Genomic DNA, 57,671 nt, shown 5'->3' on the forward strand with positions numbered 1-57,671 from the left:
ATTAAATCTAGACTGAACTGGATGAGCCCGGTAGGGTTCAGAGAGAAAACTCTAAGTTTGAAAACTGCATAAAAAAAGGAATGGATTTCTCCATTCCAAAAAAGTCTAACTTTCGGGGGTCACTTCACGACGCCGCTCCTAGTCTTTCAGAATGCTTGCCAGTCTGAGAATATCCATGATGATATTCAGCAGATTGATGAACAAGTTGAAGCCCATCTCACGAGGTGAGAAATTGCCTTGCTTCATACGGTTGAAATCATAAATGGTATACAGCAGAAAAATAGCGAGACCTGCAACTGTGATTACTAAGTGGAACATCGGCATCTGAATAAAGAAGCCGAGAATACTGGCAAAGATAAGAGCGATCAGTGCCGGAAATAGGAGGCGGCCGAGACCGGATGCATCACCAATCACAAAGTAGCCGAGGAAACCGAATGCGAAGAAAGCTGCAATCGCAAGACCCACGTTCTGATAGAAGGCAGTTGTGCCAAGGTCACTTAAATAGTACATAAATGACGCATAACTCACAACTCCCAGCAGAAATGCAAGGACATTCGCAATCAGCGCACTGAACTTGCGAGAAGACTTCACAAAGAGCGAAATCAGCACGATTGCCATGATCAGCACAGAAATCGGCATTCTCATCGCCGCAGGTATAAACTGACCTGCGAACGTCCCGATGCCGAAAATCACCCAGTAATACATAAAATATAACCATGCCTGACGAACCTGACCGGAGCGTGAGACAGAAGTAGATTGATAGTTCATTCAAAAACCCTCTTTTAATAAAATGTGTAACAGGATTCATATTACACGATCCACCAGGAAATTACAATGAATTAGGCCGCCGCTGAAAGTCAGCGATACGTGTGTACTGAGCCGTCAGCGATTGTGAGATATCAATATATATCGGCAGTATTTCCCGGTAGATATTCACGTGTGCCTGATCAGGCGTATGATGGTGCGATTCTCCCACTAATTCAGTGACATGTGTGAAATCAGGCTTCATTCCAAGTGCATACTGGCCAAGTATAACCGCTCCCAGACAGGAACTCTCGAAACTTTCAGGTATAGTCAGTTCCTCTTCGAAAATATCCGCCATCATCTGACGCCAAAGCGCACTCCGCGAGAAGCCGCCTGTCGCCTTCAGTGATTTCACCGGACCATCCATCAGTACGTTCAGAGCGATGAAGACAGTATAAAGGTTGTATATGACGCCTTCCAGTGCTGCCCGGATCATATGGGCCTTGCCATGGGATAATGTCAGTCCGATATAGGAACCACGGACATCCGCATTCCATAAGGGGGCCCGTTCACCGGCCAGATAAGGATGGAATATCAGTCCATTGCTGGCAGGGGGAACAAGTTCAGCAATCTTCATCAGTACGTCATAGCTATCAATTCCCAGCTGCTTCGCTGTCTCTATTTCACTCGCAGCAAATTCATCCCGGATCCAGCGCAGTACGACGCCGCCGTTATTGACCGGACCCCCAATCACCCATTTGTCGTGAGTCAGCGCATAGCAGAAGAGACGACCTTCCTGATCAGTGCGCGGCTCATCGACAACAGTCCGGATTGCCCCGCTCGTACCGATTGTCACCGCCACTTCTCCCGGTCTGAAAGCATCGACACCGAGATTGCTGAGAACGCCATCTGACGCGCCGATGACAACAGGTGTGCCTGGACTGATACCGAGACGCTTCGCTATATCAGGTCTCATATCTGTGTAGTAAGCAGTCGTATCCACCGCCTCGGACAACTGATTCATGCTGATACCTAACTCTTCCATCAACGCATCATCAAACTTCAGCTCGTGAATATTGAAAAGACCCGTTGCTGAGGCAATCGAATAATCCACTACATAGCGGCCGAAGAACCGATAGAAGATATATTCTTTAATCCCGATAAATTTATAGGTCCGTTCAAAGAGATCCGGCTCCTCATTTTTCAGCCAGATGATTTTCGTCAGCGGACTCATAGGATGAATCGGGGTGCCTGTCTTCTCGTAGATAGTCTGACCATGTTCTGTGTCACTGAGTTCCTTCGCATAATGCTGACTGCGGTTATCAGCCCAAGTCATACTTTCAGAAAGCCGCTCATGATTCTCATCCATCAGAATCAGACTGTGCATCGCGCTTGAAAAACTTATAAAAGCGATATTCTCTTTATCCGTACTCGCAGCGACTCGACTGATAGAACCAATAACCGCCTCAAATATTTCATCAGGATTCTGTTCTGCTCTATCACCATCCGTATGAAGCGGATATTCAACGTGATGAGTTGCTTTGACCTGGCCTGCCTTATCATATAGAACTGCCTTCGTACTCGTTGTCCCAATATCGACGCCTATCATATCCATATCATCATCTCCTTACCTTTCAATAATGGGCAGTAGTTCTTCTATATCCTGATGAAATTCATGCTGACCTTGTGTCTTCGTAATCGTGTTCAGCTTTCTGAGCTGCTCTCTCCAGCATATCTGATGGTGGATTGCTGCCTGAAGCTGCTCACTGGCACTATGGATGAAAAGTACATGTTTCATCTTCATTCCTCCTATATAAAATTCCTCCTATATAAAAAAGGTAAACTCATAATAAGTTTACCCTTTTTAAAAAATTATAAAAATAGATTCAGTATGAAGTAACTTGCCGCTGCAATCAAAGCTGAGATCGGGAGTGTAATCACCCAGGTCACAACCATGCGCTGGGCAGTTGTCCATTTCACACCTTTTACTCGATGTGAGGATCCGACGCCGAGAATGGATGACGAGACGACATGCGTCGTCGATACCGGCAGATGGATATGCGTCGCACCGAAGATAATAAGTGCAGAACTGAGGTCAGCTGCCACGCCGTTCGCCGGACGTATCTTCATGATATTACCGCCGACTGTCTTGATGATTCTCCAGCCACCGACTGCTGTCCCAAGCCCCATTGCAGTGGCGCAGGCCACCTGTACCCAGTGCTGGATATCTGTGCCAGTCTGCAGTCCTGCTGAGATAAGCGCCATCGTAATGATACCCATCGCTTTTTGCGCATCGTTTGTTCCATGTGAGAATGCCTGCAGCGCTGCCGTCAGAATCTGCAGGAATCTGAAATTCCGATTGGTCTTCGTCAGGTTACTGTTCTTGAAGACCACCTTGAAGAAGGAGTAGATGACGAAACCGACACCGAATGCGAGTAACGGTGAAATGATCAGCGCCATAATAATTTTGATGAAACCACTGTAATGGAGAACCCCGAAACCTGCTGAAGCAATTGCGGCACCTGCTACAGATCCAATCAATGCATGAGAAGATGAACTCGGGATACCGTAGTACCAGGTCACAAGATTCCAGATGATTGCTGCCAGCAGAGCTGCCAGAATTACGACTGAACCATTCTTCAGTGTGAACGGATCGACGATATCCTTCGTCAGCGTCTTAGCGACACCTGTTGACCATAATGCACCGACAAAGTTCAGTACTGCCGCCATCAGAATCGCATGACGAGGTTTAAGGGCTTTTGTTGATACGGCAGTTGCTATGGCATTCGCCGTATCATGAAACCCGTTGATGAAATCAAAAACAAGCGCAAAAACAACGACCGCAATCGTAATAATCAGAATAGTATCCATCATTATCTCCTAACTGTTTTTCATAATGATAGAATCAAGATTATTCGCTACTGTCTGACACTTGTTCGCAATGCTCTCAAGCGACTGATAGATATCCTTAATCTTCATGATTGTCACCGGTTCTGTTTCCACAGATAGAATATGTTTAATAGACTGACGCAGAATATTGTCGCAAGTTGTCTCATGATCTCTGATATTCATAGAATGCACACGGATATGAGAAAACTTCTTGCCGTCGATCAGATCGACTGCCATTTTAATTTCATCTGTACAGGCCTGAATATTTTTCACAAACTCACCCATAAAGTCATCTGAATATTCGATGGAATACATCTCAAACATTGCAGATGTTTCCTCCATACCATCCAGCACATCATCAATCGCATTGCCGAGCGCCAGAATATCTTCCCGCTCAATAGGTGTGATGAACGTCTGATTCAGATCAGAAATCATCTGCTGCATTAAATCATCACCATTTTTTTCATATGACTTGATATTATCCGCATACTTTTTCAGATCAAACGCGTTATGGAATGACATATCTCCAAAAACGAGGGATGCTCGCTTCAGATTTTCCGCCATATCCTCAAGCTGCACGATAAATTTGTCTTTCTTCTTATTAAACATGTAAAGCCTCCTGGCAATCCTGAAATATAACATTGATACCATTTAGTTTAATGCAAAATATAGAGAAACGATAGTCCTTTTGTAAAGTTTACGTAAATATCATTTACATAATATTAACTTTTTAAATTTTATGTGATGAATTAACAAAAAAGAGTCTGTCTCTACTAGACAAACTCCCTCTTTTTCGTCACTATTATTTTTCTTTGAGCCGCTGTTCCTCATTGAACTTCTCAATACGCATATCCACTTCGAAAATACGCATAGTCAGTGCATGAAAAGGTGCCTGTAGCAGCTGATAGAACAACCAGGAACGGGCCGGCTCATAATGGTGGATACAGACCATGATCTCCTCTGTACCGAGCATTCTTCTGAACTCGAGAAGACCGGTCTGAAGGTCGCTGACTTTGGCAAGCGTCCCCCCCTTAATCTCAAATATCTGACGGTCATTATCCTGCAAATCCGTTGTTCGCTTTAACTTGATCAGGTCCAGTTTAGCACCTTGCAGAATATAATCCTCGTCCTCTACCGCCACATTGGACAGTCCAGGTAGGACGTTCTTGTAATATTCAAAGTAATACGCAGTGAATTTCTCTAACGACCAGGATACGGGTATCTCAAATCTTCTGATGATACGCACATCATCTGTACGCGCACTCTGGAAGCGGGCAAGCATTCCTTTACGTTTGATTTTGGTCTGGGGCGTCCGGACCGGAGTCTGATAGCTGTTCAGGATTTTCAACGTCTCTGCGTCCTCAGCAGCGCCGGTCACATAGATGATTTCCTTTACACCGGCCTCCTCAGCTGCACGTCCATAGTTATCTGCCGCGAGCGCATTCATATCACTGAAGTTCGCTTCCATCGTCTTTGAGGAACGCTTTGTCGGATCCAGGAAATAGACCGCGATGTCAATATCCTTCATCACACGCATCACGTCTGTCAGACTGAAGATATCCCCTTTAGCCCATGTGATATCTTCATATTCCTGTTCATACTGTGATAAGACGACCAGTTCATTTTCACTTTTTAATGACTCGTAAAGATTTTTACCGATATAACCACTGACACCCGTTAATAATACACGCATCATTCTGCCTCCGTTCTTTAATCTTCATTCTAGCATTTACCCTTTTTGACCACAAAAAATACAGAGGGTTACCTCTGTATTTCAAGATTATGCGATATGTTTTTTGCCGCGCTGTTTACGCAGGAAATATTTGACTGTGATACCAATACATAGTGCCAGGCCCACGTAACCGATAATCGGATAAATTACATCGACTAGTTCAACGAACCCGACAAAGCTCAGACCATAGCCGATAATCATTGAACCAAATAATAATAATTTATAGTTTCTTGAATAAGGTTCCGTGAAACGTGCGACGAATGAATACATCAAACCGACAATAGTATTATAGATGACCAGCAGCATGATGATACTCAGCGCGAAACTCACTGCCGGGTGAATCATACGTCCTAGCAGAATCGTTGGAATAGCTGCTTCATTGACTTTATCAAGTTCAGCTAACAGCCCTGAGTTTACCATTAGAATCAGTACCAGCAGTAACAGCCCACCCATTAATCCTCCGCGACCTGCGACTACTTTATGACTCGCATCACCACCGATGGCTGCCATCATACTGAACGCTGTTGAGAATGCAAGTGCGCCGTACAGAATACCATCCCACCACCATAGATGTGAAGATTGTCTTGATGTATCGATATGATCATTCACTTCATTGAATGACAATGAGCCATTAAAGAAGAAGTAGACCGCAATAATAGTGACGACTGCTATCAGAAACGGTGTCACCATTCCCAGTGCACTCACAATTTTATTAAAGTCCATCAGCAGGGTTAAGCTGACCGCGAGCATCATCAAGAGTGAACCTAGCCATACCGGAATACCGAAACTTTCATGCGCGGCACTCCCTGCACCTGCTATCATCACAACTGCGAAGGCATAAAGGAAAAATATTAATAAATAGTCGATGATTTTTCCAAATCTTTCACCAAATAGGTAATGAATTGCACTGACATGATCTTCTGACTCAAGTGCGTTACCGATCTTCGAAATCTGACGTCCGAAGAAAGTCAGCATCAATCCTGCTATCAGAATCGAGAGGTAGCTGTAAGTACCGTAGTTCGTGAAAAACTTCAAAACTTCCTGACCCGTTGAAAACCCTGCTCCTACTACTACACCGACATAAGCCGATCCAATTTTAACTGCTTCAGTGTTCTTTGACACTTCATCTCCTCCTAAAAATATGGTACGTGTTCAGACACGATTTTTATTATACCCCTCTCGCAATAGGTTAAACATTTCACATTCTTTTAGGTTATAATAGAAGGGAGTAAATCTGAGAGGAGCATTATTTTGGACCTACACAAACAAGTTGTACATATGCACTTAAAGGAACTGCACGTCCGTGATTTCGAACAGTCGTCAGCTGATATCACAAAAATGCATCGCATCGATATTGAACAGCATCCACAGGATCCGGAAGTCTTTGAGTTCACCCTTAACTTCATGTTCGGCCACTTCGGTACACAGGTGGACGGCGTCATACAGGCGACCATCATCGCTAAAAGTGAGAATCCGCAAGCCGATGTCTACCAGGAACTGTTAAGCGACGAGAAGATGTATGCAGTCCCTCTGTTCTCAAAAGCATCTGCCATCATCACTAAAGTAACAGAAGACCGTGGGATGTTCCCGGTTATCGTCCCTGTAGAAATGTGGCTTGAAGATTAAAAAAAATCCCCGGCTGCCGTCCGGGGATTTATGCGTTTCTGATAGAGTCGAGGTCACTGATATCCACTACACCGGCATCCATTTCCTTGACTGCCTTCTTCATCAGCTCACGTGCAATCTTGTTCTGGGCATCCAGCTTCAGTATCTGTTTAGCCACCTGATAAGCCTGTCTATCCGTCAGTGCAGGCTCCGGCACCGTATAGAGGAAGAGCAGCTGCAGGAGACTCTTCACTTCCCTGGAGCCTGTCAGCTGAACAGAGCGTTCTGCGTGATAATAAGCCGCTTTAAACGCATCCGTCAGATCGCTTAATGGATACACCAGCAGCAGAAACGCAAGGTCGTGCAGTTCTGCCGTCTCATTCAGCTTCATCTCTTCAATGATGAACGTATAGAAAAGAATAGATTCAGTGTTCTGAGCCGCACTGATAAATGCTTCCTCAAATTCCATGAAATCATGTTCGGTCATCAACTGCCTGACACGTTCAAACTCACCATCCAGAATAAGAACTTCAATTTGCTCTCTCAATTGATGATCCTCCTTAACTTCTTCAGCATTTCTATTGTAGCATGTTCTACTCTATACACCCACTACTTTAAATAAGTTATTTTTCTCCATACATATTCCAGCGGTCCTTGTTCAAAGCGCTTGAAATATATAAGCGCAGTCAGCACCAGCAGACCATAGATAAGGACTGCAATGGCATATGTCGCTGCTAGATTCAGCTTGCCATAAAGACTGAAACCGTAGGTAATCATAAACATCAGCACGCTCTGCAGGATATAAGTAGTGAAACTCATACGGCCCAGAAGACTGACTGGCTGCGTCAGATTTCTGAAGGAAGCATGTTCACTGAGCCTGATGATCAGCAGCATGTAGCCCGCAGCAACAAGTACGCCGCCGATATAACCACCGACTGCATCTGCACTGTAACGTGCATAGAAGATAAGCGGCAGAGATTTCAGAGCGAGGCCTGTGACGAGCAGCAGGAATGCCGCTCTATTATAGCGACTCTGCTGCGCAATCGCCTCAAACCAGCCACTCCTGCGTGCATAACTTCCCATCAGCATCAAAGGCAGCAGACTCGTTAACCTGAAGAAGAGACCTTCTAGATCAGTGACAAAGAAAAACTGAAAGAAATGATGCATGTTAAGTGCAATAATCTCTGAGCCGTCACGACTGTTAAAGATATGCATCACCTGTTCGGCACGCTGCACATCAGTCACGATATAGTCATAACGCGGTAGCTGCAGACCATTGATAACGAATGGCACAATATGATTCATGACATAATAGCAGAGCAGAATAATGCTTGTCATCACGCTGAATACTTTATCTACAAAAAGCAGCGGTGCCCCGAACAGCATGACCAGCGCATAAGTCTGCAGAATATCACCTGAGAAGATGAACATACCATGCAACATGCCGAATACGAAAAGTGCCAGCAGACGGCGAATGATAATAGGTCTGAAATCATCTCCGCGCCGGTCTGCACTCTCTTTCATCATCGTGAGCCCATAACCGAATAAAAATGCGAAGATCGGATAAAACGACTGCTTGATAAAAAGAACATCAATAGAATAAAGCACTCTGTTCCAGCCATGCTGAAACATGATAAAGGGATCAAGATGAAAAGTATCATGCGTGAAACCTACTATATTCATCAGGATGATACCAAACAGACTGAACCCTCTTAAAGCGTCCAGACTGTATATGCGCTGCCTCATATTTTCTTGACGACTGATGACTTAAGACCAATCTGACCGAAACCATCAATCTTGCAGTCAATATCATGACCATCCTCAGGATCGACCAGTCTGATATTCTTTACTTTTGTACCCTGTTTGATGACTGACGATGCACCCTTTACTTTTAAATCTTTAACGACTGTAACAGTATCACCGTCTGTCAGTTCGTTGCCGTTAGCATCCTTGATAACGACCCGTTCTTCCTCTTCAGGATTTTGCGGCCACTCATAGGCACACATCGGACAGACATAATTCAGTCCATCTTCGTAAGTATATTCAGCCTCACACTTAGGGCATGCTGGAATTATCATTTTTCTTCTCCTTCAGTTTTAAAATAAATAGGGTAATGCTTACTGCAGCCTTCATTAAAACATGCCGCACAGGCCGGACAGCTCTTAGCTTTCATATATTCACTGATCGCGAGTTCATACTGGCAGCTGCCGCATAGAACCGCTTTCGTATCAAACTGTTCAAGGGGCCAGCGTTCAATGTCATGGTCTTCTGCATCATTATGACACTGATAACACGGATAGTAGTGTCCACAGCATTTGAACTTTATCGCTATAATATCCAGTTCGCTATGATAGTGGATACAGCGTGTTTCATGATCGACTACCGCTCCTTTCACCTCAATCATAATAAGGAATCCCTTCAATATCCAGCAGACGTCGCTTGAGATGTAATCCGCTCGAAAAGCCGGTCAGTCTGCCATTCTTACCGATGACGCGGTGACAGGGTATAGTGATTAGCACAGGGTTTCTGCCGATTGCACCGCCGACTGCACGAACTGCTTTAGGTCTACCAATCTGCTCGGCAATTTCACTATACGTCATAGTCTGACCATAAGGAATCGTCTGGAGAGCATGCCATACCGCCTGCTGAAACGAGGTGCCAGGGAGGTCATAGCTCCAGTCAAATTCTTTTGGCGTTCCTACAGCATAAGAGGTTAAATCGTTGATATATGCGCTATTATGCCGGTCAGCTTCCTCTCCAATGACCCATTCCGCTTCTTTAAACTCAGGCGCCTTGTGAGAGAAGGAACAGATGCCTGAATCAGACGCACAGATCACAAATCGTTCATCCAGCAGTTCAAAGTCGCTTCTATATATTGTCTTCATTAATTAACTCCATATCAACATGTGGAATCATATCGTCGAAATAAATAACCGATTTCTCTTCGAACCCGAATGATCTATAGAAAGCGGATAAATGGGCCTGACCCTGAAGCTTTACAGGTTTTCCGGGGAAATATTCTTCGATATGAGACAGACATTTCAGCATCAGTTTACGGCCGAGACCGGTTCCACGGTAGTCTGGATGCACAATCACGCGGCCGATATAGATATCCCCTTTATCAATGATTCTGGCATAAGCTTCCAGCTGGTCGGTCACTTTGAAAATATGTACAGCGTCAATATCATGGTCATCGATTTCCGGATACGCGCAGTTCTGTTCGACGACAAATGTATCCACCCGTAACTTTGAGATTTCAAACCATTCTCTTACTGTTAATTCATCAAAACTTTTAGTATTCCACATCGTCCCTCACCTCACATTTTTAATTATTTTACTATACGGACTGTGTAAATACGACTATTTCGGGTAAAGTTCAGAAAGGAGTGATAACGATGAAGAAAATACTTGTGGTATTAACCAATACAGAAAAATATGAAACTATCAATCGTGCTACTGGTCTATGGCTCGGTGAAGCCGCTCAGTTCGTGGAAGTAGTCAACGCAGCGGGTTATCAGATTGATTACGTCAGCCCTCACGGAGGTCTCGTACCTCTCGATCCGGCCAGTCTGTCAACAGCAGATGACATTGACTTCAAATGGTATGGTGATGCTGATTTCAGAGAACGTGCACTTGCCGATTCAAAGAAACCAGCTGACATCAATCCTGACGACTATGAAGCCATCTATTATACAGGTGGGCATGGCACCATGTGGGATTTCAAGGATAATATCGAACTGCAGCAGATCGCAGAAAAAATCTATAAGCAGGGCGGTTATATAACCGGCGTCTGTCACGGGGTTGTAGGTCTCGTTAATCTGCTGGATTCTGAAAGCGGTAAACGCCTGATTAAAGGTAAAAAAGTGACAGGTTTCAGCAATCTGGAGGAACGTCTGAACCGTACGAAGAAACATGTTCCATTCCTGGCAGAAGATAGCCTGAAAGAAGCAGGGGCGAAGTATAAATCTAAACGTCCGATGAAAGAGTACGTCCGGACAGATGGACAATTCATCACTGGACAGAATCCGACATCCGCTAAAAAAGTAGGCAAGGAACTTGTGAAGGCACTGAACAAATAAGACAAAAAAGCCGGCCATCATCTGATGTCCGGCTTTCACTGCTTTATTTAATTAGAAACGGTAGTAACCTGTTACTGAACCGTCAATGTAAGATACTGCACGTTGACCGATGCCAGCTTGTGGGTTTAAAGCGTCAATCATCTGACCGTTCCCGATGTAAACACCAACGTGAGAACCACCGTTGAAGTAAACTAAGTCACCAGGTTGAGGCGTTGAAACCGCTGTACCTGCTGCCATTTGAGCCCAAGTCGTACGTGGAATTGATTTACCCATCGCTGCCATTACTTGCTGCGCGAATGATGAACAGTCAACAGCTGTTGCAGAATTTCCGCCAAAGACATATGATTTACCAGCTGCAACGCTTCTTGCAACTGAAGCGACATTGTTGTTCACTGAAGTTGTCGCTGCTACTGCTTTTTTAGCAACAGGTGCTGTGTAAGTTGAAGTTGTGTTGTTTGAGTAAGAAACACGGTCAAAGTTAGTATTTGCTTGAACATTGTTAGTTACAGGCGCTGCGTAGTTGTTTGTAGTATTGTAGTTAGTGATCGTTGACGGCGCTGAATAGCTAGTTGCTGCTGTCGTACGGCTGTACCCATTTGAGTAGTTATAAGTTCTTGATCCGTCCTGGTTGATAACGTAAGTGTAGCTGTAAGACTGGTTTGAAGCAGGTGCTTGAACTTGCTGTTCACCTTGCATTGCGTTTACTTCGTCAATTGTGTAGGCTGCTGCATCTGCGTGGTTAGTGTTAGCACCTAATGTTGCTAATCCTGCTAAAGTCGTTAAAGTAAGAACTGTCTTTTTCATTATATGTTTTCCTCCAGAAAATTCGTTAATTGAATTATTTTATTAGTAATCAAATGCTGAGTGATACCAGCTCTTTGCGATGAACCTATAGTATCATTTAATTTTTTAAAAATGGGCATTGTTATTTATTTGTTACATAAGTGATATGTTTAGGTATGAAATATTACAGAGACTAACAGTCTATGTAACAAAAATAAAAACCGCAATAAACCCTATCACCATCAGGGTTTGTGCGGTTTTTCACTATATTTTTTATTGAAATATATTCCAGTTATATTACAGAGATTACTTTAAGCAGTTGTTGACTTTTCCCCTTTAGCCACTAAATAAGTAGAATCGAGCGTCTTTTCCAGTACTTTTGTTTCGTAACCGAATAGTGTCATGACCAGCAAATGGATACGTGCCTGCGTCAGCTTATAGACAATCCATGGGAGCGTAGGCTCATACTCATGAATGGCAATGATACATTGATTCGTATCAAGGACCCGGCGGAACTCGAGACGTGCTCTGTTTTCTTCGCCTTCTTTTGCTTTCTTAGAGAATATACCCCCTTTTATCATAAATAAAACACGGTCGTCATCAGTATAGTCCTTATTCTTCTCCAATATCAGTATCGGATCCTTGAATATAGGCAGGGTGATGAACAAGGTATCCCCGTTAATAGCAGTATTGATAAATGACAGCCCGACACGTGACAACCAGTTCATATAGTAGTTGGCCGTCTGGTCAATAGACCATGACGAAGGGATGGTAATACGCTGGACTGATTTCACACCACTCTTCTGAAGGGCTTCTCCAACTGAGTCTTTCTTCTTCTTTTTTTTCTTGTCGCCTTTATCTTCATCAAGTGCTGTCCTGATACTCTCATCCAGCGGTGTCGGCGCATTGGTGATACCTTCAACATAATTCTCTTTAGAAGGGACCATATCATGGACGAGACTGTCCAGGAGCGGGTAGACCAGTTCCTTCGGTTCAGCTGTAATCAGACTGACAATCGGCTTTGTGATCGTCACAGGGATAATGGGCAGATCAATCATCGGCAGCTTTTTATTCATCGCTTTTGCTGTTGCCTTGAACATCCCCTTATAATCCGTGACATCATGATAAATATCAATCGATTGATTATTCTCAGGTGTCCGTTCAATCAGTTGTGCGAGCCCTTTGACAACATCCTTCAGGGCAACGGGAGCAGTCTTACTGTAAGCCCACTTCGGCAGCACCAGTGCGGGCAGACGTTCCGTAAGTTTCTTTAGGATAGGGAAAGAAGAACCCTTTGGTCCGATAATCAGTCCCGCTCTTAATGTGGATACGGGCACACCATAAGAACCCAGAATCTTTTCACACTCCAGACGACTGCGTAAATGATCCGATAAGTTCTTTGAATCTTCGTGCGGCATGATACCGCTCATGAAGATGATATGTTTAACCCCTTTCTTCTTAGCAGCACGGCCAAAATTATCTGCTAGTATTGCATCCATATCGACGAAGGATGCTTGTGTCAGTTTAGCTGATGGCTGCATGGAGTGAACAAGATAGATAGCTGTATCTACGCCCTCCATCGCCGCTTCCACATCTTTGAGCGAAAATAGATCAACCTGCTTCCATTCTACATTTTCTTCGTTTTTCTTATTTTTAGTACTGCGTGAAGCAGCGATAATCTTGTAATCATCTTTAATTTCCTTAAGCAGATTGCCGCCGATATAACCAGAAGCACCTGTCAGTAATATCTTCTTCATCTATAGTCCCCTTCTCTTTTTCATGATGATTTATTATACCCATTAATACATTCTATCTATCAAAATTCCTCTTAAACTTCGTATAAAGATATAAAATTTCACTAGAAATATGATATATTTTTAGAAGAAGGAAGAAAGTAGGCGCTATGATGACTGAAATGACTTACCTGGAAGCATATAAACAGTTCTGGACCGAAGCTTTTAATCTGCACGACCGTGCACGACGAAAAGCGTTCTGGGTCCCTTTTGCTGTCCATGCTGTCTTTTACCTCACCTTCAGCATTCTTATCTTGATTTTCTATCAGACTTCGTATAACCATGTCTATCAGACACTCAACTTTCTATATAATGTCACCCTTAGTGTACCTACTTTCTCAGTCATCTACCGAAGACTGCAGGATATGAATATGACTGGATGGCTGGCACTGATTCTACCCGTCCTTTACTTCATTATTGATCTGCCTGAAGAATATGTAAACGAGACGATGCAGCTGATTGTCTGGTTTCTCTATCTCATCTGCGGCATAATATTGCTCGTCATACTTACGTTTGATGGCACGGAAGGTCCTAACCGGTTCAGCTACGACCCGAAGGAATCTATAGACGAACTCAATCCGAGGAACTACTGATGTATAGTATTGATTTTATGACGACAGCAGAACAGAATCAGATCTGCCAGTGGCATTATGACAGACCTTATGACACTTACAATATGACGCCCGGTGACTTCAGCTCTGACAGTCTCTTCTATTCAGTCAAAGATGGCACTGAAATCATCGGTATGCTGAAATTGTATTATAATGAAGGAACTTGTTCTTTAGGACTTGGCATGCGACCAGACTTAACTGGTCAAGGTAAGGGCCTGGAGTTTGTGCAGTCAGCCATTCAGTTCATTGAAGAACAGGGCAGCAGTCTCATCCAGTTAGCTGTCGCCACGTCCAACGTGCGTGCAATAAAGGTTTACACTCGCTGCGGCTTTGAAGAAACAGATTATGAACTGATGCTTGCCGGTGACGGCCTGGAAGAATTCGTTAAGATGGAATATCGCTTATAATTAAGGAGGGATGACAATGAATGAACTCTGTGATTGTGCGGAACTGCTACAGATCAATGTTTCTGCAGATTACGGTGCCGATCCGTTATGGTGCGGGGTATGTCACCTGAATCTTGATATCGATGCCTTTACCCTGTCGGATTCACTGGAGCATGATTTATTCCGCTGGACCAACCGCTACGGCGAATGGCTGGACCTCGACACTGACACATTAATACCGGCCGGTACCGAACTCGAAACGAAACATAATGACGAGGGCCGTTTTCTGACAAAACGACTGCAGGACGAACTGCCTCATTACCATTTCGACTTCGTACCTTCAGCAGATTCCAGATAAAAAAGCAGCCGGCTGGCTGCTTTTATTTTTTAGGCACTAAGTTCAGTGCTTCAGATACTTCCTGATTCACCTGTTCAAATAACGCTTCATTTTCCCCTAACTTCTGGCCGTAAGAAGGGATGATTTTTTTCAGTCGTTCTTCGATATTCGGAATCTGACTGCCGAAGCAACGTACAACCACCTCGAGCATCACGTGTGCCGCTGTTGAAGCGCCGGGCGAAGCACCGAGAAGCGCTGCGACTGAACCATCCTGTGACGTGATGACTTCTGTACCGAACTGCAGGGTCCCTTTGCCCTGGTCGGTGTCTTTAATAACCTGGACACGCTGACCGGCAACGACGATATCCCAGTCTTCCGCTTTTGCCTCAGGAACGAACTCACGCAGCTCTTCGATACGCTGGTCTTTAGACTGCATCACCTGTTCAATCAAGTACTGCGTCAGCTTCAGTTCTTTCGCTCCAGCTGACAGCATCGTCAGCAGATTGTTCGGTTTCACTGAACCGAAGAGATCAAGATATGAACCTGTTTTCAGGAACTTCGGTGAGAAACCGGCATAGGGACCGAATAGAAGTGACTGTTCACCGTCGATATAACGTGTATCTAAGTGAGGGACAGACATCGGTGGTGCACCGATTTTCGCTTTACCGTACACTTTTGCATGATGTTTCTCGACAATAGCCGGGTCCTTGCAGACAAGGAATAACCCGCTGACAGGGAAACCGCCGATATGTTTGGATTCAGGGATATTTGTTTTCTGTAACAAAGGCAGGCTGTAGCCACCTGCACCGATGAAGACGAAGTCAGCATTATGATATTCCATTTTCTTCTTATCTTCATTGTATACTTTAACCTGCCAGCCGCCACCTTGTACCTGGTTCAGATCTTTCACCAGGTGACGATACTCGATATTAACTCCCTGCTCCTGCAGCACATCAAATAGGTCCTCAGTCAGCTGACCGAAGTTGATATCTGTACCGCTATCCATTCTTGTGAGAGCCATCACTTCATCTGGATCACGGCCTTCCATCATCAGCGGCACCCACTGCTTCATCTTTTCCTTATCTTCAGTGATTTCCATCCCTCTGAACAGTGGATTGTCTGATAACGCCTTGTAGCGATTTTTAATGAAACGAACGTTATCCTCACCACTGACATAACTCATGTGAGGAACCGGCATAATGAAGTTATGAGGGTCTTTCAGCAGACCCTTATTCACTAGATGCGCCCACAGCTGTTTGGATAACTGGAACTGCTCATTGATATCAAGTGCTTTAGAGATATCGACATTGCCGTCCTGATCTTCTTTCGTATAGTTCAGTTCACACAGTGCTGAATGTCCTGTACCCGCATTATTCCAAGCATTGGAACTTTCAAGGCCGGGCTTGTCCAGTTTCTCAAATACAGTGATATTCAGCTCAGGTTTCAGTTCTTTCAGCAGCACCCCTAAAGTCGCACTCATAATACCGCCACCGATCAAGATGACATCGGTTTTATTCGTCATAATCCATTTCCTCCTACCCTTCTACTTAGCTTCCATTATACTCCTATCTAATTAAAGAAAAAAGTATGCGATTACATAATCGTATTAAAAAGAGGAAAAGCAGCTGCTTTTCCTCTTTAAGAAAATAAATTGATTGAAGTGATGATGATCGGCACCGCGAAGACATCGATCAGAAAGGCACCGACAATCGGCACAATCAGGAAGGCTTTCTGAGACGGTCCATACTGTCTCGTCACTGACTGCATATTAGCCATAGCATTAGGCGTTGCACCGAGACCATGTCCGAGGAACCCCCCTATCATCACGGCACTGTCGTATGTACCTCCCAGCAGTTTGAACAGCACAAAGCGGCTGAACAACACGATAAATGCAACCTGGACGATCAGTGTCGTCAGAATAAGCGGTATATTTCCTGAGATTTCAGCGAGCTTGATGCTCATCAGTGCCATAGACAGGAAGACAGCGAGTGTCACATCACCCACCACTTCATTAACAGCAAGGTTCAGCATATCCGGCTTGACGCGGTCGATGACATTACGGACAATGACCGCTGTGAACATGGCACCGACATAGCCCGGCAATGTAAACCCGGTCAGCTTCGTAAAAGTGTCACCGATCAGTGAACCGACTACCATACATAATACAATGACCGCTGACGTTCTGATAAAGGCCTTGGAGTCGATATGAGCTTCAACGTCCCGCTCATCACCGAACACTGCATCATCAGTATCAGACGGATTCAGATTGAATTTATTGATCAGATTCTTAACGACCGGACCACCGGCAAGACCACCTGAAATCAGTCCAAGCGTCGCTGAAGCAAGGCCGATGGACAGTGCACCTGACACACCCATCTCTTCTAAAGTTGTCCCGTAAGCAGTTGCTCCGCCGTGTCCACCTTCCATCGAAGCAGCACCGGTCATCACACCGAGCAGCGGATTCTGACCGAATAGGACAGCGACACTGATACCGAGTATATTCTGCATAAATGCCATGAACCCGCAGACCAGCCAGTAGATGATGAGCAGCTTACCGCCTAATTTAACCAGACCGAAACTTGCACCAAGACCGATTGTCGTGAAGAACGCAATCATGAAAAGAGACTGAAAATCAGTGTTCAGCTTGAAATGTAACCAGCCGAGTGATGCTAGGACCAGTGACAGGATCGCAAATAATAAACCACCGACCACGGGAGCCGGAATAGCGAAGCGATATAAGAACTTAATTTTTTTCAATAAAAATTCGCCTATCAAATAGACGACAAATGCAAGCAGTACCGTCGTGATATCGTTTAATTCTATTGTCATAAATATCTCCTTTTCTCTATATTTCCATAGGTTTGAGTCATAATAGGGTGTACGAATAACTCCCTTAACTTACTCACAAAAAAATTCCCCTGATGACCATCAGGGAAACCTTTTCATTTTACTTATTATAGCATACTTTATTTGAGATTTTGTGTCGCCGGGCCTTCCAGCACGCAGCCTTCTCTATCAAATCTGGAGCCATGACAAGGACAGTCCCAGGTTTTTTCTGCATCGTTGAACTTAACGACACAGCCCATATGCGTACAGAACGGGCTGACATGGTGTTCTTGACCGTCTGTATCTTTATAGACGGCCTGCAGTTTGCCATCTACGTTGAAGATGCCACCTTCTTCAGCCTTCAGTTTCGAGGTATCAGTGCCGTAATCTGTCATTGCCAGCGCTTCTCCTTTAACAGCGTCTTTAATCTGTTTGCCGACTGCTTTCACCTGGTTACCCACTGTATTGATACGTTCCGGTCTGAATAACTCTTCATAACGGTTTTCTTTCCGGAGAATCAGGTCAGTCAGAAGCTGAGCAGCTGTTGCCGAAGTCGCCATACCGAATTTATTGAAACCAGTGACGATATAGACATTTGGATCTTTTTTATCGTACTGACCGATCAACGGCATACGGTCCACTGTCATCATATCCTGAGCTGACCATCGATCCGTCACATTGCCCTTGAAAAACTCAGATGCAGACGCACTGAGTTTCTCATATGCCGATTCCATATTGCAAGTGGCACCGGTGATATGGTTCTCACCGCCGACCAATACGCCGACACCGTTCTCTGTATGATAATGTCTGAGTGAACGTTTAGGCGCATCCACTGTCTGGAACATACCGTGCGGGATATTCACACCGTCAGCCGCAACGATATATGAACGTTCAATCTCAACTTGAGAAATGATATTATTCCTCGCATTGGCAATTGGGAAATGCGTCGCAACAATGATTTTCTGGAAATCAATCGTGTGACCCTTGTCAGTAGTGGCCTGAACTTTGCCGATCTCTTCGACAAGCGTTTCCTCATAGAACTTGACGCCGACTTCTTTACACGCTTCAACCATACCGGCAAGGAATTTGACCGGATGAAACTGTGCCTGGTCGGGCATTTCAAGACCAAGTGTCGTCTTGAACGGCAGCCCCATATCGCCTTCATGCAGCTCAGAACGGATGCCAAGTTTCTCATAAGTGTCATATTCCTTACGAATCGCTTTTTCACTACGCCCATCTGTCAGCTGTGTACTTGATAACCGTTCAAAGTCACAGTCGATTTGATACTTGGTAACCAGTTCATCAATCGCATCAATGCCGTCTATCTGAGAATCGTAGAATAATCGCGCTTTTTCCTGCCCCTGCTTCTTGTAGAGTTCCTGATACAGCAGATGGTGCTGTGCAGTAATTTTCGCCGTCGTATTCGCCGTTGTCTCCTGTACCAGTTTACGTCCTTCAACAAGCGTCACATCACGCCCCGCTTCTGCGAGACGATACGCTGTCATAATACCAGCGATACCCCCGCCGACAATGAGAATCTCTGTACGGATGTTCTGTTCCATGGCCGGGAATTCATTAATAGCAGCTGACTTCGTCCAGTATGAAATATTTTCTTTCTTCATGTCAAGTTCCCCCTCAGTATTTTCCAATCGTTACATTTACCTTTATCGTATACCCTTTTTATTATGAAACCATCATCTAAATGCCATTATTTTGAGTCATAACACGCAACCAGATATAAAGATAAAGAAGAAGAGGGGCACTGAGCAGAACTGTATAAATCATATCAACTGTCAGGTGACCATTCGGCAGGCCCTGACCGATAAGGGCAAGAAAGACAGCATAAATGAAATAAAGGACAGGAAAAAACATAAGAAACAGACTCCAGAGAAATCCAAATAGTCTTTCATATCTCTACCTCCATATGTTAATAACTAACATAAGATATTTTTGAATAGATGGTTTTAAAATCCTGTTCTTTTCACCTTTTCATCATATCACTTTCACTCACTTCATTTCTCTTTACCCCCTCCGTATGGAATAACGTCCTGACCAAATTCCTTAGTGATATATTCTTTCATATCCTGAGATTGCAACACTTTGATAAGGTCCTGAAACTTCTTGTCATTCTTATGCCCTTCCTGCACCGCGAGGATATTGGCGAATGGCGATGATTCATCTTCCAGGGCAATCGCATCTTTATGAGGGATGATGCCATTATCAATCGCATAGTTCGAATTCATGATGACAGCAGCACCTTCACCGTTCTTATACGTTTTCGGCAGAAATTCAGCGCTCTGCTTGTTATTGAACTTCAGGTTTTTCTTGTTTTCGACGATGTCCCTGAACTTTGCATCCTCAATCTTCACACCGTCTTTCAGCTTGATTACACCTTCATTGACGAAGAATGACAGGAAGCGACCTTCCTCTGCCGGATTGCTTGAGACGAAGATTTCAGCACCATCAGGAATTTCATCTAATTTCTTATACTTCTTGCTGTAGACTCCCATCGGTGTAGTGAATACCTTACCGACTTCTTCTATCTTGTAGTGATGGGTCTTCTTTTCAGCATTCAAGTACGGGATATGCTGGAATAAGTTTGCATCCACATCCCCTTCGTCGAGCAGTTTATTCGGTACTTTATAATCATTGACGATCTTCACCTCAACGTCATAACCCTTCTTTTTCATTTCCTCGGCCGCATGCTTCACAACCTCACCATGCGGTGTCGGTGAAGCAGCGACGACTATCTTACTCGCCTCTTCCTTCGCACCCGATGACCCGCAGCCTGCCAGTGACGCTGATAATAACACCGCTCCAAGTAACACTAAACTTTTTTTCATCTACAATTCCTCCTCAAAATTAGCTTTAACAACAAAAAAACTTCCTCCATAAAAACAGAGAAAGTTTCAGGCTTTCTCTCATCTCCTAAAGCTGTCGCTTTATGTGAATTAGCACCATGTCAAACTGACTGGTTGCCGGGCTTCATCGGGCACATCCCTCCGCCACTCTTGATAAGAGTTCATTATTAAATTTGTTCTAATCATAGCAGTGAGAAATCTGGGTGTCAATATCAGAAGGGTAGTAAAATAATTATTTTTCTGTAATATTCAATGATACGCCTTTGTAACGGACTCGTTCTTCTTTAGCATGATTAAACTGAATGATGAATTGATGGCCAGCTATTTCATCGGTAAATTGCACATCGATGTCTTCGTCGTCCCCTTCCTCAAAAGAGTAACGATGATATTTACCTGCTGTATACTTCTTATGGTATTGAAACACGGGCACAATCATCCATTCAGCAAAATGATGGTAGGACTTTGCATAAACATAATAAACTGACTGACCCCTCTTAATTTCCCCTATTTTATTACCGACAGGTTTTATAGCTTCAAGCGCTTCATGGCGTGTCTGATAGGCTTTCATCGGTTCATTGTAACCCTCATAATAGTTGGCATGATCAAGCCAGTGACCGGAGACATCTATTTTGACGACACCTTTTCTGCGCTGGTCATGCAACCAGAATCCTTCTCTATTATCGTTTATAGTGATGATGTCCTCAGGGTTATCACCATTATCTAATGTACCGGTCTGGTATTGAAGAAGACCGGCCGGTGTATGTTCCTGCCATGATTGATTTTTATATTTGCCATTCTCGCTTAACAGCACAATCGTCGGATCAGCCATCGCCACTCCAGTCTGACCGGATTGATCTACGGTCAGGTAATACGTCTTGATATAATACCGCTGACCTTGGGCCACTTCTTCCTGTTTTATGATAAAGTACCGTCCATCCGGCAATTTATAGCGTCTATTCCCCAGCGTACCGATGTAAGGGAACTGTCCTTTCATCTCAGCTGCCATTTCTGCTTCTTCATATGACGGATAGGTCTTTTCAATTGTACTTCTTTCTTCATCCGTTAGATCTTTTATTGTCGATTCAGCAATAAAGTGATAGATTTTCATTGAAGTCAGCAGAATAAGTAAAGCAACGAGGAACGTTATGAATAGCTTTCTTGTCATTCTATCATCTCCTTATATAAGGACAGAATAACATGGAAATTAATAGAAATGTTGAAACCAAGCAAGTTTTAAGGAAACTTTAAGATAAGGTCTGTTATGATACATAGGAGGTGAAGTTATGTCTGAACAACAAAAGGGTATTCTCTATGCGGCCGGGAGTTACGTGATCTGGGGTGTGCTTCCGCTCTACTGGAAGTTCATCGATGATATCAATCCATACGAAATTCTGGCCCACCGTATTATCTGGTCACTTGTCTTTATGATCTTACTTGTTATCTTCCTACGCAAAACGAATGAACTTATCGTTCAGACGAAACGGTTATTCAGTGAACCGAAGCAGGCGATCAGTCTGTTTGTCGCGGCACTTGTCATCACCGTGAACTGGGGACTCTTTATCTGGGCTGTCTCAGAAGGACATATCATGCAGGCGAGTCTCGGCTACTATATCAATCCGCTGATGAGCATTCTGCTCGGTCTGTTTTTTATGAAGGAACGCTTCACTAAAGTCGAATGGACTGCCATCGCACTTGCTGCTGCCGGTGTCTTCTTTATGACGATATCACTCGGCGTCTTTCCTTATATCTCAGTGATGCTCGCCACGTCATTCGCCATCTACGGACTGTTGAAGAAAAATGTCCGTATCGATGCCATCTATACGATTTTACTTGAATGTCTCTTCACATTACCGTTCGCACTGATCGGTCTTGTCTATCTGAAAAGTATGGATATGAGCAACTACGGTATGAACCAGGATAGTTTCCTGCTGCTGTTCTCCGGTGCACTGACTGCCATACCACTCATCCTGTTCACAGCAGGTGCAAGACGTATCCCGCTATCACTCATCGGATTTCTGCAGTACATCGGACCGACGCTCATGCTGATCCAGAGCGTCTTCTTATTCCACGAGAAGTTCACAACGACACACCTCGTGACATTCGGTCTCATCTGGACCGGCCTCATTCTCTACAGCGTCTCTAAAATCATGGCATACCGCAAGCATCGATTTCTTTAAAGCATAAGAGAGACCTGTCTCTCAGAAGATAGACAGGTCTCTCTTACTATTATTTCTCATCTTCGGACGTATCGTCGTGGCCGGCGCCTGCTTCCATTGAATCGTCGCCTGCTTCTGCGTCAGAACCATCTGCCTGACTATCAAGCAAGTCTTTGCCTTTTTGGATATATTCATCCTTATTTTCAGTTAGGTGATCCTGACCTTGTTGTTTTAAATCATCAAATTTGTCGTTTAAACTCATCTTTAACATCTCCTTAGAACGGTTTTAGATTAGAATCAGATAAAATTCTTTTTCTCATTTTCAGTGTTCTGCTGTTCTTCACGTTCAGCCGCTGCGTCCTGTTCAAAACGTTTCTCAGTGCGTTGTTCTTTCACTTCTTCTGCATTCATATCTTTTTCTTCAGCCATGATAGCCTCCTGCAACAATGTGATAGTAATATTTTACCCCTCAAGACATCTATTAAACGTCTTCCTTATTAGGACTGACAGGACACTTGAACTGAGTCGGCAGTTCGGAACGGCTGCATGTCGTGTTTACTAAAGTCTAGTCTTGCCCTTTACCACCGTCTACGCGGGAAATACTCTTAATAAAACTTTAATCAGTAGACCGCTGCATTCTTCATCGCTGAAATCATACCGTTCACTTTACAGGTTGAGATTTCTCTTCGTTGCAACCGGTCAGCAGTAAAGATATCAATATGACTGTTATCCTTATTTTATCTGACCATTCCTTATTACTAACATGGCATACATGAAATAGATGAAGAAATTGTTCTACTAATATTTTATGAATAAAAATTCAACAAGCTATTGTATTTATTCTATCTTCAGTTATAATAAGTTTAATATTCTGAAAATTCAATCAGACTTAATATGGGGGTATGGATATGAAGAAAAAATACGCATTACTGGCATCATTGATGGCTGTCTCAGGGTTCACTGCTGCCTGTTCAAGTGGCGGCGATAACAACGACAAAGATTCAAAGGCGACTGCCGACAGCAAAGAATCCAAGCAGGCGCTGAAGCTGATGTCTATCTCTGATATCCCGACGCTTGATACGTCACTTGCGACCGATATGGTGGCGTTCAATGTCATGAACCAGACGATGGAAGGTCTGTATGTACTGGATGATAAGGATAAAGCAGCACCCGGTGTGGCATTAGGGGAGCCCGAGAAATCGAAAGATGGTAAGACCTGGACCATCAAATTGAATGATAAGGCGAAATGGTCGAACGGCGATCCTGTCACTGCTGATGATTTCGTCTACTCATGGCGTCGTACACTTGATCCTGCGACAGGTGCTGAGTATGCATACATCATGTATGATGTGAAGAACGCAGAGGATGTGAACTTAGGCAAGAAGAAGCCTGAAGAACTAGGCGTCAAAGCAATCGACGACCATACCCTGCAGATTGAACTGAATACCAATGTCCCTTATTTCCAGGAGCTCCTCGCATTCGGCACCTTCTATCCTCAGAACCAGAAGTTCGTTGAAAAGCAAGGTAAGAACTACGGAGTCACGGCTGAGTCCACGCTCTACAACGGACCGTTCTTCATCTCTGAATGGAATGTGGAGAAAAACTATATCCTTGAGCCGAACGAGCAGTACTGGGATAAAGATAAAGTCAAACTGAAGAAAATCGATTATCAGGTCATCAAGGACCAGCAGACAGGAGTCAATCTCTATACAACCGGCTCACTTGACGTGGCGCAGCTCGCTGCTGAACAGGTCAGCAAGTATAAAAATCAGAAAGACTTCGATGCTCAGCTCGAGGCACGTACTTACTTCATCCGTTTCAACCAGGACAAAGTACCTGATTTAAAGAACAAGAATCTGCGTCTGGCATTATCAAAGGCATTCGATAAAGAGAACTACGTGAAGAACTTACTGAACAATGGTTCTAAAGCAACCAATGTCCTGACACCGACTGAATTTGTATTGGGTCCAGATGGCAAAGACTATGTCGACGGCGTCAAGTCACCTTTAAACTACGACCAAGCAGAAGCAAAGAAATACTACGAGCAGGCTAAGAAAGAGCTCGGCAAAGATAAATTCAACTTCGAGTACTTGACATATGATCAGGATACAGCAAAAAAAGATGCGGAGTACATCAAAGAACAGATTGAAACCAACTTACCGGGCGTCACACTGACTATCAAACAGCAGCCGTTCAAACAGAAACTGAAACTTGAATCTGAACAGAACTATGAACTCGCATTCGGCCGCTGGGGCGCTGATTATCCGGACCCGATGACCTATGTGGACATGTTCCTGACAGACGGTGCGAACAATGAGACCGGCTGGAGTAATAAAGATTTCGACCAGAAAGTCAAAGATGCCAAAGGCCCGCTCCTGGATAATCCGGAGAAACGCTGGACGACACTTCAGGAAGCAGAAACAATCTTACTTGAAGATGCAGCAATCGCACCTGTCTACCAGAGCGGTATGGCACGCCTTGTGAATCCTAAGTTAAAAGGCATGGTTCTTCACAAATTCGCAGGTGATACTTCGCTGAAAGAAGCCTATATGGAAGAATAATAAAACGAGTATGGATTTCCTATCCATACTCGCTTTTTTAATTCACACCTGCATGCCTATCTTAAAAACTTCGGATACTGCCCCTCTTCTTCAGACGTGCCTTCTGGAGTTTGACCGGCAGAATATATTTCATGACGGATCGCCCTCCTGTCAGCTATCTGTTAGAATGCTGATGCTAAATAACAGTTTTTTAAATTTCTTTAAGTTTAACAGGAAATTTCATGATATGAGAACACGGGTGACAAATGAAAAAATGAAAAAACTGCAGCTGCAGTCTGATTGATTTAATTAGGTGATTTCTTATCAAGCGGCTGACCGAATTTGGTTCTGGCTGCCTTGAATGTTTTACCTAGCTTAAGACATCATCTGTTCGCTTTGAGCTGTTTGACTACTATCTCATTCGTCAGATTCGGGACTGTGTACTTACCGTATATCGCAGAATCCTGGTTACCACCAGCTGATGCTTCGTGATTCATCATAAAAGGTGATAGTCATAGAGCCGTTGCAAGTGCAGCAGTGATGAACAAGAGGATGTCTTATATAACTGAATTATAAAACATCCTTTTCAGCATTCCCATCATAAGTTCATTATTTCACAAATTAGTTATATTCTCCCGTAATATTGCTAAAAAGCTGTCACTTTTTGATATTCATCTCATTATGCTTTCTGCACGGTAATCGTCCAGGAAGCATCGTCCAGCTGCTCATAGTTCGTCACCGGATAATTCTGTTGTGCCGCCCAGTTCGGGATCGCTTCTGTCGCCTGCGTACAGTCAAAGTCAATCTTCAGCTCGTCGCCTGCAGCCAGCTCCTCCATCTTCTTCTGTGCTTCAATCAACGGGAAAGGACAAACCATACCTACTGTACCTAATTCATATAACATCTAATCTCTCCTTAAGCAGTCTGTGTTTTAACTGAAACTTTCTTCGCCTGCTGCGTCGGTCTGACGAACAGGAAGTAACTCATAAACCATGTCCCTAATATCATAAATAACAGCGATAACCAGCCCTGCGCATTCATCGTCGCCGTCGCCACAAGACCATTACCTATTGAGCACCCGCCTGCCAGTGCGGCACCGATACCCATGCATGCCCCGCCGATTGCACTGTTGCGGATTGTGATTCTATCCGGCAGACGCCATTTGAATTCGCGTGAACCCCGTGCTGCTATATAGGAACCGATGAAGATACCGAGTACCAGGAAGACGCCCCAGTCCAGCAGTTTAGTGTCCCCGTTGACCAAGAACTGCAGAAGATTGGATGACGGGGTCGTGATACCGAGACCATAGTTACGGCCGGTCGATGCACTGACCGGCCAGGCGATGAACGCAATCAGACCGATTGCGACTGCCGCCATAAACGGATGGTATTTCTTTTCGAAGAAGACGTGTCTCATACCCGTAAACTTCGGTTTCAGCTGAGGCACCGCGAACTTCGGTTTCTTTAATTCTTTGCGGACGAAGTAGAATGTGATCCCTGCCAGCACCAAGAGTAATAACCAGTACGGAATACCTGTTGCTTTGCTGACATCTGAATTGACCACAGTCACACTGTTCATCTTATCCAGGAAAGGCTTCAATACCCCTGCCTTTGTCATCGCAGCAAAGAGCGCATACATACCGAGCGCAATCCAGCTGCCGATCAGCCCTTCACCCGCACGGTACCATGTACCCGTCGCACAGCCGCCTGCCAATATAATACCGATACCGAAGACGAATGAACCGATAATCGTACCGACCACAGAGAAAGTGTCATACGACAGCTGAATGACATTCAGTGTTGTCAGTATCCATAACCCGATCCCCTGGATGGTAATCGCGATCAGCAGGGCATAAAACATCTTGTTGCTTTTCTGAACATATATATCTCTGAAGCCGCCTGTCAGACAGAAACGAGTGCGCTGCATCACGAACCCGAGCATGCCTCCAACGACCAGACCGCTAATAATTAACCACCACATATGACTACCTCCTATTATTCCGATAAACTTACTAAGGTATAATAGCACAGAGAGGTTTATAAGTAAACCACATCAAATAAAAAAGGAATGAATTTCTCCATTTCCTCAAAAGCCTAAATTTTAGCATTAACTTCATTTTTCGATCTTTTATATCATCTTACCCTATCATAATGGCTATCTAAGCTCTTTAGTCAAGATATTCAGCACCTTATATCAATACCATAGTAATAATGCTCTCATATCGATAGTGAGAATCTTCTCAGTTTCAGCAAGCTTCATTACTGAAGATTTGCTCAGCCACCTCAACAAACATCTCAAACCCTATTTCAAAGCTCTCTTCATCCATCTCGAAACGTGGGTGATGATGAGGATGCCTGCTTTCTTCATCCTTCAGCCCTGAGCCAATAAATGTATAGACGCTTGGTACCAACCGACTGAAGGCACTGAAATCCTCTCCACCCATCATGGGTGGTTCTGTAATGATTTTTCCTGGATATAGCCCCTCGGCAATCTTTCTGACTTCAGCCGTCATTTTATCATCATTGATGACCGCATCATAGCCTCGTATGTAATTGAAGTCGTAACTGGCTCCGTACATGCCGCATAAATGATCAATCATGTTTTTAAGCTGACTCTCAATCAATGAGCGGGCGCTATCCGTCGTTGTCCGGACTGAACCTTTTAACAGTATCTTTTCAGGTATCACATTCTCCGCTCCGACGACGCCAGCCTGAAACACAGTATTAGAGATGACTGCTGAATCATAAGGATCAATCTGCCGTGAAGTGATGGTCTGAAGCGCTGAAATAAACTGACTGCCAATGACAATGGGATCAATACAGAGGTGAGGCTGACTGGAATGCCCGCCTTTGCCCTGGATAGTCAGTTCATATAGGTCCGAGTTGGCACTGGCTGGTCCTGATTTGATATCGATTAAGCCTGTATCCATAATCGCCCATAAATGATGACCGTATATAAAATCGAAATCATCAAAGTACCCCGTTGCAACCATTTCTCTAGCTCCACCTGGAATCAGCTCTTCTGCATGCTGAAAGATACAATGAATTTCATTAGCCAGTCTCTCACTATGATCATTAAAGTAATGAGCTGCACCTAATAGAATGGCTGCGTGTCCATCGTGACCACAGGCATGCATCTTGCCTTCAGCTCTGGATTTATATTCAAGATGGTCACACTCTTCTCCCACAGGAAGTGCATCTATATCCGCACGTAATCCGATTTTCTTACCTTTCCCTTCATTAAACACTGCCACAGTGCTTGTCTCTGTCAGTTGAATGACTTTGCAATTTGGTAATGCTGATAAGATCTGACGGATATATTTCGCAGTCTCATATTCTTCAAACGACAGTTCCGGATGTTCGTGCATATATCTTCTATATACAATAACCTTCTCTTTATATTGATCATAACGACTCATATGTCTAACCTCCTAAATGGATAGGTCCGCCTGGTCCTACTGGAAGACCGAAATAGAACCATCCTAAAAGTAAAAGGGTCCAGAAGATAGCAAAGCCGATTGAGTAAGGCATAAGGGCTGCTATCAGTGTACCTAATCCAATATCCTTCTGATATTTCTGCGCAAATGATAACAATAACGGCATATAAGGCATCATGGGTGTAATGGGGTTTGTGATTGAATCCCCTACACGGTAAATAACCTGAGTAAATGCAGGATGGAAACCTAAGAGCATCATCATCGGAATCAGAATCGGCGCTAGAATAGCCCACTTAGCTGAAGCACTACCCATCAGCATGTTAATACCAGCCGATAAAATCAATATACCGATAATTAGTATAAAGCCATTCTGACCTTCCAGTAACTCTGCCCCTTTAATCGCAAGAATCGTCCCAAGATTACTCCACGTGAAGAAGGCCAGCATCTGAGCAGCGAAGAAGACAATGACGATAAATGAGCCCATAGAACTCATGGAATCCGCCAGCATCTCAGCGAATTTCTTTGAAGAACGCATAGTGCCGGCCATAATGCCATAAACAATACCCGGCACTAGGAATAGTACAGTAATAAGCGGAACAATCCCCTTCATCAGAGGTGAATCCTGAATCAGACTTCCTGTCTCAGCATTACGCAGCAGACCATTCTCAGGAATTGCCAGAAAAGCGAAAAGAGCCATGATAGCCAGTAAGCTTAAATTAGCAACAATCATTGCTTTTCTTTCCTTCTCAGTAACACCCGCGTCTTCAACCGTACTCCCCTCTTTATACGAACCGAATCTAGGAATCGTGATTTTCGTTGTGATATACCATGCCACGAACAACAAGAGAACAGTTGAGGCACATAAGAAATAATAGTTCATCGCTGCGTTAACCTGTACGCTGCCATCGATCAACTTAGTAGCGGGCTCTGTAAAGGAGACCATAAGTGCATCCGTCATACCGATGACTAAGCTGGCAGAAAAGCCGCCTAGTGATGCTGCATAAGCCATGACCAGACCTGCAATAGGGTGATAACCTAACTTGATGAAGACTAAAGCAGCAATCGGCGGTAACACGATAGGCGCTGCATCCCCAGCAGCATTGCCCATAATAGCCACAAAAATAATGATCGGGATGATGATTTTCTTCGGTGTCTTTTCGATAGTGTATTTCATCAATGTCTCGAAATAACCTGTCTTCTCACCAATACCGACTCCTATCATCACGACCAGCACTAATCCTAATGGCGGAAAGGTTGCGAAATTAGTGACCGCTTCAGAGATAATTCTTGCGATTCCTTCCGCATTCAGTAAGTTGACGGCTTTCACAACTTTTCCATCAGCAGGATTGACAGCTGTTACACCCATTGTTCCGGCAATAAATGAGGCAGACAGGATGATGGCACACAAAGAAATAAAAATAACAACCGGATCCGGTAACTTATTGCCTGACTTCTCGATTATGTCCAGAAACTTATCCATTATACTTCTCTTCTTTGTTGTCTGTTCCATGGTTCATCTCCTTTGATTTCAGAATATTCCGTTAAATAACATGATATAGATTAACAGGAGGGAATACAACCGAATTTCCACAAAAAATAACAAATAATATCCTTAAGTGATTCTTCTTAATACTTTTTAATCAGCAGACTTATTTAATAATTATAGTTCTACCAATCAAAACCCCCTGCTTTCGCAGAGGGTTTGTTCTACAATATATACTCCTTGCCGATTTCCGGTAAGATTCTTGTATGATAGTCCAGTAATTCCGGCCTGAAGCCGTGCTGAGGAATCAGCACTCTAGGCTGTATCGTCTCAACGACCTGCTCAAGCTGTTCTGTTGTGGCGTGGCCACTGTCATGGAGCGGAACATATTCCATCTCCAGTAGTTCGAGCCAAGCCATCATGACCACAAAGCCTGAATCGTATTCACCGAGTGGCATACCGTTCTGATGCAGATATTTGAACGGTGATAAATCCAGTTCCAAGAGCTGTCTGAAGTTTGTAAAGTCATGCTGGATGATGACCTTATCCATCTCCACCGCTTCCTCTAAATTGATTTCAGGCATATTCACCTGCTCATCTGTCTGCGGCACCTTGTAGTAGTAACAGTGAGCGGTATCTGTCTCTATCAGGTCGTCAATGAGTACAGCGATGCGCTGGTCCACGACAAATGTATAGTGATGGTCACGCGTGAACTCAATCCACTCCCGGATTCGCTTGATATTACGTTGATAGATGTTCAGCATATAATGATTATGGTCCCCAACCTGATAGCGCTCTGATACTTCTTTATCTCTAACATCAAAGCTGAATGAGGTCGTCTCAATAATGAGATAATCGATATCATGCGTTTCTTTCAGCCAAGTATGCGTCTCCTTGTCCTCAGGTCTTAATCTGATATCTCCTGAATACATGATACGTGTGTCCGGCGTCTCTATCAGAATAGCGCTCGCTCCGATGACGTCATGTGTCACCGGAAAATAAGTTATCGTGATATGCTCTCCGACCGTATAGCCTCTGTGATAATCAACAGCCGTTAATCTGTCAGCATCCACGCCCAACTGTCCGTCACCTATCTTGGTGAGACTCGCATACAACTCCTTTGACTCATGGCTGACCCACACCGGAATATGTGCCGGAATGTATCCCAGTAATTCCATATGGTCCAGATGCATATGACTGATGCCCACCACTGTCCTGATATCTGACGGCTCGTAAAAGTCCTTGATATCAGGCAGCATTTTCACTTTTTTCAGATGACCGATATCTTCCGGCATCAGTATTCTATCATCATATAGCGGGGACAGCGGTCCTCTGCCGAAGTCACAGATGAATCGTTCATTGCCATAGACGACCTCAAATATCGTGCCACCTATTGTTTTTGTGCCCGCATAAAATTTTAGTGTCGTCTTTGTCATACTTCAACCTACTTTTTCGCTTTATCGATTGCCGCCTGGGCTTTTTCCGCCATATTCTTCAGTGTTTCTTTCGGCTCTGCGTCATCAAATAACATCTTATCCAGTTCGGTTCCGATTGCTTCCTTCATGGCGAAAGCGTCTGGTACACGGTCCTCGATGAAAGCACCATCGTACTGACTGACGCCTGCAGCATGGACGGGATGTTCTTTGACGAATGATTGCCATTCTTCACTATCAAGTGCTGACTGACGTACCGGTAAGTAACCTGTTGTCTTCGCCCAGTCGATTGTGTTCTCTTTAGAGATCAGATATTTCATATATTCGAAAGCTGCTTTCTGCTGTTCTTCTGTGCTTGAAGCGAACATGGTGATATTAGTCCCCTGGAACGGTGCTGCTGCTTCTTTGCCTTTTGGCAGTGGTACTGTCGTCCAATCCATTTTTGCATCTTTCTCAACGAAAGGAATGCCTGCGTTTGAACCAATATACATCGCTACATCGCCGTTCGTGAATGGACCTGATAAGTATTCATCTTCACCTGCCATACGAGCTGTTCCATTATCAAGCATGTTGTTGATGAACTGCAGTGCTTTCAGTCCTTCTGGTGAATCGAATAGGACTTTATTGTTCTTCTCGTCTACGAACTCACCGCCCGCCTGCTTGATCCACATGCTGATTTCATGAGCCATACCATTTTCAAAGCCCATACCTACTACTTTCTTGCCGTCAACAGTTGTCGTCATCTTCTCTGCTGCCGCTTCTAACTCTTCCCATGTTTCCGGGGCTTTCAGTCCTGCTTTTTTCAGATAGTCGTTGTTCACATAGAGGACACGTGTCGATTTGTTGAAAGGCAGACCTAATACTTTGTCGCCGAATGTATTATCTTTACGGAATACTTCTGTGATGTCGTCGTAAGATTCTTTGTCGTCAAATCCATTCTCACCCTCAATCATCGGTTTCAGGTCGACGACCAGGTTGTTGCGGTCATAGTCTGCAATCCATTCGCCGTAAGCCTGAGCGATGGTCGGAGAATTCTTCGCTTTAGCTGCTGCGAGTAATTTCTGTGACAGGTCACCGTAGTTCCCCTGACCCACTAATTTCACTTTGATGTCCTTGTGCTCTTTGTTGAATTCGTCCGTCTTCTTCTTCAGCCATTCTTCGTGTGTATCAGTCATCGCATGCCAGAAAGTCACTTCCTGCACTTCGCCCGTCTCATCAGCTGACTTCTCTTCAGACTTCTTTGTATCATTAGACGCTTCGTTCGATTTATCATTTCCACCTTTAGAGCTGTCAGAGCCACAAGCAGCAAGGAATACCATCATTACAACCAGTAATACATATAACGATTTTTTCATATTTGTCATTCTCCCTTTTTGTTTTGATATGCACGTGAAACAACGACCTTACTTCAAATGTTCGGCAGGACCACCTCCTTTAATGTTCAGAACTTAACCTTTGATGCCGGCTCTTGCGACACCCTGGATAATGTATTTCTGCAGGATAATGAACAGGATGATCATCGGCAGAATAATCATCGCACTCGCCGCCATCAGCAGCTCGTAGTTCGTCCCTGCTTCAGTCGTGAATGCAGTCAGGCCGACCGGCAGTGTCCGCATCTCCTCAGAGTTCGTCACAACAAGCGGCCAGAGGAACGCATTCCATGACCCGATGATCTTCAGGAGCACAATCGTAACAATCGCCGGTTTCGCGAGAGGGACCATGATGCGCCACAGGAAATTCCAGTTGCTGCAGCCGTCAATGCGTGCGGCATAACCTAGTTCATCCGGTATCGACATGAAGAACTGGCGCAGCAGGAAGATGGAGAAGATACTCGCTGTCCACGGCACAATCAACGCTTCGAAGCGGTCAATCCAGCCCAGATTGGATAAGGTCACAAAGTTCGGGATGAGCAGCACTTCCCCGGGGATCATCATGGTTGCCATCAATACTGAAAAGACGATGTCCCGTCCCCAGAACGCCAGCTTGCTGAATGCATAAGCAGCAAGAATGGTGGTCAGCAGCTCACCTATCGTTGACAGTACTGTGACGACTATCGAATTGAACAGATATCTTGCGAACGGGGCCTTCTGGAATGCCGTCATATAGTTATCCCATCTGAACTCGGAAGGAATCCAGACAGGCGGCATCGTCATGACTTCGTCAGACGGCTTAAGTGACGTAGATACCATCCAGATAAATGGCAGCAGCATCAGGATAGAGCCAAGAATCAGCATTAAATACATAAAACCTTTAGACATACCTGATCTCAATGAACACCCTCCTAATAAGTGATTTTCTTCTTGCCGATATACATCTGAATCAGCGTGAAGATAAAGATGATGATGAAAAGCACATAGGCCGCAGCACTGGCAACACCGAACTCCCACTCACCGTAGAATTTATTGAAGACATAATAGACAACAGTCAGCGCGCTGTTTGAAATACCAGCCTTGCCGTTGAAGAGCGCATAGATTTCGTCGAACACTTTGAAGCCGTTGATGACAGAGATGATAGAGACAAAGAACAGTGTGGGCGCAAGCCCTGGAATCGTCACGTTCAGGAAACGATGCCAGCGATTCGCTCCGTCAATCTGCGCCGCCTTGTAATAGTTCTCATTGATGTTCTGCAGACCTGCGAGCAGAATAATGATGTTATAACCGAGACCTTTCCAGATGGCGAGAATGATGAGCGCCGGCATGCTCCACTTTGAACTCGTCAGCCACGGGACGGGATCAATACCGACGAAACCCAGGAAATAATTCAGCAAACCGTACTCAGAATGGAAGATCCAGCGCCAGACAATAGAGACGGCGACGACACTCGTTACAAACGGAATGAAGTAAATCGTTCTGAATAATCCTTTAAAGTTGATCTTCGCATTCAGCATCATCGCGATACCGAGCGATAACAGAATCGAAATCGGCACCACACCCAGCACAAAGATAAACGTATTCTTCAGAGCCAGATGAAATTCAGGATCCTTTAATATATAGGTGTAATTATCAAGACCATACGCTGACACGACATCATTGAAATAGTCATAGTCTGTATAGAACGACATGAGAAAGGACTTGAACATCGGATAAATGATAAAGACACTGATAATGAGCAGCGCCGGCAGTAAATAGAGGTAGGCTTTAAGAGATTTCATGCACATCACCTGTACGCTGGCCCTGATTGTCAAAGAGATGGATATCCTGTCTGCGTGCCTGGATATGTACAATATCCTGATTGAAGACCGTATGCTTCGGCACAAACACCTTAAAACGTTGACCGCTCGTATGCTCCACTGTTACGAGAACATCTTTGCCGATCTTCTCAACAAGCCCGACACGAACTGGCAGACCACTGGAACTGATTACCATATCCTCAGGACGGACTGCCATACTATGAAAGCGTGCAGCGCCGATATGAGGGACCAGCTCTTTAATCTCTGCTTCATTCAGAGCCGTCACTACATTGATTGTCGGTGAACCGATGAACTCAGCAACGAAGCGTGAGTTCGGCAGATCATACATATCACGCGGATCACCGTGCTGAATCAGATGACCATCCTTCATCAGCACCACCTGATCACTGATACTGAGCGCCTCTTCCTGATCATGCGTGACAAAGAGTGTCGTAATCTTCAGACGCTGCTGAATCTCACGGATCTCCTCACGCATCGTCAGCCGGAGCTTCGCATCCAGATTAGACAGCGGCTCATCAAGCAGTAATACCTCAGGCTCACGAACAATCGCACGTGCAATCGCGACACGCTGCTGCTGACCGCCGGATAACTGGCCCGGTTTGCGGTCAAGTAAATGGTTGATTTCAACCAGTTTCGCCGCCTGCACTGCTCTTTCCATGCTCTCTTTCCTGCCGACCTTCGCCATACGAAGAGGAAATGCAATATTCTTCAGAACTGACATATGGGGATAGAGCGCATAGTTCTGGAACACCATGCCGATATTCCGTTTTTCCGGCACAACCTTCGTGACATCTTTCCCGTTGAAGAGAATCGAGCCTTCAGTCGGCTCATACAGACCTGCCAGCATGAAGAGCGTCGTACTCTTGCCGCAGCCAGAAGGACCCAGAAGACTGACCAGCTTACCGGAGTCAATCGTGAGATTCAAATCATTGACCGCCATTGTATCTTTAAATTTCATAGAGATATTTTTAAGTTCAATAGACAATTCCATTCCTCCTCCGCCAGCTACGCTAGCATTTCAGAATAACAGTAGAATGTAAATCCAAGGTAAACTTATTGTGAATTAATCTAAAGATGTCTATAAAAAAAGACACCCACAAGGAGTGTCGGATATAAATATATTTTTAAAATCGAATATTTAAGAGGTATCTTTCCTCTTCTCATCAACTCAAATAAATCGATGCATTCTACCTCAAATCTATCACAAACATCCGATATATGTAGTTCTCTTTTGGTCGGATTTGAATCTGATAAGTTACGATCTCGTTTTTCCATAGTAACAATTGTGTAACCATATACTTTTGCAACAGCAATCAACCAGAGGTCTGCTTTATCTATACTTTTGCCCATTCATTAAAACTTCTATCTTGATAGCAAAGTGCATCATTTACATATTGCAGTATTTTTTGATACTCCTCTAAGATATCCTATTTTGTATGTGAGTCATTTAATTATAGTCTTTATTTTTGATAATGGGAATGATTTATAATCTCTTTATCATATCTTTTCTTGAGGCGTCTATATTCTTGTTACAATGGACTCAGCAGATTAAGGAGGTCCTACTATGAACACTATCCAGAAACGTGCGATTCAGATTCTAAAGGAAACTTACGGCGAATCAAGTGAATTCCGTGAAGGTCAGCTTGAGGCAATTACGGCGGTGGTGAATAGGCAGAAGACGCTGGTGATTCAGAAGACCGGCTGGGGTAAGTCGATTGTGTATTTCATTGCGACGAAGATCCTCCGTGCGCGTGGTGCGGGGCCGACGATTATTATCAGTCCGCTCCTGGCACTGATGCATAATCAGATCGAGGCTGCGGGTCGTCTCGGTCTGAATGTAGTGACCATCAACAGCAATAACCGGGACGACTGGGAATCTATTTATGATGCGTTCAATGAAGTCGATGCGATTATTGTCTCGCCTGAGAAGTTATCGAATACGGCGTTCATTGACAAGCTCGGTACGGTGACTGATATCGAGATGATAGTTGTGGACGAGGCACATTCCATCTCTGACTGGGGTCATGATTTCAGACCGGATTATCAGCGCATCGTCTATCTGCTGAAGAGTTTCCCTGATCATATCGCGATTCTCGGTACGACGGCGACGGCCAATGACCGGGTGATTCAGGATATCAAGGACCAGCTCGGTGATGAGCTGCAGGTATTCCGCGGTGATTTGATACGCGATAATATTTCAATACAGGTTAATCCTGCACAGAGTAAGGTTGAGCGGCTCGCTTTTATCACGGATGCGTTGACCCGTCACCCTTTCCTTAGTAAGCAGCAGGGTATCATCTACTGCCTGACGAAGAAGGAATGTGATTCGGTCGCTGACTTTCTGACACGGAACGACATTTCGGCTGTCGCCTATTATTCAGGTGTGCAGAACGAATCCGGCGAGGATATTTCTGAGGCAATACTGAATGACTTTCACACTGGTCAGATGCGGGTCATTGTCTCAACGGTGAAGCTCGGTATGGGTTATGACAAATCGGACATCGGCTTCGTCATCCACTTCCAGCTGCCGCAGAACCTGATTGCTTACTATCAGCAGATGGGACGTGCGGGGCGTGATGGCTCTGCTGCTCTGGCGATACTTCTCCATGGTGACGAGGACGAGGAAATTATCAAGTCGTTCATTGAGAGTGCGAATAAGGACCCTGAGCTCCTGCAGCAGATTCTAGAAGTCATCGGTGCTAGTCGAGATGGTCTGAAACGGAACGAGATTCTGCAGCACTTCAATCTGAACGTCACGAAGCTTGCCTCGGTGCTGAAGTATCTCTATGTTCATAACTATATCTATATGGAGAAGAGTCAATACTACGTCCATCCGAATCATCATTTTGATGCAGCGAAGAACGCACAGATTCAAAAGCAGCTGAATGAGACCCGTCTCGCTGAACTGGATAACCTGAAGGCATTTGTCAATTATGATGGCTGCTATATGAAGTTCATTGCGGATGAGCTGGATGCGCCTGACACTAAAGAACAATGTGGCATCTGCGCGCACTGTCGTAATAGACAGTTTATAACGCTGGCGGAAGATAACCCTTATTTAGAACAGGCGAAGGACTATAAGAATAAACTTCACGGGGTGATAACGCCACGTAAACGCTGGTCGAACAACAAGAAGATTGACGATGCGCTGGTCTTTGAGCCCGGCTGGACTTATACCGTTGACCCCTACTCTCCAATCGGTAAGCGATTCATGCTGGAACGGGATCAAGGTCATTTCTCAGATAAGACTGTGACGACAGTGAGCAATTTTGTGAAAGAGCATATCGAGGCGAATCAGATTGAGGTGATTGTCGGGGTACCGAGTCTGAGAAGACCCAAGCTCGTCAGTGAGCTTGCGCGGAAGATGGCTGAGGTGAAAGGTATCTCTTATATCGAAGCACTGGAGAAAACAGCGAAAGGTGCGCCGCAGCGTGATATGCATAACTCGATGATGCAGGAACAGAATGCGAGAGCGTATCTTCATGTGACGAATGTGGAAGCGATTAAGGATAAGAATGTTCTGTTACTCGATGACCTGGTTGATTCAAGATGGACGATGACCGTTGCAGCAAGCCTGCTGCTGGAACAAGGTGCAGCACACGTCTATCCGTTTGCATTGGTGAATACGGGAAGCAGTGACTAAAAACCTTGAGAAGACTGAACTCTTCTCAAGGTTTTACTATTTGAACTATTCAGATGCACGCTTCTAGTAAAATAATCCCATCTATACTATAATAATCAAAAAGTCGTTAGGAGTGTTGTTATGCTAAAAGAGAAGAAAAGGACGCTTATTGTCTTAGCCGTCTTTCTCGTCCTTATTATTATGCTCAATGTCTGGTCTTATATAAGAACTCGCAATCTAGAAGATTTCTTAACAGGCATCCCTGTACTGTTGAGTCTACTGACAGTACTCATCGGTTATCCTATCGAAGAATACACACGCAAGAAGAGTTCCGGCAATATGCAGACTAAGCCACTGTCCACGCGCAAAAAATGGTCGCTGATCGGGGGTCTTGCTTACGGTGTAATCGCACTACTCTTACTGGCTTACGCACTCATATTTAAAATGCTCGGGTTCTCGACATCATTCTGGAACTATTTCTATCTAGCCTTTGCCTTTTTTATCGCGATTATCGCCGGACTCTACTTCCGGGATTACTTCCGGATGAAGCGTGAAGATTAATAATATTTAAAGGGATGACTTTTATGAATATCAATCCATTTACTTCATTATTTTCAGGCTTCTTAATGACACTTTACAGCTATTTTACCTTTGCCAACAGCATCTTGAATCACCCTGACCAGTGGCGTATCATTGCCTCAGGCCTTGGTTTCTCTTTGTTTTCCTTGCGACTGGTTTTGCCACCTACGTAATAGCAAGCCAACCTTTAGATATTGGGCAGAATCAATAGTCTAAATTCCCCATCACATATGTCCTCTATTTGAGCTTTATAGGACTTTATCAAGGAGAAGCAGACAATTTCACTCCCAGAAAGTTGTTTGTATCTGAAAATGGCACAAATTTACACAAGACAAAAAACCACCTATCCTTAAGATAAGTGGTTCGTGATGCACCTTGACGGATTTGAACCGCCGACCCCTTGCTTGTCGAGCAAGTATTCTCCCGCTGAACTAAAGGTGCTGATATTTTTCAATGTCTTATTATTATACCACCTGAAATCGATTTCGTATAGTAGTTATTATGGATATTTTACGCTCTGAATGATACGCTACAGTTATCAGTATTTCTTAGGAGGATTTATGGACAAACGTATCTATATCACCATCTTTTTAGTCGTCGCTTTCACGCTCTATCAGTTCTACGCAGGTTATCAGGCACTTGCAGCAGGTTACTGGCCCGGCCTATTATCTCCTCTGATGTACGTCGGAATCATCGGGCTGGTCATCAATCAATTGATGCTGTCGAATCTCCAGTCACCGTTCATGCGTCGCTACAAGCTGCCGCAGATCATCCGCTTCTCACTCACACTCATGATGATGCTGGTCGGTCTGTATGCGGTTCTGCTCGTACTGAATCTAGTCGCAGGTTCCATCTTCTCAGCTATCTTCAGCGGTCTGCTGCTCTACTCAAGCTACATGGGCTACCAGCATTCGCTTGCACTTAAGAATCAGTATAGATTATAGATGAATTTGTGAACGTTTTTCTTATCTTAAATTTACAAAATCTTTAATTTACTGACAATCTATTTCCCGCTATACTTAAGGTATCAAACAAAAGGGGATACGAACTTGAAAAAAATCACAACTGTCTTGCTGGCCATCGCTATGCTTTTCGTCTTACTCGCACCTGTCTCTGAAGCAAGCACATACACATTGAAGAATAAAAGCCTGAAGATGCCGAACCTTTACAGCACGACTATCGCCAAGCAGCTGAAAAGCGGTACCTATAAGTATTACGGCGTCAAGCTCGGCAACACTAAAAAATATATGTATAATATGTGGGGTTCTGCTGCAAGTGCAACTGTCTCAAGAGGCTACGGCTCTACTGACGGGATGTACACTTACGGCAATGACTGGCAGCTGACAGCGAGTGCTTCTTATCCAAGTACAAAGGCTTCGACTGACAAATTGATTGTCGATTATATCTCTATCAGTGACAGCTACCACAAACATGAATACAGCAAGATCAAATCGGTTTTCGGTACGCCTCAGTATATCTATACTGCCGGGAAATACCGCAGTATTTCTTATAATGATGTACTTGATATCTCGTTCACTAAGGTCGGCACTAAGTGGTACGTGGAGGATATCACATCTTCCAAATACAACTTCTAATTTAAATCTGAACGCCAGAAGACATCATGTCTCCTGGCGTTTTTGTATATAAGCCTGTTACCGGTTCTGTGGTCTATACCGCTGCTGTCTCAGAATAATCGGTAGCTGGCTCTCGATTTTAGTGCGCGTCTTTCTTCTCTGCCAGATCCATCTTTGAACATGCTCCGGGTATAAGTAACTAAGCTTTTTACACAAAAGACATCTGCTCCTTTATTTTTAATTGAGTAGAATTCAGGGTATAGTGCTCTAAACAGTTCGAAAGGTTGGGTCTTATGCAAGTTGAGAAGTTACTATTTGACGGATTTGACGTCATCGGCCGTACTGTGCTGATCGGTATTATGGCATATATCGCCCTGATTATTATTCTACGTATCGGTGGCAAACGGACATTGTCCAAGATGAATGCCTATGACATGGTCGTCACGGTTGCACTCGGTTCTACGTTATCAGGTATCATGACCAGTAAGGATATCACCATCGCACAAGGTGTCACTGCCTTTCTGACTCTTGTGGTTCTGCAGTACATCTTTACGAAACTGTCTTTAAAGAGTGAGAAGTTCAGTTCACTGATCAAATCGAAGCCGACGCTCCTTTTCTACAACAGTGAGTTCATGCACGATGCAATGAAGCGTGAACGCATTCTTGAGATTGAGGTGCTGCAGGCGATCCGCTCCAACTCAGGTTCCTCCATTGAAAATGTCAATGCGGTCATTCTGGAGTCAGATGGTTCTCTGTCTGTACTGACAGGCGATAAGAGGCTTACGAAAGATGATGCGGTGCTCCGTAACCTGGAAAGACATGCTGAATGATTAAACTGAAAGACAGAACAGCTGTGCAGCTGTTCTGTCTTATTTTTAATCTATTCGATTTACGGTAATTTTTCATAATATTATCGGTTGAAGAGACAGTGCCAAAGAGGTCAGATGTGCGTGGCATCGCATCATTGTTTCCAGCAGTTGCTGCGACCATCAGCTTGTTCATGCACTCACCCTCCTCATGACTATCACTTCACATTCAGTATACCCTTTTCCTGCAGCCATGTTGCGGGATTTACAAAAACTATAGGCAGGCTTTACATCTGCTTTAAATTCTATATCTTTTATTGTCGTTTCAGCATCCTATCCAGTGACTTGAGCGTTGTGTCCTCGTCTGATTGCTGAAGTCCTCTGCCAGAACCTTATTCAGACACCAGGCGAAATGCGGTTCATCGTCAGACACGCGCATATATACGGATTGAGTGAGACGATATCAAGGTCCGGATGGTCACCGAACTGACGGACGGCATCCATCAGCACCCCTTATCTGCAGCGACAGAGAAAATACCGGATAATACCGTCAACGACTTAAGAGCGCACGGTTTTCTATTGGAACAAGCTGAATCTGCCATAGATTCAGCGATTTGCCTTCAGCATATTTGGGTTTCTTAGGCTCAACCCGGCGAGCGCCCAAAGCAGACTGTCTTTCCGCCGGACATTCAGTTCAGATGGCTGATACCTGTGTATCTGTTATTCATCATTGTATTCACAGCAGTCATTCTGCCTTTGCTGATGGTGATCATCATCCAGCGCAACAAAATAAGACACTCGATTGTGTAACCGAGTGTTTTTTAGATGAAATATAATAATGCAATAAAATGGAACGCGGCACCGAACAGAATAAAGAAATGCCAGATCATATGGAAATAGTGGCGTGATTTCTGTGCATAGAACCATGTGCCGATTGAATAGGCGAGACCGCCAAGCACCAGTAAGATGATGAACGTGAGATTCACCTTCGTGACGAGACTCGGGAATAGAATGATACCGAGCCAGCCCATCGCCAGATAGAGGGTAAGACTGACTTTTGGATTGACGTTCTTCGCTGTCGCCTTATAGACAATGCCGCCGATTGTGACGATCCACTGGATGATCATAATCGTCCAGCCTAATGTACCGCCGACGATACTGAGAGCGACCGGTGTATAAGTACCGGCAATCGCGACATAGATCATACTATGGTCGATGATACGCATCACATATTTGTGCATAGAATCTGCCGGCATCAGGTGATAGACACATGACGACAGGAACATCAGGAAGATGCTGATGAGGAAGACGGATATTCCGAGTGACAGCACGCTGCCGCCCATCAGATACGTCTTCACCGCGAAATAAGGCAGCGAGAATAAGATGAGAAATGCAGGAACACCATGAGAGACGGAGTTCCCGATCTCCTCCCCTAATTTAAGCGCACGTATATCTCTGAAATTATATGAGCTGTTAGTTATTGCCATCGTTTCACCTCTATATGATTATTGCATTTATTTTATCATGATTCAGAGGGGATGACGAAATTATACGTACTTGCCGTGTTTCGGTTTTGCCAGTGTATCAAAGTTGCGGGCAAGATCCTTGAGTTTCTTCCCGAGTTCTTCCCCCGCCATTGGCATGCCGTGCCCTGTCACTACAATTTCAGGGTTCAGGGCATTCAGTTTCTGCACGGATTCTTTCGCTGCCTGCCAGTCAGGTGTGAAATATCTCGGTGGACCGTTCAGTTCCAGCTTCTGACTCATTGCTTTGTAGAGGGAATCCTGATCTGTCGTTGTGATGGCATCGCCTGCAATTAGCAGGCCTTCCTTATCATTGTAGAAGGAGACGTGACCCGGACTGTGACCCGGAGTATGCAGCCATCTATAATCAGGAAGGTAAGGAACTGAGCCATCCTGTGGCAGTGCCTGTACGTGTGTCATCAGATTAATCGGTTCTTTCGGGAAGAGAAATGACAGACGCCCAGCTGAACTGCCTTCAACAGTCGGATCGGCATCCGGATAGCTTGATTCACCGGTCAGAAACGGCAGTTCAAGTGTATGCGCATAGACAGGCACCTGCCACTTCTCGACAAGTTCGATTATAGAACCGACGTGGTCAAAGTGACCGTGTGTCAGCAGAATTGCCTGAGGTTTTGCAGCCTTGCCGTAGTGTTCTTCAACAAGCCTGACGATCTCCTCTGCTTTCTTCGGCATTCCCGCATCAATCAGGACAAATGTGCTGTCACTGTTCTCAACAAGGAAGATATTCACCATCTGCAGTGTGTGCTGAATGACACCTGACTTGACCTCTGTTGTATGTCCCGTCGCAATAGATGTCATCGGAATCGATTTATAGTCGCTACCATAGTTCATTGAGTTCTCTCCTTTATCGTATGATTATCTGTCTTCTCTGATTATTACAGTCTGAGCTCCTTCATCAATCACAAAATAAATGTCATCACTATCTGTCTCTTCGTATTCAATCTCACCGTCATGCTCTACAGCCGAGACAGACCCGATCTCCTGAATGGAAAGCATGCCGTCTTCAAGTCTTGAAACATCACCTGTAACGATAATACTGTCTTCAAGCTTCGCAATTTTGTCATCCGGAAATTTCGTTTCGTTTTTAATATCCCAGCCATCGAAATGTGCCATGAAAAAACCCCCTTCACCTGTCTTCCATTAGTTATACCCTTTTTAGGTGAAGTTAGAGACAGTTAAGAAAGATTTCTATCTGCTGAGGGGATTTCAGAATGATGATTCTTTTGTTATCGTTAAGCATATTCAGTTTCTTTAGGATTGCCGGCTTTTTATTTCTTGGGAAATTCCAGATCCAAGAGAGGAATTCCAGATCAATTTTCTCGATGCAGCCCTCAGCCATATCCGGTCGGACCGTATGTCGATTCTGCAAGAAGCGCTTAATCGCCTGATATGTACAGATGCGCCGACTGATGTCGAGGAAGATAACAGTGTCCGCTTCCATTAGACGTATATCCATCGTCCCTGAATAATTGCCATCGATAATCCACTTATCATCCTTCATCAGCTGTGACTGAATCTCCCGCTGCTCCGCTCTTGAAGAAAGCTCCCAGTTTGGTTTCCACATATATGCATCCAGATGATGTACCGGTAGGTTCAGTTTGTGTCCGATTTGACGGGCAAGGGTCGATTTGCCTGAGCCACCAGAACCGATGATCATGATTCTCCTCATAGCAGCGGCTCCAGATTGGGCCACACTCTGTCTCTAGTGCTGAACACCACTTCGTCTGACAGAATATAATTCGCCATATCAGCTTCAGCAATCCATTTATAATCAATCGTCTCTTTTTCCTGTAAAGTGACACTGTCTTTTGCTGCACCAGTGTACGCTAAGTAACCGAAGTAATGCGTCTGATTGACATCACTCGTCAGGTTGTAAAGAGGGCTGAGTGACTCCACTTTGATTCCCGTCTCCTCCTGGAGTTCACGGACAGCGCCTGCTTCAATCTCCTCACCCTTCAGAATACTTCCTCCAGCCGTGATTTCAAATAGACCTCCTCCTCGCTTGTTCCAGTCTCGCTGCATCGCAAGAAAAGAGCCATCTGTATGACGCAGCACTACCTCCGCCACAATGTGATAGAGTTCATCAGGTATCAGATTTCCTCTTATAAGGTCTACGCCGGCTTTCTTTAGTTCTTTATCATACCCATCCCAGATTTCCATAATTGCCCCCCTTAATGTGTCGTTCTCCTATTATACATAACCCAAGGATGGGTAGAAAATAATGTTGTTGCTCAAGCTTCCATCCCAGTTGAGAGCTGCTCTCTTTACTGCTCAACAGAGACCAGCACCTTCTCCATACAAAAAAAACGGAGCGCTATGCTCCGGTTATGCTTTTCAGCTATAGATTGAAACGACTGTCAGGTACCCCTTCGCATCAAATGCTGCAAAGTAACCGCCATTTTTCGTTTCATATTTGAGGAATGTTTCCCCTACTTTATTTGTCGTTGTTCTGACTAACTTATTATCTTTATGTGCTTTCAGGAAGGCTGCTTTTGATACTGTGCCTTTTTTCACCGGAAACTCGATTGTGCTGACTTTACCACGATTGTCTTTGACAATTGTTGTGTCATAGACTTTTGATTTCTGTCCTTCTCCACCCACTTCAGCGTCTGATGCTACTTTGTAACCATTGAGTGTGAAGTTCTCATTTTTCAATGCTGAGACAAAGTATTTATTTGTCACAAATGTCCCATCGTATTGTGTATAACCATTGTAGTTGTAGTATGGCTTTTGGGCAGTTGCCGTTTTCGCATGGGCCGGTTGTTCAGCAACGACTGTTCCAGCTACTATAGTTGAAGCAATCATACCTGCTCCGATCATTCTGCTCCATTTATTCATTTGAATCACTCCTAATCTATTTGGTGCTACTCCGTTATTATAGACCTTTCAGTTTCATTTTACAAAAATTTTTATATTTACTTATAAAGTTATCTACTTATATTACATTATTGTATTTTTTAAAAAATATTACACAATTTTGACCAAATAGTGAACTTTTTATTATATAATGTCTGTAACTTACATATTGGGGGTAATTAAATGATTTGTAAAAATTGTGGTCATACAGTGAGTCCGAATGATAGTTTCTGCGGCGAATGCGGGGCAAAGATTCAGCAAGATGAGCAAAAACATGTGGAAGCAGTAAGGACTCATCAGCCAGAGACTGTTCATATCCAGCAAACCCCTATCATTAATAAGGAACAGTTAAACAGCCAGTCTCGTGTTCTTGTTAACGAAGGAAAAACATTCTTCTCCCAGGCTTTTAAAAATCATGATCAAGCTTTCGCTCAACCCAACCACTTCAGTCCCCTGCTCTCCGTTATTTTGATTGGACTTGGATTACTGATTGCCGCACTTTTCCTCTTTATCATGCTGCCGAGTGAAATAAATGCTTTAGGTATTTCGAAGACAGGTATGATTTTTAAGTTCATTATGAGCCTGCTGATTTTCATTGCTGTCTTTATCGCAGCAACTTTTCTACTAGCCAGATTCGCTATCAATCCAGCTCTGACTTTCAAGAAAGTACTATCAGATTATGTCTTAATCAACAGCTTCTCCTTTCTTATCTTTCTGACCGGCCTCTTACTGATTATCCTTTACTCTTACACGTTCGGATTAGGTATCATCTTTATCAGTGCAGTACTATTCGCCTTTTCGCCATTATATCTGATCGGTAAGTATTCCTCACATGTTCAGCCGGGCATTCCCAGTTTCTATACGATTATTATTTACATTCTTGCAATCAGTGTGGCATTCATCATTTTCGGTGAATCCACTATTACATCTATAACACGTGCATTCGCTGCTGCCTCTGGTAGCCTGCTGGATGGTATGTTCAATTCATTTAATGGTTACTAAGGAGGAAGAATATGAAATTCTGTAGAAATTGTGGTGCTGAGGTCAAGGAAAATCAAAAAGTGTGTACGCAGTGCGGCACCGCTGTCAATCAGCAGCCGGAAACCGTTCAGATGAGGCAGGAAACGATTCCGGGACAACCGATGTCACGTTCTCTTAAAATACTGCTCATCAGTAGTCTGGCTGCGCTTGTCCTTCTGTTCGGCGTCTATAAATTACTCGAAAGTCAGTTTTCAGTGACCAATCAGGCCGATAAGATAGCAGCAGCTGTAACGAGTGGTAACAGTGAAGAGATAAGCAATCTTATCACAAGTGACGGCAAAAAGCTTACAGAGCCGGAAGCTAATGCCTTTATCAAATATATGAAAGCCGTGGATACCGATCGCAGCTTCAACACAAATCTTAAAACATCTGTTCAAAGTCTAGAACAGACAAAGCTGCCTGAAGCATCCGTTTATCTGGATGATTCCCATGTGATGAGAGTTACAGAGGAAGGCAGAAAAATGGGGCTGTTCAGAAATTACACTTTCTCTATTCCAAAGCAGAAGATGAAACTGTATGGCAATGACTTCTCTACTGTGAAGTTCAAAGCAGAAGGTAAGGAACATAACATCGAGACTGAGCCTAACAATCCATCTGAAGTCGGCATGTTCACACTGGGTGATTATCAGTTCGATGCAACGAAGACCGTTGATAAAACCGAATTCAAAGGCAAACTGAATGCCCTGATGAGCGAAAGTGAGCAAGTAACTGAAGACTTTGACTTTACCTATCTGACTGTTTCTTTTGAGAATGGTTATGAACTTGATGAGGATTCATATAAAGTCATGATTGACGGCAAAGAAGCGAAACTGCAGACATCAAGCTACGGTGCATATAAAGTCGGCCCTTTTAAAATCGACCAGACGCTCGAAATCAAAGGTGAAGGAAAGTTGGGTGATGAGACTTTCAAAACAGAAACTGAGTCTGTAACCACTGAAAAAAGCGATGAGGAACAGCTGGTCATGCTGTCATTTAATGAAGAAGAAATTTCTGATGCATCATCGGCTAACTTCGAGAAGGAAATAAAACAATCTGAAGAACAAAGTGATAGAAGAAGTGTCGATATCAATTCTGATGCTTTCAATGAAGATTTCATTCATACTAATGCGCTTGATGGCTATCGTGATATCAAGATGGGCATGACAAAAGATGAAGTCGAGGAATTACTGGGAGAGGACTCTTCACTTATCGACAGCACAAAAGATGACATGAGAAAATACGGTGACATCGCTATCGATTATGATAAAAAGGATAAAGTCGAACGCATTATGATCATTCCTTCATGGCCAACTTCTAAAGAAGAGATCGTTGATGAATTCGGCAGCTTCATTCATTCAGGTCAGGATGATTACGGAGAATCCGCTTCATTCATGGACAGCAAGATCAACGGCTTCGCCCTTGTCTTCGTCTTTGATGATGACGACGACCTGAAATATATCTATCAGCGTGATGAACGTGCAACTGATCCCTGGAAGAACGGTGCCGCAGTGACAACTTCAACTGAAAATGCTGATGAAGAAACAGCATCAGAGGAGGATGTCGTCACCAATGCTGCAGAAGCTAAACAGGCAGCGTTAGACTTCGCTGACGGTTCATTTGACGAAGGTTCCAATGAAGTTCGTGCACCTGAAAAGAATGACACAGGCTGGGGATTCGGTATATTCGATGCAGATGGCAATGCTATTAAATCATACGATATCCAGCCAGATGGCTACGTCATCGAATATAATGGTGACGGTGAACAAGTGAACAGCGGTTACACCAATTAAAAAAGACCTCTTCAGAAATATTTCTGAAGAGGTCTTCTGCTCTTATTCTACTGTTACTGATTTCGCTAAGTTACGTGGTTTGTCAACGTCACAGCCTCTGTGAAGTGCTGCGTAGTAAGCTAAGAGCTGAGTGACAACAACTGATACAAGCGGTGCCAGCATTTCGTGAACGTGAGGGATGACGTATGTGTCACCATCCTGTTCTAAGCCTGCCATCGTGATGATACATGGATGAGCACCACGTGCGACTACTTCCTTCACGTTACCACGGATTGATAAGTTGACCGCTTCCTGTGTCGCAAGTGCGATAACCGGTGTCCCTTCTTCAATCAGTGCGATTGTACCATGCTTCAATTCTCCGCCGGCAAATCCTTCTGCCTGAATGTAAGAGATTTCTTTTAATTTAAGTGAACCTTCAACACCGACATAGAAGTCCATACCGCGTCCGATGAAGAATGCGTTCCGAGTGGTCTCCAAGAAGTCAGTCGTAAAGCCTTCAATTGTATGAGCGTCATCGATAACCGCTGTGATGGCAGCTGTCACTTTCGCCAGTTCAGGTAGTAAGTCGATGTCTGACTTCATACCAGCATCCTTCGCGACTACCTGCGCAAGGATCGCGAGTACTGCAATCTGTGCTGTATAGGCTTTAGTAGAAGCTACAGCGATTTCAGGACCTGCATGAAGGATGAGTGTATGATCCGCTTCACGAGATAATGTTGAGCCTGGTACGTTTGTCACTGTCAGGGCAGTGTGACCAAGCTTTTTAATCGCAACGAGTACGGCACGGCTGTCTGCCGTCTCACCAGATTGTGAGATGAAGATGAATAATGGCTTCTTCGATAATAACGGCATGTTGTAGACGAATTCTGAAGCCACATGTACTTCAGCCGGTACACCTGCCCATTTTTCTAAGTACTCTTTACCGACAAGACCTGCATTATATGAAGTACCGCAGGCAACGATGTAGATACGGTCAGCTTTACGCACTGCTTTCACGATATCTTTATCGATCATGAGTTCGCCTTTGTCATCCTGATATTTCTGAATGATTTTACGCATCACACCTGGCTGCTCGTGAATTTCTTTTAACATGTAATGTGCATAAGTGCCTTTTTCGATATCAGATGCATCGATTTCAGCTTTGTAAGGTTTACGGCTGATTTCTTTACCATCAGCGTCTTTAATAGTCACTTTGTCTTTCTCAACAAGAACGATTTCGCCGTCAGTCAGTTCAACATAAGTATCTGTTACCTGCAGCATCGCCATCGCATCACTTGCGATAACATTGAAGCCTTCACCCAGACCGACAAGTAAAGGGGATTTGTTTTTAGCAACGAAGATTACGTCAGGGTTCTCTTTATCAAGTAACCCGAGTGCATATGAACCGTGAAGTAATTTAAGCACTTCAACGAATGCTTTCTCAGTGTCTAAACCTTGTTTAGAGAAGAATTCAACTAACTGCACGATGACTTCTGTATCTGTATCAGAAGTAAGTGTCACACCTGTTAAGTATTCTTTCTTCAGCTGTTCATAGTTCTCGATTACGCCGTTATGCACTAAAGTGAATCGCTCTGATTCTGATTGATGCGGATGAGAGTTTGTATGGTTAGGCACGCCGTGCGTCGCCCAGCGCGTATGACCGATACCTGTAGATGTCTCAAATGATGAATCGACAACTTTACGCAGTTCAGCGATACGGCCTTTTTCTTTGTATACACGGACATCTTCGCCGTTACGCACTGCGATACCCGCAGAATCATAACCGCGGTACTCGAGTTTCTCCAGTCCTTTAAGTAGAATTTCCTTTGCGTCTTCAGTTCCAATATATCCAACGATACCGCACATATTCATTTCCTCCGATTAATTCGTATATTTTAATAGTGTGTCGCTCGTTAGTTTAGCGTAGTTGCTTCTGCTGACGTCTTTGTACGACCAGTCACCTGGCAGGTTTAACATTCAGCTGTCGAACAAGCATATCCGGAATGGCATCCGCCGAAAGTTCGATGACCATCCTCCTCGTCAACAGTGTTCACTGTTCTGGCGCTGTATCCCTTATTACTCCTTTAATCCTCCTGTTCTGCTAAACTTTATTAATTGTACTATTTTTTCATAATTCAAACAAGGATGGAGTATATGTTTCACTGCAACTCGCATGTCGCATTTCCTCACATGGAAAAAAGCCCGGAGATTTCCGGGCTTTTTCGACTATATGAGTCTGTGAAGTGTTTAATTAGTTACTATACGCTAAAATAGTGAAGGCAAAAAATCCAGGTTATCTGCTGTTTGTCTAGGTTGACCTAAGTTCTACGAAACTTTGACAGTAATCCCTCTGCTCTTATTACCGGCCTTGTCTTTCAGATAGACAGTCAATACAGTCCCTTTCTTCTGTTTCACTATTTTAATTGAATAACTATTATTAGATGAGACTTTGCCTGTCACATATTTAGTCTTACCTTTATAGACTTCCACAATCGCATCCTTCTCACCTTTGCCAGATACACTGGTCGATTGAGTGGTCATCTTGTTGGCAGTGGCAGGAGCCGGCGCTATTTTATCGATGACAGTCGTCGTGACAGAAGCACTTCTTGTACCTCTATAGTCAAATCTGTTGCCTATGTGCAGTCGAAGTCAGTCTTTAAGTCTTCACCTACTGTAAGTTCTTTCATCTTCTGACGAACAGGAAGTAACTTACCGCTTATTGTATTGTTTCTAAGTGCAGTCTTATCCGGCAGACACCATTTGGACTTACGTGAGCCTCACGCTGCCATATATGATCCAACAGCCGCTCGCTTGCACGATACTACGTCCCTGTCGCACAACCAAAGATTAAGATAGCTAATACCAAAAACAACTGAATCAATAATCATGACAATCAGTGAAATGATTTAAACAGCAGCTAAATAATATTAAGCGCCGTTAGTACTTATAGCCCGATTCATTGAATGATAATAGCGATGAGCACCTTGTTGTTTTTTGTACAAAAATATCTCAAAAGCCACCCGTCTGACAGAATTGCGTGCGCTGCATCACAAAAACGAGCATACGCCGATAAGTGGACAATAAGATTAATAAACAGAGAAAATTTAACGTACATGTACTGAGAAATTTAATCATAGTTAAATGATATACATGGGTGATATTACAGTTTATACTATATTTAATAACTGGAAGGAAGTGAGGACATGCCTAAAGAATTAAGATTAAAGTTTATTCTAACGACAGCTTTTTTCATCGCAATATTGATTGTGCTGCCTTTTATTAGTAATAGTCTATCACAGCTCAACGCGCGCTACTTATATGTTGTATTAGCGGGTCTATTAATTTTCAATTATTTTGAGATGATTTCACATTATCACTTTCAGCAGCATAGCACACCCAGCAACTTCAAAAAACTAAAAACCATAATATTATTAACAATCGCCTATTACATCCTGGTCACTGTTGTCTTTTGTACCATTGCGTTTGTCACACACAATGCCACATTTGATCCATGGTATACATTATTTTTAATGACGCTGATTTCATTCTTTCAGTATAGGGGGATGAAAAAAATCGCAGGGGAGGTTGAGTACTGGAAAAGTTAAGTGTGGGTGTTATCTCTTGACACGTTTATATAAGTAACATGCTATTATCATTTTATGAGGTGATTTTATGAAAAATGAGACGTTAAATATCATAGGTAAAATTGTTATTATTGCTGTTATTCTAGTATCAATCACGTTATTTTATTTTGCGAAGCCTTTACTGACGCCAGACGGAACCATTGTAGAGGCATCAGCTTTTTATCATAATACGATATCGCAAACAGTTTCTTATCTTTATTGAAGTACATATAGGTATAGCCATAGCGGTATCGATATGTCTTAAACTCACCGTTATCATCCCAGTCAGGCTGATCTTTCCATGTCTTCTCAGGCTTGCCCCATAATTTGCGTATCGCCTTTGTATCAACATTCATCGTCTCGTCTAAATGATTGTAATCAAATGATAATAGTATGAAGTCTTTCTTCTTCCACTTCTCTTTTCCCGAAAACGACAAGATAACTGAATGGTCCTGATCGCCATAGTCGTAGCTAAATGACGTCGGATAATCAGAAGACTCTTCAGCAGGACATTTGCCTAGTTGCTCAAGCACTTCACTGTAAGTGGATCCGTATTTGATTCCGTTGTAATTGAACGTTCCTTCTGTCCTCTGTTCAATAATCTTTATGTCAGTTATATTCGGTAATTTCAGCATTGTGACATCTCCTTATAACTAGGTTGAATTTATATCTATCCGCCACCATAGATATTGTATATCCATCGTGCAATTAATAGGACATCCATTATATAATTGTAAAAAATTCCATCTATTTCTTATAAGCTTTTGTTCTGAACATGTAACTATTGAATCCAATCGTACTTATAAAAATGACTACAAACAGAACATATGCTCCCCACTCTGGTCCGAAGTTGGTGACTAAATAGAGTGCAATGATTTCTGCACTGACAATAAACAAAAACTTGCCCGTACCCTGGCATAATTTCTTCTTGTCATATTAGCTCTGCTGATCTTTACTCATCGTATTGTAGCCGGCAATCAGCATCGCACCTTTCCCCATTGAAAACATAACAGCAAGCGGTATAAGAAAGAGTAATATGATGATCATTAATATAAGCGGCATGTAGTTCCCTCCGTTCTTTAGAATATCCTCTTTAATTTTATCTTATTTTCCATAAAACAGTTTTCAAAGTTTAACTAGCAATTACGAGTTCCGGCGGTATCATGCGGCAACTTGTCATCAATGCACGTGACAAACTTAAGTTTAGTATGTGTTGTGTAAGACTCAATAACGGATTAACATGAAGACAGTATAAAAAATATATTTTTCAAAGGAGAGAAACATATGGCAGAACAAAAAAGTGGTCTTCAACGCAAAGTTCAGGCTTTCGGTTCTTTTTTAAGCAGCATGGTCATGCCGAACATTGCAGCTTTCATCGCATGGGGATTACTAACTGCATTATTCATCCCAAAAGGCTGGATTCCTAATAAAGATCTGGCATCGATTGTCGGACCTTCTATCACATACTTAATTCCATTATTGATTGCTTTCATGGGCGGTAAGCTCGTCCATGACGTGCGCGGCGGTGTCGTCGGTGCAGCAGCAACAATGGGTATCATTGCCGCATTCCCTGACACACCTATGTTACTTGGTGCGATGATCATGGGTCCACTGGGCGGCTGGTTGATGAAGAAAATTGACCAAGTATTACAGCCGAGAATCAGAACAGGCTTCGAAATGCTCATCAACAACTTCTCAGCTGGTTTCTTGATTTTTGGATTAATGATTTTCGCTTATTACATTTTAGGGCCAATCGTTGAATGGTTGATGCATATTCTTGGAACAGCTGTCGAGTTCCTTGTCGGACACGGTCTACTTCCATTAACTTCAATCTTCATTGAACCTGCTAAAGTATTATTCTTAAACAATGCGATCAACCACGGTGTATTAACACCACTTGCAACTGCTGAAGCAGCAGAAGCAGGGAAATCTATTCTTTATACATTAGAGTCTAACCCAGGACCAGGTCTTGGTATTTTACTTGCTTACATGATTTTTGGTAGAGGATCAGCACGTGCAACTGCACCAGGTGCTTTGATCATTCACTTTATCGGTGGGATTCATGAAATTTACTTCCCATACGTACTGATGAAACCTGCAATGATTATCGCAGCAATCGCAGGTGGAATGACAGGAGTTGCTATTTTCTCAGCAACAGGATTTGGTCTTCAGTCTCCTGCTGCACCAGGTTCTATCATCGCTTATGGTCTAGTAACACCTAAAGGCGACTTACTCACAATGTTAATGGGTGTCCTCGGCGCAGCGCTTGTATCATTCATCGTTGGTTCATTAATTCTTAAATTCTCTAAAGATAAAGGCGAAGAAGATTTAGCAGCAGCAACAGCAAAAATGGAAGCAACGAAAGGTAAAAAATCTTCTGTTGCCGGTGCATTGACTGACGCGGCAGCAGGTGCTGCAACTTCTGACCGTGTGAAAGTTGTCGAAGTCGATAAAGACGAAACAACTGAGCCGAATTTATTGAATCAATACGATACAGAGAACGTAGGCGCGCATGATTACTCAAACGTCAGCAAAGTCATCTTTGCTTGTGATGCAGGGATGGGTTCAAGCGCGATGGGTGCGGGTATGCTGCGCAATAAGTTCAAGAAAGCAGGCATCAATGCTGAAGTCACGAACTCAGCAATCAATCAGTTACCTAAAGATGCTCAGCTTGTTATCACACAGAAAGTTCTGACTGACCGCGCGATTAAGCAGGTGCCGGATGCGATCCATATTTCAGTGGATAACTTCTTAAATTCACCGCGTTATGATGAACTGATCGCTAACTTAAAGAAAGACCAATAATTAGACAATTAGCGATACAAGTAATACACTTTAACTGAATAATTTTTGAAAGGAGTGGGGGTATGCAGATCAGTAATCGCGAGAAGAGAATCATCGAATCGTTGCTGAAGAACCCCCGCTCCTTTTTGACGATTCGCCAGATCGCCCAGGACCTCGGTGTCTCAAGCCGGACGATTCACCGGGAGCTTAAATTTGTCGAGCGTACACTTGACCGCTTCGGCCTTGAACTGCTCCGCCTTCCTAATAAAGGGCTGCGCATCGAGGGGAACAGCGATTATTTCAATCAGCTGACCGACCAGCTCGATGCGATGGACGTTTTAGACTTGTCGATGGATGAACGGAAAGTCATCATTTTGTACACCTTGATTAAATCAAAGGACCCCGTCAAGCTCTACAGTCTGGCAAGCGAAATCGGCATTTCCATCAACAAGCTGAATAAGGAGCTCTCAGCGCTTGAAGCAGATCTCACCCACTATCACCTCGAGCTCCATAAAAAGCGCGGTGAAGGGCTCGTGCTGTCCGGCGGTGAAGTCAATAAGCGTCAGCTGCTCGCAGATCTCATGCTTGAGAGGCTGAATTCAACAAGCGTCTACTCGGTCATCGAAGACCACTTCGTTTATCAGACATTAAATGATGAGAAGCTGCTTGATATTGTGGATATGAATCAGATCTTCAATGTCGAGCGGCTGCTGATGGACGAGCTGTCTGAACTTCCTTACGTACTAATGGAAACGTCGTATTTGACGCTGACGATTCATATCGTCCTGGCGATTGAACGCATCCGTAACGGCGAGCAGGTGACGATTAACGAAGAGCTCATTCAGGCGCTGCGCGTGACTCCTGAATTCAAGGTCGCAGAAAATTTAGCTGAATCATTATCTCATGTCTACAACGTAGACTTTGACCTTGAAGAAGTCGTCTTCATCACGATGCATCTGCGCGGGGCGAAACGCCGGGCGGATGAAAGTGAGACAGCGATTGATATTACGACGGAAGCCGAACAGCTGATCGCTCATGTTGAACGGCTGACCGGCAATGACTTTGAAGGCAACACGGTGCTCCGGGAAGGCATTCTTCTTCACCTTGTACCTGCTTTGAATCGTCTGTCCGGTGGTATAGAAACGTATAACCCGCTGACAGCTATGATCAAGGCGGACTATCCGGTGTTATTTGAAGCAGTGAGCAGCGCTCTCGCCCGGATATTCCCTGACCATTCGTTTCCGGACGGGGAAGTCGCCTTCGTAGTGCTGCATTTCGGCGGTGCTATGAAAGCCGCTGAAGAAGAGCATGTGCTCGTCGTCTGTACGAGTGGTATTGGCACAAGCAGAATACTGTCCAACCAGATCGAGCAGAACTTCCCGAATGTCACTGTCGCCCGTCAGGCTTCGGTCAGTGAACTGAAGTCGATTGCGCTGGACCAGTTTGACCATATTATTTCGACGGTCGGTCTGGATATCAAGCAGCCTTATACAGTGGTCAATCCACTGCTCCCTGCATCCGACAAGCAGATTCTGGCGCAGATTTTCACATCTCCTACAGTGAAGCGGCAGACAGAGACGCATGTTGTCAATCTCGACATTTATGACGCGGTCGTCCCGTTCGTCGTCGAAGGTCATGCATTGATTGATGCGCTTTACTTCCACGAGACAGATGTCCTGACGCTGGAAGACGCAATCGCGGATTATGTGGCAGCACAGCATATTACAAGCGCCAGCGAGGAACTGCTTGCTGTCATCAGCAAACGAGAAGACGCGCAGGGGTTTGCGATAACCGGTTCAGAGATTGCGCTCCCTCACCTCGTCCATCCATTGATTGAGCGCCCGGGCATTGCGTTAATCACCTTGGCTAAGCCCGTTACCGCTAAAAACATGGATGACGACATGCAGCCTGTCCGGTATCTCGCGATTATGCTGCTGCCGGAAGACACGCGGTTACGGCCGCTTGTCAGCGAATTCAGTGTACTATTGATGAACCATCTGGAGTCACCAGACAAATTATTTGGCAGCAGATCATTTGTCGTTAATCATATGAAACAAGCTTTAATGCAGCAAGTCACACAACTAATCTACTAAATGGAGTGAAGAAAACATGTCAAATTTAATCCCAACAGAAAATATTTTAATGAACCAGCAGCTCGCAACGAAAGAAGAAGCCATCGAAGCAGCAGGCCGTCAATTAGTTGAAGTCGGTGCAGTAGGCGAAGGTTACATCGAGGCGATGAAAGACCGTGAAGCTATCGTGTCAACTTATATGGGTAACTTCCTGGCGATTCCTCATGGTACTGACGAAGCAAAAACTGAAGTGATTAAAACAGGCATTACGTTACTGCACGCACCTGACGGCATCGACTGGGACGGCAACATAGTTAAAGTCGTAGTCGGTATCGCTGGTAAAGACGGCGACCACTTAGATTTATTATCACAGATCGCTATCGTCTTCTCAGATGAAGAGAACGTTGACCGTGTCATTCAGGCTCAATCAGCTGACGAAATCAACGCAATCTTCGGGGAGGTCGAACTGTAATGAAAGCAGTCCATTTCGGTGCCGGCAATATCGGCCGTGGCTTTATCGGTAAAGTATTATATGACA

The 57,671-nt window shown here is 44.0% G+C and carries 63 protein-coding genes, 1 tRNA gene, 1 pseudogene and 1 riboswitch (1 of these 66 running past the window's edge); of the genes and pseudogenes, 20 read left to right on the forward strand and 45 right to left on the reverse strand.

The annotated features are described in order from the left end of the window. Positions 1–138 precede the first annotated feature (138 nt). The 7 genes from ERX40_RS09500 to ERX40_RS09525 all read right to left on the reverse strand — a co-directional run bounded on the left by ERX40_RS09500 (position 139) and on the right by ERX40_RS09525 (position 6,487). A complete protein-coding gene (locus ERX40_RS09500; protein WP_133418272.1) occupies positions 139–768 on the reverse strand; it encodes a Bax inhibitor-1/YccA family protein in 630 nt (209 codons plus the stop codon). A gap of 61 nt (positions 769–829) precedes the next feature. Then, positions 830–2,353: a gluconokinase gene (gene gntK, locus ERX40_RS09505; RefSeq protein ID WP_133418335.1), complete on the reverse strand. Its 1,524-nt coding sequence runs from the start codon at positions 2,351–2,353 to the stop codon at positions 830–832. 18 nt (positions 2,354–2,371) lie between these two features. After that, a complete protein-coding gene (locus tag ERX40_RS11325; RefSeq protein ID WP_165980732.1) occupies positions 2,372–2,542 on the reverse strand; it encodes a hypothetical protein in 171 nt (56 codons plus the stop codon). Between the two features lie 74 nt (positions 2,543–2,616). Continuing rightward, positions 2,617–3,615 carry an inorganic phosphate transporter gene (locus ERX40_RS09510; RefSeq protein WP_133418273.1) on the reverse strand — a complete coding sequence of 333 codons (999 nt, stop codon included), beginning with the start codon at positions 3,613–3,615 and terminating at the stop codon, positions 2,617–2,619. A gap of 9 nt (positions 3,616–3,624) precedes the next feature. Then, positions 3,625–4,242, reverse strand: a complete 618-nt coding sequence (locus tag ERX40_RS09515; RefSeq protein WP_133418274.1) for a DUF47 domain-containing protein — start codon at positions 4,240–4,242, stop codon at positions 3,625–3,627. A 193-nt stretch (positions 4,243–4,435) separates the two neighbouring features. Then, entirely contained in the window at positions 4,436–5,326 is an 891-nt protein-coding gene (locus ERX40_RS09520; protein WP_165980733.1) for an NAD-dependent epimerase/dehydratase family protein, read from the reverse strand. Between the two features lie 87 nt (positions 5,327–5,413). Beyond that, complete coding sequence (locus ERX40_RS09525) at positions 5,414–6,487, reverse strand: YkvI family membrane protein (RefSeq protein WP_133418276.1); 1,074 nt, start codon at positions 6,485–6,487, stop codon at positions 5,414–5,416. A gap of 129 nt (positions 6,488–6,616) precedes the next feature. Here ERX40_RS09525 and ERX40_RS09530 point away from each other — a divergent pair, with 129 nt between their 5' ends. Continuing rightward, positions 6,617–6,991, forward strand: a complete 375-nt coding sequence (locus ERX40_RS09530) for a hypothetical protein (protein ID WP_133418277.1) — start codon at positions 6,617–6,619, stop codon at positions 6,989–6,991. Between the two features lie 28 nt (positions 6,992–7,019). On the opposite strand, the gene ERX40_RS09535 is transcribed toward ERX40_RS09530, so the two are convergent. From ERX40_RS09535 to ERX40_RS09560, 6 genes are all read right to left on the reverse strand, one after another. Beyond that, positions 7,020–7,517: a hypothetical protein gene (locus ERX40_RS09535; RefSeq protein ID WP_133418278.1), complete on the reverse strand. Its 498-nt coding sequence runs from the start codon at positions 7,515–7,517 to the stop codon at positions 7,020–7,022. A gap of 62 nt (positions 7,518–7,579) precedes the next feature. Further along, entirely contained in the window at positions 7,580–8,716 is a 1,137-nt protein-coding gene (locus ERX40_RS09540) for a DUF418 domain-containing protein (protein WP_133418279.1), read from the reverse strand. Continuing rightward, positions 8,713–9,048, reverse strand: a complete 336-nt coding sequence (locus ERX40_RS09545) for a zinc ribbon domain-containing protein YjdM (RefSeq protein WP_133418280.1) — start codon at positions 9,046–9,048, stop codon at positions 8,713–8,715. The genes ERX40_RS09540 and ERX40_RS09545 overlap by 4 nt, the downstream gene beginning before the upstream one ends. Next, a complete protein-coding gene (locus tag ERX40_RS09550; protein WP_133418281.1) occupies positions 9,045–9,374 on the reverse strand; it encodes a CHY zinc finger protein in 330 nt (109 codons plus the stop codon). Before ERX40_RS09550 ends, ERX40_RS09545 begins: the two co-directional genes overlap by 4 nt. Further along, positions 9,367–9,855, reverse strand: a complete 489-nt coding sequence (locus ERX40_RS11580) for a methylated-DNA--[protein]-cysteine S-methyltransferase (protein WP_133418282.1) — start codon at positions 9,853–9,855, stop codon at positions 9,367–9,369. The genes ERX40_RS09550 and ERX40_RS11580 overlap by 8 nt, the downstream gene beginning before the upstream one ends. Next, positions 9,839–10,276: a GNAT family N-acetyltransferase gene (locus tag ERX40_RS09560; RefSeq protein WP_133418283.1), complete on the reverse strand. Its 438-nt coding sequence runs from the start codon at positions 10,274–10,276 to the stop codon at positions 9,839–9,841. Before ERX40_RS09560 ends, ERX40_RS11580 begins: the two co-directional genes overlap by 17 nt. Before the next feature lie 89 nt (positions 10,277–10,365). Between ERX40_RS09560 and ERX40_RS09565 the strand changes: the two genes are divergently transcribed. After that, the gene (locus ERX40_RS09565) at positions 10,366–11,049 is read left to right on the forward strand and encodes a type 1 glutamine amidotransferase domain-containing protein (RefSeq protein WP_133418284.1); all 684 of its coding nucleotides are present in this window, start codon (positions 10,366–10,368) and stop codon (positions 11,047–11,049) included. 51 nt (positions 11,050–11,100) lie between these two features. Here ERX40_RS09565 and ERX40_RS09570 read toward each other — a convergent pair whose 3' ends face one another. After that, positions 11,101–11,853, reverse strand: a complete 753-nt coding sequence (locus ERX40_RS09570; RefSeq protein ID WP_133418285.1) for a C40 family peptidase — start codon at positions 11,851–11,853, stop codon at positions 11,101–11,103. A 290-nt stretch (positions 11,854–12,143) separates the two neighbouring features. Further along, on the reverse strand, positions 12,144–13,589 hold the full coding sequence (locus ERX40_RS09575; RefSeq protein ID WP_133418286.1) for an NAD(P)H-binding protein: 1,446 nt from the start codon (positions 13,587–13,589) through the stop codon (positions 12,144–12,146). A gap of 146 nt (positions 13,590–13,735) precedes the next feature. Here ERX40_RS09575 and ERX40_RS09580 point away from each other — a divergent pair, with 146 nt between their 5' ends. Genes ERX40_RS09580 through ERX40_RS09590 form a run of 3 tightly spaced genes read left to right on the forward strand, consistent with a single transcriptional unit; the run spans position 13,736 to position 14,980 of the window. Beyond that, entirely contained in the window at positions 13,736–14,218 is a 483-nt protein-coding gene (locus ERX40_RS09580) for a DUF805 domain-containing protein (RefSeq protein ID WP_133418287.1), read from the forward strand. After that, positions 14,218–14,643, forward strand: a complete 426-nt coding sequence (locus ERX40_RS09585) for a GNAT family N-acetyltransferase (protein ID WP_133418288.1) — start codon at positions 14,218–14,220, stop codon at positions 14,641–14,643. The genes ERX40_RS09580 and ERX40_RS09585 overlap by 1 nt, the downstream gene beginning before the upstream one ends. Before the next feature lie 16 nt (positions 14,644–14,659). Then, entirely contained in the window at positions 14,660–14,980 is a 321-nt protein-coding gene (locus tag ERX40_RS09590; RefSeq protein WP_133418289.1) for a hypothetical protein, read from the forward strand. 22 nt (positions 14,981–15,002) lie between these two features. Here ERX40_RS09590 and mqo read toward each other — a convergent pair whose 3' ends face one another. From mqo to ERX40_RS09615, 6 genes are all read right to left on the reverse strand, one after another. Further along, entirely contained in the window at positions 15,003–16,481 is a 1,479-nt protein-coding gene (gene mqo, locus ERX40_RS09595) for a malate dehydrogenase (quinone) (protein WP_133418290.1), read from the reverse strand. A 116-nt stretch (positions 16,482–16,597) separates the two neighbouring features. Further along, positions 16,598–17,788 (reverse strand): sodium/glutamate symporter, encoded by a 1,191-nt coding sequence (gene gltS, locus ERX40_RS09600; protein WP_133418291.1) that lies wholly within the window; start codon positions 17,786–17,788, stop codon positions 16,598–16,600. Between the two features lie 137 nt (positions 17,789–17,925). Next, entirely contained in the window at positions 17,926–19,407 is a 1,482-nt protein-coding gene (locus ERX40_RS09605; protein ID WP_133418292.1) for an FAD-dependent oxidoreductase, read from the reverse strand. 76 nt (positions 19,408–19,483) lie between these two features. Continuing rightward, on the reverse strand, positions 19,484–19,657 hold the full coding sequence (locus ERX40_RS11330) for a hypothetical protein (RefSeq protein WP_165980734.1): 174 nt from the start codon (positions 19,655–19,657) through the stop codon (positions 19,484–19,486). Positions 19,658–19,797: 140 nt separating this feature from the next. After that, positions 19,798–20,628: a MetQ/NlpA family ABC transporter substrate-binding protein gene (locus ERX40_RS09610; protein ID WP_133418293.1), complete on the reverse strand. Its 831-nt coding sequence runs from the start codon at positions 20,626–20,628 to the stop codon at positions 19,798–19,800. Positions 20,629–20,703: 75 nt separating this feature from the next. Then, a riboswitch (SAM riboswitch) is annotated at positions 20,704–20,806 on the reverse strand. Positions 20,807–20,878: 72 nt separating this feature from the next. Beyond that, the gene (locus ERX40_RS09615; RefSeq protein WP_133418294.1) at positions 20,879–21,811 is read right to left on the reverse strand and encodes a hypothetical protein; all 933 of its coding nucleotides are present in this window, start codon (positions 21,809–21,811) and stop codon (positions 20,879–20,881) included. A gap of 118 nt (positions 21,812–21,929) precedes the next feature. On the opposite strand from ERX40_RS09615, the gene rarD reads away from it, so the two are divergent. Next, complete coding sequence (gene rarD / locus ERX40_RS09620; RefSeq protein WP_133418295.1) at positions 21,930–22,823, forward strand: EamA family transporter RarD; 894 nt, start codon at positions 21,930–21,932, stop codon at positions 22,821–22,823. A 49-nt stretch (positions 22,824–22,872) separates the two neighbouring features. Here the strand turns inward: rarD and ERX40_RS09625 are convergent, their stop codons facing one another. After that, positions 22,873–23,064, reverse strand: a complete 192-nt coding sequence (locus ERX40_RS09625) for a hypothetical protein (RefSeq protein ID WP_133418296.1) — start codon at positions 23,062–23,064, stop codon at positions 22,873–22,875. A 35-nt stretch (positions 23,065–23,099) separates the two neighbouring features. After that, positions 23,100–23,231 (reverse strand): hypothetical protein, encoded by a 132-nt coding sequence (locus ERX40_RS11585; protein WP_279488449.1) that lies wholly within the window; start codon positions 23,229–23,231, stop codon positions 23,100–23,102. Positions 23,232–23,710: 479 nt separating this feature from the next. Here ERX40_RS11585 and ERX40_RS09630 point away from each other — a divergent pair, with 479 nt between their 5' ends. Further along, positions 23,711–25,363, forward strand: coding sequence for a peptide ABC transporter substrate-binding protein (locus tag ERX40_RS09630; RefSeq protein ID WP_133418297.1), 1,653 nt, complete (start codon positions 23,711–23,713; stop codon positions 25,361–25,363). A 658-nt stretch (positions 25,364–26,021) separates the two neighbouring features. Here the strand turns inward: ERX40_RS09630 and ERX40_RS09635 are convergent. From ERX40_RS09635 to ERX40_RS09680, 10 genes are all read right to left on the reverse strand, one after another. Next, positions 26,022–26,246: a sulfurtransferase TusA family protein gene (locus tag ERX40_RS09635; protein ID WP_133418298.1), complete on the reverse strand. Its 225-nt coding sequence runs from the start codon at positions 26,244–26,246 to the stop codon at positions 26,022–26,024. 11 nt (positions 26,247–26,257) lie between these two features. Then, entirely contained in the window at positions 26,258–27,322 is a 1,065-nt protein-coding gene (locus ERX40_RS09640; protein ID WP_133418299.1) for a YeeE/YedE family protein, read from the reverse strand. 265 nt (positions 27,323–27,587) lie between these two features. Beyond that, positions 27,588–28,760 carry a M20 metallopeptidase family protein gene (locus ERX40_RS09645; RefSeq protein WP_133418300.1) on the reverse strand — a complete coding sequence of 391 codons (1,173 nt, stop codon included), beginning with the start codon at positions 28,758–28,760 and terminating at the stop codon, positions 27,588–27,590. 4 nt (positions 28,761–28,764) lie between these two features. Further along, positions 28,765–30,288, reverse strand: a complete 1,524-nt coding sequence (locus ERX40_RS09650; protein WP_133418301.1) for an AbgT family transporter — start codon at positions 30,286–30,288, stop codon at positions 28,765–28,767. 197 nt (positions 30,289–30,485) lie between these two features. Continuing rightward, complete coding sequence (locus tag ERX40_RS09655) at positions 30,486–31,697, reverse strand: MBL fold metallo-hydrolase (protein ID WP_133418302.1); 1,212 nt, start codon at positions 31,695–31,697, stop codon at positions 30,486–30,488. 8 nt (positions 31,698–31,705) lie between these two features. Then, on the reverse strand, positions 31,706–33,049 hold the full coding sequence (locus ERX40_RS09660) for an ABC transporter substrate-binding protein (RefSeq protein WP_165980735.1): 1,344 nt from the start codon (positions 33,047–33,049) through the stop codon (positions 31,706–31,708). 93 nt (positions 33,050–33,142) lie between these two features. Further along, a complete protein-coding gene (locus tag ERX40_RS09665; protein ID WP_165980736.1) occupies positions 33,143–33,964 on the reverse strand; it encodes a carbohydrate ABC transporter permease in 822 nt (273 codons plus the stop codon). Positions 33,965–33,975: 11 nt separating this feature from the next. Next, positions 33,976–34,845 (reverse strand): carbohydrate ABC transporter permease, encoded by an 870-nt coding sequence (locus ERX40_RS09670; RefSeq protein WP_243713042.1) that lies wholly within the window; start codon positions 34,843–34,845, stop codon positions 33,976–33,978. Further along, positions 34,832–35,869 (reverse strand): ABC transporter ATP-binding protein, encoded by a 1,038-nt coding sequence (locus tag ERX40_RS09675; protein WP_133418304.1) that lies wholly within the window; start codon positions 35,867–35,869, stop codon positions 34,832–34,834. Before ERX40_RS09675 ends, ERX40_RS09670 begins: the two co-directional genes overlap by 14 nt. Positions 35,870–35,952: 83 nt before the next feature. Continuing rightward, positions 35,953–36,234 (reverse strand): DUF4411 family protein, encoded by a 282-nt coding sequence (locus ERX40_RS09680; protein WP_133418305.1) that lies wholly within the window; start codon positions 36,232–36,234, stop codon positions 35,953–35,955. Between the two features lie 214 nt (positions 36,235–36,448). On the opposite strand from ERX40_RS09680, the gene ERX40_RS09685 reads away from it, so the two are divergent. The 3 genes from ERX40_RS09685 to ERX40_RS11335 all read left to right on the forward strand — a co-directional run bounded on the left by ERX40_RS09685 (position 36,449) and on the right by ERX40_RS11335 (position 39,258). Next, positions 36,449–38,527 (forward strand): RecQ family ATP-dependent DNA helicase, encoded by a 2,079-nt coding sequence (locus tag ERX40_RS09685; RefSeq protein ID WP_133418306.1) that lies wholly within the window; start codon positions 36,449–36,451, stop codon positions 38,525–38,527. A 120-nt stretch (positions 38,528–38,647) separates the two neighbouring features. After that, positions 38,648–39,067, forward strand: coding sequence for a hypothetical protein (locus tag ERX40_RS09690; RefSeq protein WP_133418307.1), 420 nt, complete (start codon positions 38,648–38,650; stop codon positions 39,065–39,067). 23 nt (positions 39,068–39,090) lie between these two features. Further along, positions 39,091–39,258: a hypothetical protein gene (locus ERX40_RS11335; RefSeq protein ID WP_165980737.1), complete on the forward strand. Its 168-nt coding sequence runs from the start codon at positions 39,091–39,093 to the stop codon at positions 39,256–39,258. Between the two features lie 196 nt (positions 39,259–39,454). Here ERX40_RS11335 and ERX40_RS09695 read toward each other — a convergent pair. Then, positions 39,455–39,526, reverse strand: a tRNA-Val gene (locus ERX40_RS09695). A 119-nt stretch (positions 39,527–39,645) separates the two neighbouring features. Here ERX40_RS09695 and ERX40_RS09700 point away from each other — a divergent pair. The 3 genes from ERX40_RS09700 (at position 39,646) to ERX40_RS09710 (ending at position 41,489) form a co-directional block, all read left to right on the forward strand. After that, entirely contained in the window at positions 39,646–40,029 is a 384-nt protein-coding gene (locus ERX40_RS09700; protein WP_133418308.1) for a hypothetical protein, read from the forward strand. 105 nt (positions 40,030–40,134) lie between these two features. Beyond that, positions 40,135–40,680, forward strand: coding sequence for a hypothetical protein (locus ERX40_RS09705; RefSeq protein ID WP_133418309.1), 546 nt, complete (start codon positions 40,135–40,137; stop codon positions 40,678–40,680). Between the two features lie 272 nt (positions 40,681–40,952). Then, complete coding sequence (locus tag ERX40_RS09710; RefSeq protein WP_133418310.1) at positions 40,953–41,489, forward strand: DUF421 domain-containing protein; 537 nt, start codon at positions 40,953–40,955, stop codon at positions 41,487–41,489. On the opposite strand, the gene ERX40_RS09715 is transcribed toward ERX40_RS09710, so the two are convergent. The 7 genes from ERX40_RS09715 to isaB form a co-directional block, all read right to left on the reverse strand. Next, positions 41,440–41,661 (reverse strand): hypothetical protein, encoded by a 222-nt coding sequence (locus ERX40_RS09715; protein WP_133418311.1) that lies wholly within the window; start codon positions 41,659–41,661, stop codon positions 41,440–41,442. The genes ERX40_RS09710 and ERX40_RS09715 overlap by 50 nt on opposite strands. Positions 41,662–42,286: 625 nt before the next feature. Next, a complete protein-coding gene (gene trhA / locus ERX40_RS09720; protein WP_133418312.1) occupies positions 42,287–42,952 on the reverse strand; it encodes a PAQR family membrane homeostasis protein TrhA in 666 nt (221 codons plus the stop codon). 60 nt (positions 42,953–43,012) lie between these two features. Next, positions 43,013–43,840 carry an MBL fold metallo-hydrolase gene (locus ERX40_RS09725; RefSeq protein WP_133418313.1) on the reverse strand — a complete coding sequence of 276 codons (828 nt, stop codon included), beginning with the start codon at positions 43,838–43,840 and terminating at the stop codon, positions 43,013–43,015. Between the two features lie 24 nt (positions 43,841–43,864). Continuing rightward, positions 43,865–44,122 carry a hypothetical protein gene (locus ERX40_RS09730; RefSeq protein WP_133418314.1) on the reverse strand — a complete coding sequence of 86 codons (258 nt, stop codon included), beginning with the start codon at positions 44,120–44,122 and terminating at the stop codon, positions 43,865–43,867. Between the two features lie 52 nt (positions 44,123–44,174). Then, complete coding sequence (locus ERX40_RS09735) at positions 44,175–44,678, reverse strand: DNA topology modulation protein (RefSeq protein ID WP_133418315.1); 504 nt, start codon at positions 44,676–44,678, stop codon at positions 44,175–44,177. Beyond that, on the reverse strand, positions 44,675–45,169 hold the full coding sequence (locus ERX40_RS09740; RefSeq protein WP_133418316.1) for an NUDIX domain-containing protein: 495 nt from the start codon (positions 45,167–45,169) through the stop codon (positions 44,675–44,677). The genes ERX40_RS09735 and ERX40_RS09740 overlap by 4 nt, the downstream gene beginning before the upstream one ends. Before the next feature lie 174 nt (positions 45,170–45,343). Continuing rightward, positions 45,344–45,847, reverse strand: a complete 504-nt coding sequence (isaB, locus tag ERX40_RS09745; RefSeq protein ID WP_133418317.1) for an immunodominant staphylococcal antigen IsaB family protein — start codon at positions 45,845–45,847, stop codon at positions 45,344–45,346. A 201-nt stretch (positions 45,848–46,048) separates the two neighbouring features. Between isaB and ERX40_RS09750 the strand changes: the two genes are divergently transcribed. Together ERX40_RS09750 and ERX40_RS09755 are read left to right on the forward strand one after the other, a co-directional pair. Further along, the gene (locus ERX40_RS09750; protein WP_133418318.1) at positions 46,049–46,867 is read left to right on the forward strand and encodes a zinc-ribbon domain-containing protein; all 819 of its coding nucleotides are present in this window, start codon (positions 46,049–46,051) and stop codon (positions 46,865–46,867) included. Between the two features lie 11 nt (positions 46,868–46,878). Then, positions 46,879–48,675 (forward strand): TcaA second domain-containing protein, encoded by a 1,797-nt coding sequence (locus tag ERX40_RS09755; RefSeq protein WP_133418319.1) that lies wholly within the window; start codon positions 46,879–46,881, stop codon positions 48,673–48,675. Between the two features lie 42 nt (positions 48,676–48,717). Here the strand turns inward: ERX40_RS09755 and glmS are convergent, their stop codons facing one another. Next, positions 48,718–50,520, reverse strand: a complete 1,803-nt coding sequence (gene glmS, locus ERX40_RS09760; RefSeq protein WP_133418320.1) for a glutamine--fructose-6-phosphate transaminase (isomerizing) — start codon at positions 50,518–50,520, stop codon at positions 48,718–48,720. A 459-nt stretch (positions 50,521–50,979) separates the two neighbouring features. Next, on the reverse strand, positions 50,980–51,297 hold the full coding sequence (locus tag ERX40_RS11340) for an Ig-like domain-containing protein (RefSeq protein ID WP_341777490.1): 318 nt from the start codon (positions 51,295–51,297) through the stop codon (positions 50,980–50,982). A gap of 560 nt (positions 51,298–51,857) precedes the next feature. Here ERX40_RS11340 and ERX40_RS09765 point away from each other — a divergent pair. Further along, complete coding sequence (locus ERX40_RS09765) at positions 51,858–52,259, forward strand: hypothetical protein (protein ID WP_133418321.1); 402 nt, start codon at positions 51,858–51,860, stop codon at positions 52,257–52,259. A gap of 131 nt (positions 52,260–52,390) precedes the next feature. Here the strand turns inward: ERX40_RS09765 and ERX40_RS09770 are convergent, their stop codons facing one another. After that, complete coding sequence (locus ERX40_RS09770) at positions 52,391–52,912, reverse strand: hypothetical protein (protein WP_133418322.1); 522 nt, start codon at positions 52,910–52,912, stop codon at positions 52,391–52,393. 112 nt (positions 52,913–53,024) lie between these two features. Then, positions 53,025–53,339 (reverse strand): annotated as a pseudogene (locus tag ERX40_RS11475) (DUF3784 domain-containing protein). A 222-nt stretch (positions 53,340–53,561) separates the two neighbouring features. Here ERX40_RS11475 and ERX40_RS09785 point away from each other — a divergent pair. The 4 genes from ERX40_RS09785 to ERX40_RS09800 form a co-directional block, all read left to right on the forward strand. Then, the gene (locus tag ERX40_RS09785; protein WP_133418325.1) at positions 53,562–55,082 is read left to right on the forward strand and encodes a PTS mannitol transporter subunit IIBC; all 1,521 of its coding nucleotides are present in this window, start codon (positions 53,562–53,564) and stop codon (positions 55,080–55,082) included. A gap of 62 nt (positions 55,083–55,144) precedes the next feature. Further along, positions 55,145–57,154 carry a BglG family transcription antiterminator gene (locus tag ERX40_RS09790; RefSeq protein ID WP_133418326.1) on the forward strand — a complete coding sequence of 670 codons (2,010 nt, stop codon included), beginning with the start codon at positions 55,145–55,147 and terminating at the stop codon, positions 57,152–57,154. Positions 57,155–57,170: 16 nt separating this feature from the next. After that, a complete protein-coding gene (locus tag ERX40_RS09795) occupies positions 57,171–57,605 on the forward strand; it encodes a PTS mannitol transporter subunit IIA (RefSeq protein ID WP_133418327.1) in 435 nt (144 codons plus the stop codon). Beyond that, a protein-coding gene (locus ERX40_RS09800) for a mannitol-1-phosphate 5-dehydrogenase (protein ID WP_133418328.1) crosses the window boundary here: on the forward strand, positions 57,605–57,671 show its start. The gene runs 1,064 nt beyond the window's last position; only the first 67 of its 1,131 coding nucleotides appear in the window; it begins with the start codon at positions 57,605–57,607; the stop codon falls past the right edge of the window. Before ERX40_RS09795 ends, ERX40_RS09800 begins: the two co-directional genes overlap by 1 nt.

The sequence above is a fragment of the Macrococcus carouselicus genome (genome assembly GCF_004359515.1).
Classification (GTDB): Bacteria; Bacillota; Bacilli; order Staphylococcales; family Staphylococcaceae; genus Macrococcus; species Macrococcus carouselicus.

Bases quoted from the DNA above. Each gene is read 5' to 3' on its own strand.
- ERX40_RS11330 (WP_165980734.1), bottom strand. From the start codon at position 19,657: ATGTTTTTTCCTGTCCTTTATTTCATTTATGCTGTCTTTCTTGCCCTT.
- ERX40_RS09755 (WP_133418319.1), top strand. From the start codon at position 46,879: ATGAAATTCTGTAGAAATTGTGGTGCTGAGGTCAAGGAAAATCAAAAA.
- ERX40_RS09500 (WP_133418272.1), bottom strand. From the start codon at position 768: ATGAACTATCAATCTACTTCTGTCTCACGCTCCGGTCAGGTTCGTCAG.
- ERX40_RS09670 (WP_243713042.1), bottom strand. From the start codon at position 34,845: ATGAAATCTCTTAAAGCCTACCTCTATTTACTGCCGGCGCTGCTCATT.
- rarD (WP_133418295.1), top strand. From the start codon at position 21,930: ATGTCTGAACAACAAAAGGGTATTCTCTATGCGGCCGGGAGTTACGTG.
- ERX40_RS09765 (WP_133418321.1), top strand. From the start codon at position 51,858: ATGCCTAAAGAATTAAGATTAAAGTTTATTCTAACGACAGCTTTTTTC.
- gltS (WP_133418291.1), bottom strand. From the start codon at position 17,788: ATGACAATAGAATTAAACGATATCACGACGGTACTGCTTGCATTTGTC.
- ERX40_RS09650 (WP_133418301.1), bottom strand. From the start codon at position 30,288: ATGGAACAGACAACAAAGAAGAGAAGTATAATGGATAAGTTTCTGGAC.
- ERX40_RS09560 (WP_133418283.1), bottom strand. From the start codon at position 10,276: ATGTGGAATACTAAAAGTTTTGATGAATTAACAGTAAGAGAATGGTTT.
- ERX40_RS09725 (WP_133418313.1), bottom strand. From the start codon at position 43,840: ATGAACTATGGTAGCGACTATAAATCGATTCCGATGACATCTATTGCG.
- ERX40_RS09570 (WP_133418285.1), bottom strand. From the start codon at position 11,853: ATGAAAAAGACAGTTCTTACTTTAACGACTTTAGCAGGATTAGCAACA.
- ERX40_RS09540 (WP_133418279.1), bottom strand. From the start codon at position 8,716: ATGAGGCAGCGCATATACAGTCTGGACGCTTTAAGAGGGTTCAGTCTG.
- ERX40_RS09605 (WP_133418292.1), bottom strand. From the start codon at position 19,407: ATGAAGAAAGAAAATATTTCATACTGGACGAAGTCAGCTGCTATTAAT.
- isaB (WP_133418317.1), bottom strand. From the start codon at position 45,847: ATGAATAAATGGAGCAGAATGATCGGAGCAGGTATGATTGCTTCAACT.
- ERX40_RS09515 (WP_133418274.1), bottom strand. From the start codon at position 4,242: ATGTTTAATAAGAAGAAAGACAAATTTATCGTGCAGCTTGAGGATATG.
- ERX40_RS11585 (WP_279488449.1), bottom strand. From the start codon at position 23,231: ATGGCTGAAGAAAAAGATATGAATGCAGAAGAAGTGAAAGAACAACGC.
- glmS (WP_133418320.1), bottom strand. From the start codon at position 50,520: ATGTGCGGTATCGTTGGATATATTGGAACTGAAGACGCAAAGGAAATT.
- ERX40_RS09565 (WP_133418284.1), top strand. From the start codon at position 10,366: ATGAAGAAAATACTTGTGGTATTAACCAATACAGAAAAATATGAAACT.
- ERX40_RS09580 (WP_133418287.1), top strand. From the start codon at position 13,736: ATGATGACTGAAATGACTTACCTGGAAGCATATAAACAGTTCTGGACC.
- ERX40_RS09575 (WP_133418286.1), bottom strand. From the start codon at position 13,589: ATGAAGAAGATATTACTGACAGGTGCTTCTGGTTATATCGGCGGCAAT.
- ERX40_RS09730 (WP_133418314.1), bottom strand. From the start codon at position 44,122: ATGGCACATTTCGATGGCTGGGATATTAAAAACGAAACGAAATTTCCG.
- ERX40_RS09625 (WP_133418296.1), bottom strand. From the start codon at position 23,064: ATGAGTTTAAACGACAAATTTGATGATTTAAAACAACAAGGTCAGGAT.
- ERX40_RS09740 (WP_133418316.1), bottom strand. From the start codon at position 45,169: ATGGAAATCTGGGATGGGTATGATAAAGAACTAAAGAAAGCCGGCGTA.
- ERX40_RS09585 (WP_133418288.1), top strand. From the start codon at position 14,218: ATGTATAGTATTGATTTTATGACGACAGCAGAACAGAATCAGATCTGC.
- trhA (WP_133418312.1), bottom strand. From the start codon at position 42,952: ATGGCAATAACTAACAGCTCATATAATTTCAGAGATATACGTGCGCTT.
- ERX40_RS09520 (WP_165980733.1), bottom strand. From the start codon at position 5,326: ATGCGTGTATTATTAACGGGTGTCAGTGGTTATATCGGTAAAAATCTT.
- ERX40_RS09645 (WP_133418300.1), bottom strand. From the start codon at position 28,760: ATGAGTCGTTATGATCAATATAAAGAGAAGGTTATTGTATATAGAAGA.
- ERX40_RS09545 (WP_133418280.1), bottom strand. From the start codon at position 9,048: ATGATAATTCCAGCATGCCCTAAGTGTGAGGCTGAATATACTTACGAA.
- ERX40_RS09795 (WP_133418327.1), top strand. From the start codon at position 57,171: ATGTCAAATTTAATCCCAACAGAAAATATTTTAATGAACCAGCAGCTC.
- ERX40_RS09680 (WP_133418305.1), bottom strand. From the start codon at position 36,234: ATGGGCAAAAGTATAGATAAAGCAGACCTCTGGTTGATTGCTGTTGCA.
- ERX40_RS11335 (WP_165980737.1), top strand. From the start codon at position 39,091: ATGAATATCAATCCATTTACTTCATTATTTTCAGGCTTCTTAATGACA.
- ERX40_RS09590 (WP_133418289.1), top strand. From the start codon at position 14,660: ATGAATGAACTCTGTGATTGTGCGGAACTGCTACAGATCAATGTTTCT.
- ERX40_RS11325 (WP_165980732.1), bottom strand. From the start codon at position 2,542: ATGAAACATGTACTTTTCATCCATAGTGCCAGTGAGCAGCTTCAGGCA.
- ERX40_RS09610 (WP_133418293.1), bottom strand. From the start codon at position 20,628: ATGAAAAAAAGTTTAGTGTTACTTGGAGCGGTGTTATTATCAGCGTCA.
- gntK (WP_133418335.1), bottom strand. From the start codon at position 2,353: ATGATAGGCGTCGATATTGGGACAACGAGTACGAAGGCAGTTCTATAT.
- ERX40_RS09790 (WP_133418326.1), top strand. From the start codon at position 55,145: ATGCAGATCAGTAATCGCGAGAAGAGAATCATCGAATCGTTGCTGAAG.
- ERX40_RS09735 (WP_133418315.1), bottom strand. From the start codon at position 44,678: ATGAGGAGAATCATGATCATCGGTTCTGGTGGCTCAGGCAAATCGACC.
- ERX40_RS09630 (WP_133418297.1), top strand. From the start codon at position 23,711: ATGAAGAAAAAATACGCATTACTGGCATCATTGATGGCTGTCTCAGGG.
- ERX40_RS09660 (WP_165980735.1), bottom strand. From the start codon at position 33,049: ATGAAAAAATCGTTATATGTATTACTGGTTGTAATGATGGTATTCCTT.
- mqo (WP_133418290.1), bottom strand. From the start codon at position 16,481: ATGACGAATAAAACCGATGTCATCTTGATCGGTGGCGGTATTATGAGT.
- ERX40_RS09640 (WP_133418299.1), bottom strand. From the start codon at position 27,322: ATGTGGTGGTTAATTATTAGCGGTCTGGTCGTTGGAGGCATGCTCGGG.
- ERX40_RS09700 (WP_133418308.1), top strand. From the start codon at position 39,646: ATGGACAAACGTATCTATATCACCATCTTTTTAGTCGTCGCTTTCACG.
- ERX40_RS09510 (WP_133418273.1), bottom strand. From the start codon at position 3,615: ATGGATACTATTCTGATTATTACGATTGCGGTCGTTGTTTTTGCGCTT.
- ERX40_RS09635 (WP_133418298.1), bottom strand. From the start codon at position 26,246: ATGTTATATGAATTAGGTACAGTAGGTATGGTTTGTCCTTTCCCGTTG.
- ERX40_RS11580 (WP_133418282.1), bottom strand. From the start codon at position 9,855: ATGAAGACAATATATAGAAGCGACTTTGAACTGCTGGATGAACGATTT.
- ERX40_RS09785 (WP_133418325.1), top strand. From the start codon at position 53,562: ATGGCAGAACAAAAAAGTGGTCTTCAACGCAAAGTTCAGGCTTTCGGT.
- ERX40_RS09770 (WP_133418322.1), bottom strand. From the start codon at position 52,912: ATGCTGAAATTACCGAATATAACTGACATAAAGATTATTGAACAGAGG.
- ERX40_RS09750 (WP_133418318.1), top strand. From the start codon at position 46,049: ATGATTTGTAAAAATTGTGGTCATACAGTGAGTCCGAATGATAGTTTC.
- ERX40_RS09710 (WP_133418310.1), top strand. From the start codon at position 40,953: ATGCAAGTTGAGAAGTTACTATTTGACGGATTTGACGTCATCGGCCGT.
- ERX40_RS09715 (WP_133418311.1), bottom strand. From the start codon at position 41,661: ATGAACAAGCTGATGGTCGCAGCAACTGCTGGAAACAATGATGCGATG.
- ERX40_RS09685 (WP_133418306.1), top strand. From the start codon at position 36,449: ATGAACACTATCCAGAAACGTGCGATTCAGATTCTAAAGGAAACTTAC.
- ERX40_RS09615 (WP_133418294.1), bottom strand. From the start codon at position 21,811: ATGACAAGAAAGCTATTCATAACGTTCCTCGTTGCTTTACTTATTCTG.
- ERX40_RS09550 (WP_133418281.1), bottom strand. From the start codon at position 9,374: ATGATTGAGGTGAAAGGAGCGGTAGTCGATCATGAAACACGCTGTATC.
- ERX40_RS09655 (WP_133418302.1), bottom strand. From the start codon at position 31,697: ATGACAAAGACGACACTAAAATTTTATGCGGGCACAAAAACAATAGGT.
- ERX40_RS09690 (WP_133418307.1), top strand. From the start codon at position 38,648: ATGCTAAAAGAGAAGAAAAGGACGCTTATTGTCTTAGCCGTCTTTCTC.